At 53.3% G+C, this 57,227-nt stretch carries 54 protein-coding genes, 2 tRNA genes and 1 pseudogene (1 of these 57 cut by a window edge); 18 read left to right on the forward strand and 39 right to left on the reverse strand.

Annotated elements, in window-relative coordinates:
• A protein-coding gene (locus tag ABD890_RS22225) for an FAD-dependent oxidoreductase (protein ID WP_345094689.1) crosses the window boundary here: on the forward strand, positions 1 to 531 show its end. The gene continues 963 nt to the left of window position 1, outside the view; only the last 531 of its 1,494 coding nucleotides appear in the window; its start codon lies beyond the left edge, outside the window; its stop codon occupies positions 529 to 531.
• Between the two features lie 226 nt (positions 532 to 757).
• Positions 758 to 910, forward strand: a pseudogene (locus tag ABD890_RS25555) (type I restriction enzyme endonuclease domain-containing protein); the annotation flags it as partial.
• 358 nt (positions 911 to 1,268) lie between these two features.
• Here the strand turns inward: ABD890_RS25555 and ABD890_RS22230 are convergent.
• The 3 genes from ABD890_RS22230 to ABD890_RS22240 all read right to left on the reverse strand — a co-directional run bounded on the left by ABD890_RS22230 (position 1,269) and on the right by ABD890_RS22240 (position 4,156).
• On the reverse strand, positions 1,269 to 1,457 hold the full coding sequence (locus ABD890_RS22230; protein ID WP_345094691.1) for a hypothetical protein: 189 nt from the start codon (positions 1,455 to 1,457) through the stop codon (positions 1,269 to 1,271).
• 452 nt (positions 1,458 to 1,909) lie between these two features.
• Positions 1,910 to 2,797 (reverse strand): hypothetical protein, encoded by an 888-nt coding sequence (locus tag ABD890_RS22235; protein ID WP_345094693.1) that lies wholly within the window; start codon positions 2,795 to 2,797, stop codon positions 1,910 to 1,912.
• Between the two features lie 624 nt (positions 2,798 to 3,421).
• Positions 3,422 to 4,156, reverse strand: coding sequence for a hypothetical protein (locus ABD890_RS22240; protein ID WP_345094695.1), 735 nt, complete (start codon positions 4,154 to 4,156; stop codon positions 3,422 to 3,424).
• Between the two features lie 40 nt (positions 4,157 to 4,196).
• Between ABD890_RS22240 and ABD890_RS22245 the strand changes: the two genes are divergently transcribed.
• Together ABD890_RS22245 and ABD890_RS22250 are read left to right on the forward strand one after the other, a co-directional pair.
• Positions 4,197 to 4,322, forward strand: a complete 126-nt coding sequence (locus ABD890_RS22245; RefSeq protein ID WP_345095071.1) for a hypothetical protein — start codon at positions 4,197 to 4,199, stop codon at positions 4,320 to 4,322.
• Between the two features lie 976 nt (positions 4,323 to 5,298).
• On the forward strand, positions 5,299 to 6,039 hold the full coding sequence (locus ABD890_RS22250) for an integrase core domain-containing protein (protein WP_345094697.1): 741 nt from the start codon (positions 5,299 to 5,301) through the stop codon (positions 6,037 to 6,039).
• A 452-nt stretch (positions 6,040 to 6,491) separates the two neighbouring features.
• Here the strand turns inward: ABD890_RS22250 and ABD890_RS22255 are convergent, their stop codons facing one another.
• The 11 genes from ABD890_RS22255 to ABD890_RS22305 form a co-directional block, all read right to left on the reverse strand.
• Positions 6,492 to 7,247, reverse strand: coding sequence for an ATP-binding protein (locus ABD890_RS22255; protein ID WP_345094699.1), 756 nt, complete (start codon positions 7,245 to 7,247; stop codon positions 6,492 to 6,494).
• Between the two features lie 39 nt (positions 7,248 to 7,286).
• Entirely contained in the window at positions 7,287 to 8,321 is a 1,035-nt protein-coding gene (locus tag ABD890_RS22260) for a glycoside hydrolase family 130 protein (protein WP_425548498.1), read from the reverse strand.
• Between the two features lie 21 nt (positions 8,322 to 8,342).
• On the reverse strand, positions 8,343 to 9,419 hold the full coding sequence (locus tag ABD890_RS22265) for a hypothetical protein (protein WP_345094703.1): 1,077 nt from the start codon (positions 9,417 to 9,419) through the stop codon (positions 8,343 to 8,345).
• Positions 9,416 to 10,651, reverse strand: coding sequence for a glycosyltransferase family 4 protein (locus ABD890_RS22270; RefSeq protein WP_345094705.1), 1,236 nt, complete (start codon positions 10,649 to 10,651; stop codon positions 9,416 to 9,418). Before ABD890_RS22270 ends, ABD890_RS22265 begins: the two co-directional genes overlap by 4 nt.
• A 79-nt stretch (positions 10,652 to 10,730) precedes the next feature.
• Positions 10,731 to 11,486 carry a hypothetical protein gene (locus tag ABD890_RS22275; RefSeq protein ID WP_345094706.1) on the reverse strand — a complete coding sequence of 252 codons (756 nt, stop codon included), beginning with the start codon at positions 11,484 to 11,486 and terminating at the stop codon, positions 10,731 to 10,733.
• Positions 11,487 to 11,536: 50 nt separating this feature from the next.
• Entirely contained in the window at positions 11,537 to 12,007 is a 471-nt protein-coding gene (locus tag ABD890_RS22280; RefSeq protein ID WP_345094708.1) for a response regulator, read from the reverse strand.
• 62 nt (positions 12,008 to 12,069) lie between these two features.
• Positions 12,070 to 12,591, reverse strand: a complete 522-nt coding sequence (locus ABD890_RS22285) for a ferritin-like domain-containing protein (protein WP_345094710.1) — start codon at positions 12,589 to 12,591, stop codon at positions 12,070 to 12,072.
• Between the two features lie 43 nt (positions 12,592 to 12,634).
• Entirely contained in the window at positions 12,635 to 12,796 is a 162-nt protein-coding gene (locus tag ABD890_RS22290; RefSeq protein ID WP_345094712.1) for a DUF3309 family protein, read from the reverse strand.
• 110 nt (positions 12,797 to 12,906) lie between these two features.
• Positions 12,907 to 13,386, reverse strand: a complete 480-nt coding sequence (locus ABD890_RS22295) for a hypothetical protein (RefSeq protein ID WP_345094714.1) — start codon at positions 13,384 to 13,386, stop codon at positions 12,907 to 12,909.
• Positions 13,387 to 13,579: 193 nt separating this feature from the next.
• The gene (locus tag ABD890_RS22300; RefSeq protein WP_345094715.1) at positions 13,580 to 14,038 is read right to left on the reverse strand and encodes a Na-translocating system protein MpsC family protein; all 459 of its coding nucleotides are present in this window, start codon (positions 14,036 to 14,038) and stop codon (positions 13,580 to 13,582) included.
• 295 nt (positions 14,039 to 14,333) lie between these two features.
• Positions 14,334 to 14,597 (reverse strand): hypothetical protein, encoded by a 264-nt coding sequence (locus tag ABD890_RS22305; protein WP_345094717.1) that lies wholly within the window; start codon positions 14,595 to 14,597, stop codon positions 14,334 to 14,336.
• Between the two features lie 417 nt (positions 14,598 to 15,014).
• Between ABD890_RS22305 and ABD890_RS22310 the strand changes: the two genes are divergently transcribed.
• Positions 15,015 to 15,395 carry a Na-translocating system protein MpsC family protein gene (locus tag ABD890_RS22310; RefSeq protein ID WP_345094719.1) on the forward strand — a complete coding sequence of 127 codons (381 nt, stop codon included), beginning with the start codon at positions 15,015 to 15,017 and terminating at the stop codon, positions 15,393 to 15,395.
• A gap of 501 nt (positions 15,396 to 15,896) precedes the next feature.
• Here the strand turns inward: ABD890_RS22310 and ABD890_RS22315 are convergent.
• The 3 genes from ABD890_RS22315 to ABD890_RS25560 are packed head-to-tail and all read right to left on the reverse strand — an operon-like array spanning position 15,897 to position 17,474.
• A complete protein-coding gene (locus tag ABD890_RS22315; RefSeq protein ID WP_345094721.1) occupies positions 15,897 to 16,499 on the reverse strand; it encodes a terminase large subunit domain-containing protein in 603 nt (200 codons plus the stop codon).
• A 20-nt stretch (positions 16,500 to 16,519) separates the two neighbouring features.
• Complete coding sequence (locus ABD890_RS22320; RefSeq protein WP_345094723.1) at positions 16,520 to 16,984, reverse strand: phage terminase small subunit P27 family; 465 nt, start codon at positions 16,982 to 16,984, stop codon at positions 16,520 to 16,522.
• Positions 16,971 to 17,474: an HNH endonuclease gene (locus ABD890_RS25560; protein WP_373356196.1), complete on the reverse strand. Its 504-nt coding sequence runs from the start codon at positions 17,472 to 17,474 to the stop codon at positions 16,971 to 16,973. Before ABD890_RS25560 ends, ABD890_RS22320 begins: the two co-directional genes overlap by 14 nt.
• 131 nt (positions 17,475 to 17,605) lie before the next feature.
• On the opposite strand from ABD890_RS25560, the gene ABD890_RS22325 reads away from it, so the two are divergent.
• A complete protein-coding gene (locus ABD890_RS22325) occupies positions 17,606 to 17,965 on the forward strand; it encodes a winged helix-turn-helix domain-containing protein (protein ID WP_345094725.1) in 360 nt (119 codons plus the stop codon).
• 74 nt (positions 17,966 to 18,039) lie between these two features.
• On the opposite strand, the gene ABD890_RS22330 is transcribed toward ABD890_RS22325, so the two are convergent.
• Positions 18,040 to 18,630 carry a hypothetical protein gene (locus ABD890_RS22330; RefSeq protein WP_345094726.1) on the reverse strand — a complete coding sequence of 197 codons (591 nt, stop codon included), beginning with the start codon at positions 18,628 to 18,630 and terminating at the stop codon, positions 18,040 to 18,042.
• A gap of 487 nt (positions 18,631 to 19,117) precedes the next feature.
• Between ABD890_RS22330 and ABD890_RS22335 the strand changes: the two genes are divergently transcribed.
• A complete protein-coding gene (locus ABD890_RS22335; protein WP_345094728.1) occupies positions 19,118 to 19,363 on the forward strand; it encodes a hypothetical protein in 246 nt (81 codons plus the stop codon).
• Positions 19,364 to 19,495: 132 nt separating this feature from the next.
• On the opposite strand, the gene ABD890_RS25565 is transcribed toward ABD890_RS22335, so the two are convergent.
• The 8 genes from ABD890_RS25565 to ABD890_RS22370 form a co-directional block, all read right to left on the reverse strand.
• Entirely contained in the window at positions 19,496 to 20,173 is a 678-nt protein-coding gene (locus ABD890_RS25565) for a tyrosine-type recombinase/integrase (RefSeq protein WP_425548499.1), read from the reverse strand.
• A 27-nt stretch (positions 20,174 to 20,200) separates the two neighbouring features.
• Entirely contained in the window at positions 20,201 to 21,109 is a 909-nt protein-coding gene (locus tag ABD890_RS22340; RefSeq protein ID WP_345094729.1) for a hypothetical protein, read from the reverse strand.
• Complete coding sequence (locus ABD890_RS22345) at positions 21,106 to 22,389, reverse strand: DNA modification methylase (protein WP_345094731.1); 1,284 nt, start codon at positions 22,387 to 22,389, stop codon at positions 21,106 to 21,108. The genes ABD890_RS22340 and ABD890_RS22345 overlap by 4 nt, the downstream gene beginning before the upstream one ends.
• 550 nt (positions 22,390 to 22,939) lie before the next feature.
• Positions 22,940 to 25,618, reverse strand: coding sequence for a hypothetical protein (locus ABD890_RS22350; protein ID WP_345094732.1), 2,679 nt, complete (start codon positions 25,616 to 25,618; stop codon positions 22,940 to 22,942).
• 39 nt (positions 25,619 to 25,657) lie between these two features.
• Positions 25,658 to 25,951, reverse strand: a complete 294-nt coding sequence (locus tag ABD890_RS22355) for a hypothetical protein (protein WP_345094734.1) — start codon at positions 25,949 to 25,951, stop codon at positions 25,658 to 25,660.
• Between the two features lie 66 nt (positions 25,952 to 26,017).
• Positions 26,018 to 26,635, reverse strand: a complete 618-nt coding sequence (locus ABD890_RS22360) for a sigma-70 family RNA polymerase sigma factor (protein ID WP_345094736.1) — start codon at positions 26,633 to 26,635, stop codon at positions 26,018 to 26,020.
• Between the two features lie 183 nt (positions 26,636 to 26,818).
• Positions 26,819 to 27,703 carry a hypothetical protein gene (locus tag ABD890_RS22365; protein ID WP_345094738.1) on the reverse strand — a complete coding sequence of 295 codons (885 nt, stop codon included), beginning with the start codon at positions 27,701 to 27,703 and terminating at the stop codon, positions 26,819 to 26,821.
• Positions 27,684 to 28,733, reverse strand: coding sequence for a hypothetical protein (locus ABD890_RS22370; protein WP_345094740.1), 1,050 nt, complete (start codon positions 28,731 to 28,733; stop codon positions 27,684 to 27,686). Before ABD890_RS22370 ends, ABD890_RS22365 begins: the two co-directional genes overlap by 20 nt.
• 3 nt (positions 28,734 to 28,736) lie before the next feature.
• Between ABD890_RS22370 and ABD890_RS22375 the strand changes: the two genes are divergently transcribed.
• From ABD890_RS22375 to ABD890_RS22395, 5 genes are all read left to right on the forward strand, one after another.
• Positions 28,737 to 28,913 (forward strand): hypothetical protein, encoded by a 177-nt coding sequence (locus ABD890_RS22375; RefSeq protein ID WP_345094742.1) that lies wholly within the window; start codon positions 28,737 to 28,739, stop codon positions 28,911 to 28,913.
• A gap of 656 nt (positions 28,914 to 29,569) precedes the next feature.
• The gene (locus ABD890_RS22380) at positions 29,570 to 30,067 is read left to right on the forward strand and encodes a DUF2924 domain-containing protein (protein ID WP_345094744.1); all 498 of its coding nucleotides are present in this window, start codon (positions 29,570 to 29,572) and stop codon (positions 30,065 to 30,067) included.
• On the forward strand, positions 30,064 to 31,608 hold the full coding sequence (locus ABD890_RS22385; protein ID WP_345094745.1) for a recombinase family protein: 1,545 nt from the start codon (positions 30,064 to 30,066) through the stop codon (positions 31,606 to 31,608). Before ABD890_RS22380 ends, ABD890_RS22385 begins: the two co-directional genes overlap by 4 nt.
• Before the next feature lie 11 nt (positions 31,609 to 31,619).
• Positions 31,620 to 31,997 (forward strand): hypothetical protein, encoded by a 378-nt coding sequence (locus tag ABD890_RS22390; protein ID WP_345094747.1) that lies wholly within the window; start codon positions 31,620 to 31,622, stop codon positions 31,995 to 31,997.
• Positions 31,998 to 32,355: 358 nt separating this feature from the next.
• A complete protein-coding gene (locus tag ABD890_RS22395) occupies positions 32,356 to 33,789 on the forward strand; it encodes a hypothetical protein (RefSeq protein WP_345094749.1) in 1,434 nt (477 codons plus the stop codon).
• A gap of 606 nt (positions 33,790 to 34,395) precedes the next feature.
• On the opposite strand, the gene ABD890_RS22400 is transcribed toward ABD890_RS22395, so the two are convergent.
• Complete coding sequence (locus ABD890_RS22400; protein ID WP_345094750.1) at positions 34,396 to 35,115, reverse strand: hypothetical protein; 720 nt, start codon at positions 35,113 to 35,115, stop codon at positions 34,396 to 34,398.
• Between the two features lie 467 nt (positions 35,116 to 35,582).
• Entirely contained in the window at positions 35,583 to 36,761 is a 1,179-nt protein-coding gene (locus tag ABD890_RS22405; RefSeq protein ID WP_345094752.1) for a putative sensor domain DACNV-containing protein, read from the reverse strand.
• A gap of 348 nt (positions 36,762 to 37,109) precedes the next feature.
• Between ABD890_RS22405 and ABD890_RS22410 the strand changes: the two genes are divergently transcribed.
• Complete coding sequence (locus ABD890_RS22410) at positions 37,110 to 37,979, forward strand: hypothetical protein (protein ID WP_345094754.1); 870 nt, start codon at positions 37,110 to 37,112, stop codon at positions 37,977 to 37,979.
• Positions 37,980 to 38,068: 89 nt separating this feature from the next.
• On the opposite strand, the gene ABD890_RS22415 is transcribed toward ABD890_RS22410, so the two are convergent.
• The 7 genes from ABD890_RS22415 to ABD890_RS22445 form a co-directional block, all read right to left on the reverse strand.
• Positions 38,069 to 41,230, reverse strand: coding sequence for a type I restriction endonuclease subunit R (locus ABD890_RS22415; protein WP_345094756.1), 3,162 nt, complete (start codon positions 41,228 to 41,230; stop codon positions 38,069 to 38,071).
• A complete protein-coding gene (locus tag ABD890_RS22420; protein WP_345094758.1) occupies positions 41,227 to 42,528 on the reverse strand; it encodes a restriction endonuclease subunit S in 1,302 nt (433 codons plus the stop codon). Before ABD890_RS22420 ends, ABD890_RS22415 begins: the two co-directional genes overlap by 4 nt.
• A gap of 4 nt (positions 42,529 to 42,532) precedes the next feature.
• Positions 42,533 to 44,164 carry a type I restriction-modification system subunit M gene (locus tag ABD890_RS22425; protein WP_345094760.1) on the reverse strand — a complete coding sequence of 544 codons (1,632 nt, stop codon included), beginning with the start codon at positions 44,162 to 44,164 and terminating at the stop codon, positions 42,533 to 42,535.
• A gap of 412 nt (positions 44,165 to 44,576) precedes the next feature.
• Positions 44,577 to 44,649: transfer RNA gene (locus tag ABD890_RS22430), tRNA-Asn, on the reverse strand.
• Positions 44,650 to 44,793: 144 nt separating this feature from the next.
• Complete coding sequence (locus tag ABD890_RS22435; protein ID WP_345094762.1) at positions 44,794 to 45,222, reverse strand: ATP-binding protein; 429 nt, start codon at positions 45,220 to 45,222, stop codon at positions 44,794 to 44,796.
• Between the two features lie 163 nt (positions 45,223 to 45,385).
• Positions 45,386 to 45,745 carry an STAS domain-containing protein gene (locus ABD890_RS22440; protein ID WP_345094764.1) on the reverse strand — a complete coding sequence of 120 codons (360 nt, stop codon included), beginning with the start codon at positions 45,743 to 45,745 and terminating at the stop codon, positions 45,386 to 45,388.
• A 221-nt stretch (positions 45,746 to 45,966) separates the two neighbouring features.
• Positions 45,967 to 46,380 carry a hypothetical protein gene (locus ABD890_RS22445; RefSeq protein WP_345094766.1) on the reverse strand — a complete coding sequence of 138 codons (414 nt, stop codon included), beginning with the start codon at positions 46,378 to 46,380 and terminating at the stop codon, positions 45,967 to 45,969.
• 274 nt (positions 46,381 to 46,654) lie between these two features.
• Between ABD890_RS22445 and ABD890_RS22450 the strand changes: the two genes are divergently transcribed.
• Positions 46,655 to 47,584, forward strand: coding sequence for a hypothetical protein (locus ABD890_RS22450; RefSeq protein ID WP_345094768.1), 930 nt, complete (start codon positions 46,655 to 46,657; stop codon positions 47,582 to 47,584).
• A gap of 34 nt (positions 47,585 to 47,618) precedes the next feature.
• On the opposite strand, the gene ABD890_RS22455 is transcribed toward ABD890_RS22450, so the two are convergent.
• The gene (locus ABD890_RS22455; RefSeq protein ID WP_345094770.1) at positions 47,619 to 47,984 is read right to left on the reverse strand and encodes a hypothetical protein; all 366 of its coding nucleotides are present in this window, start codon (positions 47,982 to 47,984) and stop codon (positions 47,619 to 47,621) included.
• 249 nt (positions 47,985 to 48,233) lie between these two features.
• On the opposite strand from ABD890_RS22455, the gene ABD890_RS22460 reads away from it, so the two are divergent.
• Positions 48,234 to 48,629 (forward strand): response regulator, encoded by a 396-nt coding sequence (locus ABD890_RS22460; RefSeq protein ID WP_345094772.1) that lies wholly within the window; start codon positions 48,234 to 48,236, stop codon positions 48,627 to 48,629.
• Positions 48,630 to 48,830: 201 nt separating this feature from the next.
• Complete coding sequence (locus ABD890_RS22465) at positions 48,831 to 52,661, forward strand: MFS transporter (protein WP_345094773.1); 3,831 nt, start codon at positions 48,831 to 48,833, stop codon at positions 52,659 to 52,661.
• A gap of 249 nt (positions 52,662 to 52,910) precedes the next feature.
• On the opposite strand, the gene ABD890_RS22470 is transcribed toward ABD890_RS22465, so the two are convergent.
• Positions 52,911 to 53,969 carry a hypothetical protein gene (locus ABD890_RS22470; protein ID WP_345094775.1) on the reverse strand — a complete coding sequence of 353 codons (1,059 nt, stop codon included), beginning with the start codon at positions 53,967 to 53,969 and terminating at the stop codon, positions 52,911 to 52,913.
• A 174-nt stretch (positions 53,970 to 54,143) separates the two neighbouring features.
• On the opposite strand from ABD890_RS22470, the gene ABD890_RS22475 reads away from it, so the two are divergent.
• A complete protein-coding gene (locus ABD890_RS22475; protein WP_345094777.1) occupies positions 54,144 to 55,343 on the forward strand; it encodes a HEAT repeat domain-containing protein in 1,200 nt (399 codons plus the stop codon).
• Positions 55,344 to 55,380: 37 nt separating this feature from the next.
• Here ABD890_RS22475 and ABD890_RS22480 read toward each other — a convergent pair whose 3' ends face one another.
• On the reverse strand, positions 55,381 to 55,683 hold the full coding sequence (locus ABD890_RS22480) for a hypothetical protein (RefSeq protein ID WP_345094779.1): 303 nt from the start codon (positions 55,681 to 55,683) through the stop codon (positions 55,381 to 55,383).
• A gap of 503 nt (positions 55,684 to 56,186) precedes the next feature.
• Positions 56,187 to 56,268: transfer RNA gene (locus ABD890_RS22485), tRNA-Leu, on the reverse strand.
• Positions 56,269 to 56,471: 203 nt separating this feature from the next.
• On the opposite strand from ABD890_RS22485, the gene ABD890_RS22490 reads away from it, so the two are divergent.
• Positions 56,472 to 57,137: an HAD family hydrolase gene (locus tag ABD890_RS22490; protein ID WP_345094781.1), complete on the forward strand. Its 666-nt coding sequence runs from the start codon at positions 56,472 to 56,474 to the stop codon at positions 57,135 to 57,137.
• The last annotated feature ends 90 nt before the right edge of the window (positions 57,138 to 57,227 follow it).

The raw sequence follows: 57,227 nt of genomic DNA on the forward strand, positions 1-57,227 counted from the left end.
ATTACCGAAGCAACGATTCGATCAAGGAAAGAAGTCCATGAAATTGTTCAAGGACTACGAAAGCTGGGAAAGCCTTGGCAAGACCTGGCAGTCGTTGCAACCGCTGAACAAATTGGCGTTCGTGAAGGTCGGCGGATCCGAGGACGTTATTACATCACCGGGGACGATCTCGTTTCAGGACTTCGTCACGAATCTGCCGTTTGTCGAACGGATTTTGGTTTCGATGTGCACAATGTCTTTCCCGATGGCTCTAACCCAGCTGACGTGAAGCATTACCGGGCAGCCGGCGTGAAGTCGTACGATATTCCACTTCCCGCTCTGATGGCCGCAGATGTCGATGGCCTGATGATGGCAGGCCGCTGCATCAGCGGAGACTTTTTTGCCCACTCAAGCTACCGCGTCACCGGCAACGCCGTACCAATGGGAGAGGCCGCGGGATTGACAAGTGCCGCGTCACTTCAGAATGGAGTCATGCCCCATGAGCTAACATGGGCGGAAGTGCAATCGTACAGCCGGGAGAAAAAGTCATAGCCTGAGCTTTCGCCACGGTTAGCTCTATTCCGCGAACCCGATCCCAATCGGGCCGTTCCCAGTGCAGAACCCTGCTAGTGAGAGTTCTCTGTTGCAGAATTATTGCTTTCCGATACCGAGGAAAAGGTTTAGCGATTCGCCAACTAATTACGATCGTCAGCTACTGGACTTTTCTAAGTTAGGTTCGCACTGTTGAGCGCAGAGATATCATTTCTGGCAGCACCGCGAGAACGCCGGAGCCAAGGTCCGCCTCCTCGTCCGCCGAGCTCTGCGCAAGCACGGCTATCCGCCTGACTTGGAAGTGGAAGCAACGAAGCTGGTTCTGGAACAGGAGGAGGCGTTGTGTTTGGAGTGGGGGTCTCCTGCAAGGTGGAGCTAGATTGCAATGCTGTGGGTGATTTGGGCTTGGCTGTTTGTTGCGAAGTGAAACTTGCGCGACGCAAACGTCTTCTCCACAAGCATCGGCCTTATGGGATGCCCCAAAAATTGGAAGAGGTGCGTCCTTGCACCTGGTGCCGTCCTGGCTTCCTTCCGGACCTGGTCCTGGTACTGCCCCCAATACCAGGCTTCAGGCTTTGGCGATTCCTTCGCCGCTCTGCCTGGGCGATCCTTCGCCCGAGTGAATCAACAAAAAAAGCCGGCCGCATCTTCCATCGTTGGAAGTCGCGGCCGGCGTTGTGTGGTTACGGTGCCAGCTTGCGGCCGAAGCCGTTTAGTGTCGTGGTTCGGATCTGGTTTCAGATCGCGGTGGCCTTTGGTACGTGTGCCGGTGGCCGTTGGTTCTTTTTGGGGAATGGTTTGCGGTCGACTTGGACCTTGTCGCCTGGTTCGTCCAGGATGACCAGAGCGATCCTTCGCCCCGTGTCATTTACGATTCGCTTGCCCAAAACCACGACCGATTCTCGCAAGCCGAACTCGATTTTCATAGGCTACCCCTATCAATGACGCCCACCAGAATAGGCACGGCACTGTAGATGCGTCCAGGTGTTTTTAGAGAAATTTGCCCAGGATTTGGCACATTCTCTGAGAGATAGCAGCCCCAAAACTACGCCCCTTCGCTGTTTTGCCACCCGATCGGCCGGACACAGAAAGAAACAAAGTGCCGATTTTCGACCGTTCCCGTCTGGCTATAGCAGATGATCAATTGGAAGAACCTAGCCGAACCCCACTGCAGTAGGCCGTTACTACCTGAAAGCTGCGGGACATCGTTCCCCAGAGCAATGCCACAATTCGCATTGCATAGGCCGGATGCTGCTCGGCTCGTTAATGTCCAAGCCCACTTGATAATGATATAAACAAGACTTCCACTTGCCAGTACCGGGCTAAATTGGCTAACCAGTCTCACATTGTATACTCCAGCCGAATCAATCCTGGAGTATTAATTGCTGGTTTTCAAACAGTTTCCCCTCAAGACCCTCAGCGATGTCATGGTAATTGCAAACATTCCCCATGATCCTGCTTGAAACAATAGCTCTAACCCATATATGTTTACCCATCGTTCCATACTAGAAATTTTATGTATTGCTTGACCAATATCCCCATTCGAATCTAAGCAGATAAAGCCGACTAGCATGCATGCAGCGCACACGGCACTGATCGCAGCCGAAGCAATCAGGCTACGGCTTAACGAAGCATCAAAATAAAGGACCACGGATGCACAAGATGCCTGAATCGATGCTGCTGCAACCAGAAAGCTTTCCTCGCGGTACATCCATTGCCCGTTCAGTTGCCGAATGTCTTCGGTAATTGGATCACGCAAATAAAGGGAGTATGCAAGCAATACGGAAACGCCACTTACGGTTAGCATTACACCCCTCAAGGACCACCTGGGCGTGAAGTCGCTGTGGCCAATCAGCGTATGCAATCCGCCATAAATTACCATGCACGCACAAAACGTTATAGCACCCAAAGAGCACACCACCAAATTCAGGTTGCCAATCGGGGCTAACGAATTGCCGATTGCAAGCAAGGCTAATGCATTTGAGAAAACCAAATAAAGGATCTTAACCCCAAAAGCAAGCTTGCTAACCACGCACCATGACAAGAGCGCCAAGTAAATAAAGATGATTATAAGTGGTGAAATTTGTGGCAAGTGTACCACAGAGACGAGCAGAAGCACTAGCAAAGTAATCAGCCATACTAAGGCAGATGCCGTCTGCAGGAAGGTGAATTTAGATCTGACGTCAGAACCTGCGTCAGAATGCAACCGTAAGGAATCCGCCTTGCAGTCTGACTCACTCGTTTGGCTGGAAGTTGTCTTAAGCATTCAAGCAATCCTTCGAGTACGTGGCCTGCACCTTCAGTTGCTAGGGGACTACCGTGAAAGACACTGAAAACTTCTTTGAGTACAACACCAAATCGGCTGGGTGGCACTGCTAATCCAGTCATTTGTCAAGCTTCAGGGTGTGCCACTGCTGCCCTCAGCAGTGGCACACCCTGCCAATCGGCCCATCAACTGTTTTCCCTCTGAACACCGAAACCGTTCAACCAACTTGGGTCCGGCAATGTCAGCCTTGGCCACTCAGGCCTTGTGGTTCTCTCTTTGTAGAACCTGACGCTGGACAATTTCCTATCGGCTGATCGTCAGCAACGGAAGCCGTTGATAGGCGGAAAGGGGGCAACTCATGCAGGTGACCTGAGCCTTCGTAGTGCCTGACCTGTTTCCGATGGGCGGATGAACGTTTCATGCGTTCATCGTAACGAGTCGGAAGAGGGAAGAGAATGTTCTGCTGGTGAATTGAGTCGATTGGCACTTCACACTGCCGACGGCAGCCGTGGCTCACGCAAGAGTGTACGGCTCAGCAGTGCCACCCCGCCGACCGAACCGTGAATTTACTTTTGACACAGGACTGGACATTTTTCCCGTGGCCTTCAGTTGCAATAACTCCGGCTACCCTATACCAGAGACCGAGTCCACAATCTGACCGTTGCATATCTGAAACATTCGATCGCTACTTCTCGAAATGTCTTGCACAACAAACAATCTTTCTGGATAGCGCATGGACCAATCACAGGCATTTTGAAGTGTGCTACTTAGAGTGACATCTGAACGATTATACTCCTGTTCGCCTTGAGTAATCCTCCAATCACCCAACGGTTCCGGTGGGCCGACAAAGTAATCCACCTGCTGCACGTTATTTGATAAAAATCGCACCAACTGCTCGGCTTCCTCCAATGATGCCGCCAGATAGACCGGGGTATCCCAGCCCCTTCCAGTAGGGAGGAAGACGACATGCTCGGGGTCGATTGTTCTACTTGCAACATACTTGGGACATCGAACTTGAATCGAATTTGGAAGGCTCAGCAACTCCGTGAGAACCGTCCAGTCGCCAGACTGATCTTGACGACTTAGGTACGGCGTAGAGATTAACGCAGATGGCTCTGAGTTATAAGCTGTTTCATCACATTCTAAGGAAAAAACACGATCTTCAATGAGGCCGTACCAACGAAATACCGGAGACGGTAGTTCGTCCGACACGGCTAATAAATGGGGTTCCACAGGTATTTCATCGCGTAGTGTTCTAACGTCTGTCCCCAATACAATTTCCTGTATTACCTGACCCTCTGACATACCATGTGTGATTTCCGCTGCTTGGTCACAAGTAATCCACTTCATCGCAGTCATTTAAGAATTCCTTACTTTGCATTGCCTGGAATACATCGTGGTGCATGAGATGATCTATATTCTGGAACCGACGCACAACGAGCGATTTCCGAAGCCTGATGACCCAACACATGCCCGATTGGAAGCATCGCCGGCAGGTTCTGAACCGGTTGCCAGTTCGGCATGAGGATTGGGGCTATTAAGCCCAAACGACCGCGGCCTAGAAGCGTGCGAAAGATCTCGACGGTCAATGTTGAGAAATGGCCGCGTAAAGATCAGACTGTTAACCCAAGACGTCTACGAATGAGAGAGCGAGAGAGTCTCTCCGCCGAGAGGGGCAAATTGCCTTTACTTGACGCCAACGGGCGATCGGCAGAGAACTCCACAAGAGAGTCTACCAAGACGCAAGCTCTTCCCAGATAACCCCAAACGAAAAAACGCCCAGAGCTCTCACTCTCGGCGTTTGTCGTTAACTGGTTTGTCGGCGGAAAATCCGCTTCAAAGAAAGGCTCCCTGTGCAGAACACTCTTCGTGAATGTTCTCTGTTTGGGATTTCGCGTTATCTAATTTCGAGGAAAGGACTTAGCAATTCCGAGTCCTGTTCGGTCTACCCCTGAGCGAACCGAACTCTTTTCTGAATTGCGGAGGGTTTGGCTCGGCCCCCGAACCGAACATGTCGCAACTGAGAATATATGCCACAGCTGGACTAGCTATTACGACCGGCCATCGAATCTCGTTCAAATGGTCGAGACGAAGATATTGAAAAGTCCCGAGCGTACTACCGGGTGCAAAAAAGAATACTTCTCCAATGTCATCAACGACTTCCGCATCATAGCACGATGAAGAATCTGTGCCACAATTTGCTGCTCTTAATCGCCGGTTCGACCCAAAAACAGCTGGCTGCCCAGATCCAATACCTCAAAGCCGAGAACGAAGTGCTCCGGGCCAGGCTGCCCAAGCGAATCTTGACAACCGTGCAAGAAAGAACGCGTCTTGCCAAGCTCGGGGCAAAGCTGGGAAACGCCATCCATGAGATCGTGACGATCGTCAAACCAGCAACCTTCTTGCTCTGGCTTCGTGATGCCGAAAAGCCAACCAATGCTCAGGCAGTTCGAAAAGGACGCCCGCGAACGAAAGAACCGATTCGCGATCTCATCATCCGAATGGCAAAGGAAAACGACTGGGGCTACACCCGGATCCTGGGAGAACTCAAGAAGCTCAAGATTACTCCTCCGTCGCGGAACACGATTAAGAACATCCTCAAGGAGAACGGGCTCGAGCCAGGGCCGAAACGAGGTGAAGGAACTTGGGACGACATCTTGAAGAGACATGCGGCGACGCTGTGGCAATGCGATTTTTACGCCAAGCGCGTTCTCACCCTGAAAGGCTGGCGGGACCTGTATTTATTGATCTTCCTGCATGTCGAGTCTCGCCAGGTATACATATGCCCGTCGACGTTTCACCCCAATGAAGAATGGGTTACAGCGCAGGCCCAGGCGTTTCTCAAGCACACTAAAGAAGAAGGCGTGGAAGTTCAGACGCTCATGCGGGATCGCGATACAAAGTTCCAGGCGTCGTTCGATGCGACCTTTGAAGCTGCCGGTAGCGAGGTGAAGGTGGGTGCCTATCGTGCTCCGAACACCAATGCTTACGTGGAGCGTTTCATCCAAACGTTGCAGCAGGAATGCCTGGATCACTTCATCGTGTTCGGTGAGCAGCACATGGATTATCTAGTGCAGGAATTCGTCGACTTCTATCACGAGGAAAGACCGCATCAGGGAAAAGAGAACGGCCTGCTGAGTTCAGGCGAGAAGCCGATGCCGGAGGTTGCCTCGATTGGTTCTATCAATTGTCGCGAACGGCTTGGCGGCAAGCTGAGGCACTACTATCGCGATGCTGCCTGAATGCACATGACGGTTCGTCCTGGGAGTTTACGGGCTCTGGGGGACACTTCTATTGCTCATGCAAGTCCCTTATTACGAATCAGCCTAAGCGTCTATATCCAGGACGGCCCCTTGTCTGGCATGAGAAACCGATCCAGGCTGGAACAGAGTAGGCTTCGGCGACATAAAGTCGTGCTTGTTGTAGTCCCGAAACAACGATGTGTTCATCATGTTTTCCGGCCAGCCGGGCGACTGATTGGGGGAAACGTGATCTTCCGTACAACTTAATCGATCCACGTAAAACGCAATTGCCATCTCGCCACCAATAGACCGAGTGCAGAGAAATCTCCTGCCAAAGGAGTTGATGTGGTGACGACAATTTCAAGGTGGGTGCCTAACAGCATAGTCGAAACTTGTGCCGGCGTTCTGAATTGCAGCTTGCAGGTATATGTTCGGAGAGCTGAGAAATATCATCATGCTTCCACGCGATCATCCATTCCATAGCGAGGAAGCATAACGACGACGCTGGAGCCATGCTTATCACCACGGGACACGGTAACCGTTCCGCAGCATTGCTCAACCATATACTTAACGACTGCCAATCCTCCGCCAAGGCTAGCTGATCTTGTCTTAGCGGCTTGATTAGTCGATCTGCTATTCCCGTCGAGCATCGTATCGGTAAACCCCTGGCCATTGTCCGTGAAACGCAACTCGTAATCGTCAGTCCTCGTGATCAATTCTATACCAAGACGGACCTCCCCATTCTCCTCGTTTCGATGTCGCAGGGAGTGGGCAACAAGGTTATCGATCACTTGGCGAAATCGTGCCGGAAACCACTCGATAAATTCGCGATCTAGTTCAAGACGTAGTACCGCTTTGGGCACTCCGCTAAGCCGTCTTTGCCAGCGAAATATCTGATCCACGAGTGGGCGAACCGGAATGACAACGACTTGATCAAATGCCGGATGATAGCCGGGTGGCTCGGTTATATCGTAAAGAAGTTCACTAAGCCGGGAACAACCGTCCGCGATCAATTCTAACCGGCGGGCGAGACTGAGCTTCCGATCTTCATTGTGACATTGCACGAGTGTTCGCTCAATGTAGTCTCGTGCCGCATGCTGTAGAAACTGGTCACGTCTTCGCAGGCGATCGATTTCTAATTCAAGCTCTGCGACATAGCCGAGCAAAAAGTGGAGTTGCTTCCCGTCTTCGAGATCTGTGGTGAGCATTGCAAAATGCGCTCCTTCCGTGGGAGATTAGGATGAAGTTTATTCAGGCATGGCCACGCCCATACGCCTGCGTGCTGGGGGTGCAGGGCAACTATGAACGTAGTCCAATAGACGCGAAAGTTGCGTGGTGGCGACGGCCATACATGAGTCGGCACCGCCGTAGTACATTCGGATCGTGCCGGTCGGGGGATCGAGAACCCAGCCGCACGGAAAGACGACTCCATTCACGTCGCCATGGCGTTCGTAAGGCATTTCGGGAGCGAATATCCAATCATCACTTCTTCGCAAGACTTGCCACGGTTTTTCCAGGTCGAGTAATGCAATCCCAAGTCGATACAAGCAACCGCCAGGTGTATGTCGGACACCGTGATACAGCAACAACCAACCCTCCGGCGTTTCTAGAGGAGGTGGGCTTAGTCCAATTTTATTGGCGTCCCACCACGCACCACGACGAGCATGAAGCAGTACGTGATGATCTCCCCAATGGGCCAAGTCCGGGGAAAACGATAGCCAAATGTGGGCACCTGAGCTACCCGCAGAAACAGGTCGATGGATCATTGCATAACGCCCACCGAATTTTCTTGGGAACACGGCTGCGTCTTTGTCTTCCGGCGGCATCACCGGCCCCATCCGGTCAAAAGTCGTAAAGTCCTTGGTTCGCGCGAGTGAGACCATCGGACCACTCGACGAATAGGCCGTGTAGGCAATGATCCATTCCTTATATTCTTCCATCCAAGTAAGTCGAGGATCTTCAATTCCCCAAGCCTCTTCCGGAAATTCCTTAGTCGCAGGAGCAAAGCTTGGCTGAGGATCGATCTGCCAATTTGTAAACCCGTCTTGGCTTCGAGCCACGGTTAGGTGCGAGTGGCCCCGGCGATCCTCAACGCGGACCAGCAGCAGTGTGTCGTTGCCGACCATACAGGCGCCCGCATTGAAAACGGAATGGGCTGGGTACGGCCAGTCCTTCGCCGTAAGAATCGGATTGTTGGGAGACCTCTGAAAAAGCTCTTCATAGGTATTCGATCTGGGAGATGATTCAGTCATGTTTTCCTGTAGGTGTTGACGTATGCTCATTGGCTTTCACACAACAGTCGTTTAGCGGTTGGTTGAATTTGACACTTCTCTCGTGTGATTGATGCTCGCAACGCCGTCTACGTGGAGTTCCGTCCACAGAAAGGCAAGGGTAGATTCAGCTCCTTGATTGCGATTCGGTCCAGTTGGATGCAGCCCATCGAAACAGCCACCGCTATGGATATCCGCGAGCGGAGTCTTCAAGCTATTCTGTCCGTGAAACCAATCGCGGGCGCGATGAAATACGGCCTGATATCTTTCGTCCTCAAGTACCGTCATTGCCGCCAAGGCAGCCGAGGCCATGGTCGAGGCTTCGACTGGTTGCTGATCGTAAAGAGACTTCTCTTCGCCATGCGAATACCAATCGCGATTGCCAATCGGATGAAACACCAAGTTTGATGTTGTGGCGAAATCGAGAAACGAGAAAGAAGTCTCCGCCACGCTCAGGTATTCTTCCTCCGGCCAACGCTGGGCAGCATCGAACAAAGCATGTGGCAGGACAGCATTCGCGTATGTCATGCGTGACTCGAACCAAGGCCAGCCTGGTCGTTGAGAGCGGTGAAAGCACTCTACCAGACGCTCCGCTGCCAACTTGGCGATGCCTTCTAGCGGCTCGATTCCTGGAACGTCGGACCGCCTAAGATGAGCCCAGGCCTGTATCACGTAGGCTTGAGCGCGCAAGCTTCTTAACGATTCAAGGGTCGGCAATGCGTTTTCGAGAAGTTCGCTCGCAAGTGCTCTGAATCCTTCAGGCAAGTTACTGCCAACTACTTCAGCCAGCGCCAAAACGGCTTGCCCTTGGCAATCTCCTGTCCCGGTAGCATCTAACCAGTCTCGTTGATAACTGAGGAAATTATGAAATCCGCGAACAGGGCAGCGAGCGTGCTCGATAAAGCTCAAATAACATGCAACTCGCGACAAGATGCGATCGTTTGGTTGAGTATTCCATAGCCGCGCACAAAGACGCAGAGCCCGCGCATTGTCGTCCGTGGTATAGCCACTTTCTCGACGAGGCAAACTGTAAATTCCGTGCTGAATCAAGCCCGTAGAATCGGTCATTCGATCCAGATGTTCTAAGGGCAAAGAACCGAATGATTTCATGGTAACTTCCTTGGTATGAGAAGAGGATGCTTGGCGTTGACGCCATTTGACAAGCCAACCCTTGGGGAGTCCAGCGACTCTGAGGACACTGGACGAACGACTTCTGTGAAGAGTTCTAAGTAGGCTCTTCCAACGTTCGGCCAAAACATGTCCAGGGTGTATTCATATGCCTTTAACCGCATTTCCTCCATAAGCTGCGGACTCGCCAAAAGTCGAACAACCGACTCCGCCATTGCCTGACTATCGCCAAAGGGGACAAGCATTCCCCGTCCATCGGCAAGTACTTCTTCGGCATAGAGGTAGGGAGTGCTAACGATTGCGCCCACCGTAGCCATGGCATACGCCATCGTGCCACTGGCGATCTGGTCACGTCCAGGATAGGGCGTGACAAACACATCGCATGCTTGCAGACGAGAAATAACATCCGGCAGACTTAGATACTGGTTTACGAACTGAACGTTCTCAGCAACACCGAGTGACTTCGCCAATAACGCCAAACTATCTCGGTAAGCTTCCCCTTCCTGGAGTTTGACGAGGGGATGAGTAGCCCCAACCACGAGATACAAAGCGTTTGGGAAATGTGCAACAATTCGTGGCATTGCGCGAATCATTTGCTCCAGGCCTTTCCCTCGATTGATAAGGCCAAAGGTGCAAATGACACTGCGTCCGTCAAAGCCAAGTGCCTCCTTACGATTTGATTTGCGAGTAAAGGGCACCTCCGGTACCCCATGGGGAATCACGCGAATCATTTTGCGATCAACACGGTAGACGTCCGCTAAGAGTTGAGCCGCGATATGGGTCATCACGACCACATGCTTGCTGTGGATCGCGATCTCACGTATGAGGCGTTTAGGTAGCGATGGCGGATCGGCCAACAACGTATGAAAGGTCGTGACAATCGGCTTGTCGCAGTTTCGAACGAACTCCATAAGTCGTGCCCCCCAGTCACCTGGATAGAGTCCAAACTCGTGCTGGAGGCTGACGATATTGCACGGTCCCTGATTAGCGACTTGGGCCGCCAAGCGGTATGAGCCGACGTTGCCGTTATCGATGACATGGACCACCCGCAAGTCATCATCAGGTACGCGTCTAGTTTTTTGAATGGCCATCACCGAAGAGATCGCATCATCTGCCGCAACGTCGACCGCATCCGCAGAGTCTTTCGTGAATGTCGCCAGGCCACATTCTTCCGGCGGATAGGTCGCAACAAAGAGAGGGTGCACGGAGTCCATGATCTTCCTTCAATGATTGAAAGGGTGTATAGCAATGAAACACAGTTCCCCGTAGCAGCGAGAGAACAGGCGTGACAGTTTACCGAGTCGATACGTACGATCCGGGTTGATCTTCAAACCTTTGCTGGGACCCTTCGGTAAGCATGTAGTACGTCTTACCGTTGTATTGTTTGTTCCCCATTGCAAATGCTTTCGGAAAGCTAATATTCAAGACTGGGTCGTGAACAATGGTTTCGCTCTGATAGTATTCTGAGAAGTAAATCTCAAAATATGCGCGAACAAAAACAAGGATCTTGTCATCAATCCACGCCGTGGCATCACCTGCCGAAAATGCGTCAGCAGGGATCGAAAGCCGATCATTCGCTTTGAACTTGAGGAAGACGGGAACGATTTCGAGCTTGAAGTCCAGGACGGCTTTGTCGTAGTCAAAATCACCGTCGACATGAAATTCTAAGACCACTTTCGCCAGGCAGCGGTCGGAGCGAGGAACGACGATTGTTGTGGTCTTTCCAAACCCACGCGGTCCGAGTCCGACGTGACTCGTCTGCTTGTCACTTATGATCAGATCCTGGAATGCGTCCATGGTTAACAAGCCACTAATGCGTTCTTGAAGGATCTGCTTGACTTGCCCGGCTACGACACTAAGGTGTCGACATTTGCGGTCTTGTGTTGCGTACGTCTGATCCGCGACTTCCCTTAGCGCTTGGACACGTGCATTTGCTTCATTTACCTCACTAAGAATTCGGGCCTTAAGATCGCTGACGGGAGTGATAGCGGGCTCAATTCTCCGACATGCTTCGGAGTCGCTCTTCAGAGCTGAGGATACATCTGCCATCGACTATTTCCTTCTGAAAGTGATAACGGTGAATTGATCGAGTAAACGCTTTAGTGCGATCTGCGTTCATTGGAATGCTGAACGCGATTCGAGCAGTTCGCCTTGTTGTGACAGCACTTGGGCTTGCGTTGTCTATTCACCAAATCAAATTCCAGCATTAATAATGTTTCCAAATTGTCGCGATCGATCGGGGCCAGAAGGACCACGTCGATATCCGCATCGGCACAGCGGCGACGGCGCCGTTCATTCATCCACGCCGCGACTGCGATCATGAGGCAACTCTTGCCTTGCAACACCAGCCGTAGTTCTCTCGCGATCGCGCAGGCATCCACGTTAGGGATTTCTAAATTCAGCAGTACGACCTGGGGCCACTGGCAGTGCATGATTCGCTTAGCCATGATTGTTTCAGCGGCGCAGTAGGTGGCAAAATGATGCTGTTTTCTCAGAGGCTCTAGTGCCGCGCGTAAGGTTTCCTTCTGATCGATCGAGAGAACCTTAAAGGGGCTGTGTTTTTGGCCCATACTACGCCGTCGTGTCATTCGATCTCATTCTCCAATTCCGTTTGAGGGGATCATTCGCTTACTTAATCGAGTCGTGGATTTTGAAGTGGGGCAATTCCTCGTTGCTTGCTCGCTCCTATGGTCGACTCCGAAATGCCGATCGCATTCGTGAGTATCGCTAGATGCTGTTCTTCCTGAAGAAGGATATCGATAAGATGGTCTGCCAAAGCTTCTTCACCTAGCTCCTCACACTGCGAAACTCGTTCGCGATATCGCTGGACTGACTCGGTCTTTGCTTTCTGGCGATGGCGAAGCATTTCCTCTCGGTTGGTTGTAGAGGAGTGGGCCGAGACCTTAACGGTTGGAGCGATCCCCCAAAAATCAATCTGACTTGCCAGCTCGATTGCATGCTTCAGGTCTTCGGCGGCCTGATAAGCAAGTTCTGTTCCTACGTCTCGATAAGGAATAGCATGAAAGACTTTCGAGAACGCAACACCGGCAATGATTGCTGAGTACTCGCGCGAGAGGTCTTCGTTGAGTAGGGTCGCGAGCTCAAAACGCGTTAGCATGAGAGGGAGGGGCACATCTGTCATCGCAGTAAACATCCAACGGTCATCCTTGCCCTACGCGGCAAAATGCTTAACGGAATTAAATTCGCCCCATTAGTAAGAGGACCAGAACAATCACCATTACGAGCCCCAGGCCACCGCTGGGCCAAGCTCCCCAATTACGGCTGTACCCCCATGTCGGCAAGGCGCCAAGCAGTAGTGCAACGAGGACCACTAACAAAATTATTCCAAGAAGAGACATGAATCATCTTCCTTACAAATAGAGGACAAATATCGGTGTTTTCGTGCGTGTTATCTCAACCAAAGGTGACTTCTCATGCCACCTTTCTGTTTGCATAACGAGGAACGTGCCTAATTCTGCGCAACGCTCATCGTGACTTCCTTTTCAAAGTCTGCACCGCTGCTTTCGGTGTGACCTTTTATGTGGAAAGTGAAGTCTCCTAAGGCGGCATCTTTTTGCGCTTGCAATACCAAGGAGACGTCTTTCTCACCGTGCCTGATTACAGGCGACGAAGTTTCCAAAGTAACTCCCTTGGGTAGGTCCGACACTTCGATCGATACTTCTTCACGGAAGTTGGTTCCTCGGTCGATACCGATGAGAATGCTTTGCTTTTCGCCTTGAGTGAGCGAAATCGATTCGTAGGGAACACTCAATCGGAAGGTATTCTCAGTCGTCCCAAGGACGGGCTTTTTTGTCGTCGTCGCTGGTGGATTGGTTGGTTTACTGGCCGTTGTGGTCGCTTTCGTCGGAGGAGTCGTGCTGGAGTCGCTGCTACAGCCAAAAGCTGCCAAAAGGCTCGATACACAGACGCCGATTGCAAATTTCTTCATAATTCATACTTCTTTCTAAAAAAGTCGATTCACTCGTCGGCCACACACTATGACAGTGAGCGAATCCGTTTAACGCTCGAAGTTCTTTTGAATTCCGCGCACGCAATCCAAAACTAAGACGGATCGACTTGCCACGAATCCGGGGCTTCCGTTGGTCGCCCCAATTGGATTGGTAACGCAGGGTTCAGTAAAACTATTTTTGAGACTCGGGTGGCTTGTTATGTCCTTCACTATCGAAGCGTTCTTCCGCTGTACGATCCAATTCAGCTTCGGAAGGTATATGTGGAGCAAGGAGAAACACTTGGACCATGGAGCCGGTTGTGAATGCATGCACCACAGTGCCGGAGGTCGTCTCAATGTCAGCGGAGGCCTCCTGAACATCCCGTCCGGTAATCCGCCTGATTTCTTTTCGCATTTCTTCTGTCGAGCCTTCAAACAGCTGGCGGTGAAACTGTTGAACTTGTGCCGCTCCCTCGGGAGTTTGGGCGACCGCCCTCTCTGCAGGAGAAAGCGCTTCGTGCAGAGTAACGACAAGCGTGTCTTCACTGATAACGACGCTCACGGCTTTGGGGATATGTCCCGTCCTCTGTTGGTGAAGCATGCTTGCCACTTCGGCGAGTTGCTCCGCGATGTTCGTATCAGACTGGTTCATAGAATCCCTGTTTCCATCTGCTGCTGTCGGGTTCTTATTGACGACTGCGCTGCCAATCCAATTAGGGCGACCTAAGGAAGCATTGGATTCCGGCAAATCAGATCAGAGCAATGTTGGATTGCATGTACGGACATCAATAAGCCGGTAATCGCATAAAAAAACCGATATGGGAAAACGTGTAGAACGCCTCACCATATCGGCTTACTCTTCAACAGACCTCCCGACGTAGTCGAGGTGTCTCTTACTTAGTCATCCGAAGACGTGAAATATTTACTGGCTACAAGCGGTATTTGAACTAGAGACTATTCTCTAGAATCTGTTGTGCGAGTAACGTTTTGAGGGTCTGAATGTTGCGTTGTTCCTGCGCCTTTACCTTGATCCAAAATTCTTCAACTTCTGAAAGCCCGTTCGCGTTGACGATGTACTGGTCGTATCGCCACAATGCGTCCAACCGCCGACTCAGTTCGTGAATTATGTCGTGGTCGTGGTTCGTGCAGCCCTTCGTTTCGCCAATGTGGGCAAAAGCACGCTCATTATTCACGGGCATGGCAATGATCACTTTCCACTTAAAACGAAGAAGGCTTGGCCTGCTTCATAGTTCCCAATGCGCACGAAAAAACCGATATGAAAAATTGCCTGAGGCGTTTTCCATATCGGTTTACTTTTTAACGAGCCTCTCGGTAAAACCAAGCTGCCCTCTATCTAGTCTGCCGAATTGATTGGTGTCTGTATTTCTTTGAGTAACTGATCCTACCGCTAGCCGATCGAACTGAATAGGGACAAAGGGACATATTTCTTTGAATTAAGATGGGCTTGCTTATCAACGGGAATCTGCGGCACAAATAATCAAGGTCGCTCTACCGGAGATTTCGGTTAGAATTCGACCGACGAAGCCAACGCCTTGGCGTTTTTAAGTAAAGCTCAAGTAGTACCTTGGGGCTGGTGCAAAGCGTGTTGGCTATTGGAAAGTGTGATCATGAAGACGCAGGGTGAAATCGAAGCAGCCGTTTGCGATGGAATGTCCCGTTTCGAGCAAGAGTACATGGGGCGAGGTCCGAAGGAGATTCGAGCTCACCTCCTGGGCGATCTGTTGGTCGTGCGTCTCCAGGGCGTCTTAACAGCCGCCGAGCAGCACCTGGTGAAGACCTTGCCTCCGGACAAAGGCAGGGACCTACTGAAGCAAGTCCGAACACAATTAATAGAAACGGCCCGCCCTACCTTGGAAGCGCTCATCGCCGGAATTACTGGCGTAAAGCCTCTCAGTCTCCACCACGACATCAGCACGGTGGCAGGCGAAGAATTGGTCATCTTTAGCCTGAGCGAAGCACCTTTATACCGAGATGCCAAAAAGAAATAGAAGAAACCCCTCGCAGGCTTTTCGTAGGACTCGGCTCTAGATGATGCGACTTCTATTTTGACAAACGCAGTCGTATATCTGTCCCCAAGTCCGTCTTTTAGATGATACCGTTTCGAGTCTCAGGTCAATGTTAGAACCTGGGTAGGGTCATCTTGGTGAGCACACGGTTCAATCGGGCGATAACAATCGGTCTCCCCCGTCAACGATAATTGATAGTCGGCCGTCACACGAGATGCCCCACTCTCTTGTGCTTCCAGTACTGCTCGAAAGCCCGCCGCAGTTTTGCAAGACTCCTCAGGTCCGGTCGCATCCAACTCATTACAAAGATACCCTTTGACTAAGGTATTAGGCTTTAGTGCCAGCTGGCTGCCTTTGCAGAACTGTTCATAGGCATCTCTGTTCGAGAAGCCATAAATCACCGTCGATTTGACTCCGGCTTCCGGCTTTGTCATTCGAAGACCGATACGAGTACTGCCGGCGAACAATACGTATTGTGGTGTGTCAAACGCCGTGTCTACGGGAAGCACCGGCGTATCGGAGCGTATCCCATAATTCCCGCGACTTCTGGGCATGCAGTTCATCCATCAGCACTGCGTGGGCATTGAGACCTTCCTTGGTCGGCACCTCGGCGGATAGGGCGCGATAGATAGAACGACTCCGATGGTCCACGATCCGTTTGGTAGAGCGTACGACTTTTAGCCGTGAGGCCAGGTGTGGTGAGTAGTCGACCATATTGGCCGCTTCGTTGAAGACGATCGATGCCTGATCGCGGTCGGACGCGGCACTGTAGATTTCAGCACCCGGCTCCCCGTCGCACGTCAGCAGGTACAAACTCAGTCCCGCAAACAGTGTGCTCTTCCCATTCTTCTTCGGCACCTCGATATAGCCACGTCGAAAGCGACGAGTCCCGTCAGCCCGCTTCCAACCGAACAGAGGAGCCACCACGTCCGTCCATTGCCACTCCAATAGCTCAAACGGCTTCCCGGCCCACTGGCCTTTGGAATGCTTCAGGAACCGCAGGAAGAACTCTCGCACGCGCTGAGCCGCTTCTTCATCGAACCAACAGCCATTCTCTACGGCACGTTCATCGTTGGAGCTTTTCACCCACTGCTGTATCGTATCCACTACCCTGCCCCCACAAATGCGTTGAACTCATCCTCAGCAGACTTCTTAGTTTCCACGCGGATACGACTGCGGCTGGATGGCGTCAGTCCGAACTCCACCAGGAACTTTCGCATCGACTCCATGGCCTGGTCAGCAACCGTCAGATAGGGCGACTTCATGGGAAACCCTTTCTCGGGCGACTTCACAATGGTGCCGAACTTCTTGACCTGTTCTTCGGCGTGAACCCAGCGGCTGTAGACTGTGCAATATGCAGCTAGCGCGGCCCGGTCCGCTGTACTGAGAATTCCCATGTCGGTGAGAATCTCGGAGATGCGAAACCACTCATCCTGAGCCACTTCGTCCAGGAAATCAGGACACGATGGTACATCCCCAGGTGCATTCGGCTCTGCTTTATTCAGCGAACGCTTGCCCGGATTTCCTTCGCGGATCTTCAGGACTGTCGGCTTCGGTTTACGACCTCTCATTCTTCACCCCCTGGGGTACAATATCGCGGGCGGATATGCGCATGGGGGCACGCGGTCCAGTGCCGCACCTCGGGACTTTAAGACCGCCCCCCGCCCCTCTCGGTGGCTCCTGGAGCCTTCTGGCGGCATCTCTGCGGGTTTGCTGAATGACACTCACATTTGCCTCCGTACTCGACCCGAAAAGCTGATTACCATGTTCGGTTTTGGCTCGATGATGCATACGACAGAGCACCTGCGTGTTGCCTAGCTCAAGTCGCCAGTCGATCCGTCCGTGAAGTGGAATGATGTGGTCGACGTCCTTAGCTGAAGTGCTTAGCCCACGCTTCAAACATTCTTGGCAAAGGTAATGATCGAGTTGGCGCCGACGCTTGGCGATCCGTTCCCAGTCCGCGTCGTAGCCTTGCGACGAAGACGAACCACGCCGCACCTCGTAGATATCGCGACCAACACGTCGTATGGTATCGCTTCGACGTTTCAGACGCTTAGGCATGGCACACCCTCCACGTGAAAAGAATCTCTCGAATTGCTGCTGGTTGCGCTTGATGTGTTTCCAAATGCATGGCTCATGTGTATCAACGCGACACGGTTCGCGACCAACCAATCAACATTCGGAGATGACCCATGACTACGAAGAAGACCACTCGCACGACCGCTGCTACGAAGACGGTCAGCACCAAGGGTACCACCAAGGGACGACCGGCGAAGTCCACGAAGCCAGCCGAAGCAAAACCCGCTAAACAACCCGCCATGAAACGCCTGTCGGCCCTCGACGCCGCGGCCAAGGTATTGTCTGAATCGAAGGAACCACTCAACGCCAAGCAGATGATCGAGGCGATGGCCGAGAAGAAGTATTGGTCGAGCCCAGGCGGTAAGACGCCGCACGCCACGCTCTATTCGGCGATCCTGCGGGAGATCAACACGAAGGGCAAAGACGCCCGGTTCAAGAAGACCGAACGAGGCAAGTTCACGACCAACGGCTAGGCCAACCAATAGCTCGCCCCACAACGCCCGACGTTCGCCACGTTTGGGCGTTTTTTCGTTTAGGGCTCTACTAGTTACTCGTCCGTTGGGTGGTACCTCTTTCGCAAAGAGTAACCGTTTAGTCGCACCAAACCAGCAACCAACAGGATGGCAATCGCTGAAGTAATATTGATTGCGATGAAGTCTTCCACATCCGGACCTGGACCACCTATCTGCTCGAAGGTGAAAAGTTCTCCAACTGTCGCGGCGCCCATAAATACAAGAGCCATCGCAACGCCAGGCAGAGCCATTCGCTGCATCAGAGGAGCGACCACCAACGGAAACGTCATGATTACGCCTGCGACTCCTAGGAAGATGAAGATGTAAAGCTCTGACCCTCGATTCATTTCTATAGTAGAAACAAGTAGGCGGCCAATGCCCAGCAATACACCAACGATTGCCATCGTAATGAGAAGATCTCGAAGGCCGAAACGAATGGAATTTACGTTGGACTCGGCATCGTTGTCGTCGCGATATCGCAAGTGGAATCCTAGACCCGCGTTCAGCATCCAAAGAGGCAGTTGTAACAACAGCCATTGTACGAACATCCAAATGCCAACGCCAAAGACTCCATCGCTCGGACCGGAGTTGATTGAAACGTTGACTCCCACTGCAACGAGCAGCATACATACCCACCCGATTGAAAGTGGTAGTCGCCAGATGACCCGCTCTGGCCCCAGAGCCGCCCAAGTAGCCGCGAGGGTTGCATTCGCAGAAAGCGAACCCAGAAAATAGCCCAGGGCAATCGCACCTCTCGGCTGGACGAAAACAATCGTTAGCCAGTTGGCAGTTATTACAACACCTGCCCAGACGAAAACTCTGTACCGCGCTGGCAACATCATTCCACCTATGAAAAGAAGAGCGAAGAAGCCCACACTCTACAGCAAAACGGCATAGGTCGGGAGTCTGCCCTCTATGGCCCCGACGTTCGCCACTTTTCGGCGTTTTTTCGTTTGGGGCGTCGTTGGGCCATTCCTCTGTTTCGGTGCCACACGGCCCAACCTCGAGGCCCGATGGAAAGCTGCTGAATTGTGCCCAACCGAGCTTGATGTTTTCCGGCAGGCATGGCTCATGTGTGTCATACGACACGCAACCCAAACCGGAGACCGAAACATGCCCGCCGACGACCACGAAACCAAACTTCGCGACGCCTTCCAGAAGATGGACCCGCATCAATACCAAGAGATCCGCGACGCGTACTACAAGGCGGTTGAAGGCCTGCAGACCCTGGCCCAAGCTCTCGAGTTCGCCGACATCGAGGTGGGCGAGGCCAACGACCATGTCCTGATCCAGGAACATCTGACTGCGGTCGAAGCGATCCACGTGATGAACCAGAGCCTCTTGGGCCGTATTCTCTAAAACGATCTGTTTCCGCAACTTTTCGCCGTTTCTCATCGCTCCGCCTTGCGATAGAACCATCGATCGCTGTCATGCCGCTTTCTACGCGAACAGCGTTCCTGTCTCTTCTTCCTCCTCAATCACGACGTGCAGCTAGCCTGACGTAATGCTGACGTTGGCGTGTCCCGCGGCGTCACGTACTTCTGCCAAACTTCGACCGCCTGCCAGGGCGTGGCTAATAAACGTATGCCTTCCGTGGTGGATCGTGAGCGTGTGTACTCGAGAGTTTCCCAAGCATTTGCAGGCCGTGAGAAACCGCTTGCGTAATGTATAGCGTGACAGTGCCCCTCCATGGCGTCGCGATGCAATCAGCGCATCAGTCTCCTTTGCCCCTTCCGCCAACCGCTGCTCTTTCCACGCCGTGAGATCGGCTAGAGTACCGGCGTCCCACCACAACGGGACGGTCCGGGGTTTGCCCCCTTTCGCCGCACCTCGGGGAATGCGTATGTGTGGTCGCGGTCGGACCAGATACACATCGCGCAATCGCAGGCTTCCTATCTCGCTCACCCGCAGGCCACAACATACGGCCAATCGGAAGATCGCCAAATTCATGCGTGTATTGGCGGATCGTGGTTCCTTGCGGTGCAGGTCGTTTAACACGCTTATTAGCTCGCCCCGCATCAAAATCTTCGTACCATCGATGCCGGTGATCTGGGAAGTAATCATCACTGTTCCTGTAATCTGAGGGAAATCCCTGACAACGTTTGGAAACACAGTGAGTACCTCGACTGGGCGGCGACAGCAACGCAAGGACGGACACACTTCGCCCATGTTGGGTCCGTTCTCGCAAACTTTTATTTATCTAGCTAGGTGTGCCTCTAAAAGCCCTCGCCAACTTCGGGCCACACTTTGCGCCGTAGCTAGTTCACTTGCCGACTGGCCCCTTTTCTCGAGGAGCTTTTCCACCTCGCCATGCTCGGGCGACAGTGCGGCCAGTTGGTCGCCAAAGTACTCGAGGAACACTCCTCGATGATTCGTTTCGATCAACCAGCTTGCGCGGACGCCCAGTTCCTTGGCAAACAATTCCCAACCTTCCCGTTCCACGGAAAAGTTCCAGCCATGCAGTATTGCCATCTCTTCCCAGAACGCGCTTTGCGGGTCGCCTTGCGATAACCGTAGTACGGCGAGCAACGCCACGGCAGCGCGATCGAGTTGTTCGGCAATGTGCATTAGCGACAAAGTGTGGATGGCCATTTCTGCCATCTGCGTATCTGGTAAGGCATACGACACCGTTGGAGATAACTCTTCTAGCAAGCGGACCTCTGGCTGGTCGTTTCGCATCTTGGCGGCCAGCATTCGCTTGAATCGCTCTCGTCGTGACACAGATGTTGTCTGGACCGGTCCAGGCAGTTCGCCTTGCTTCCCCAATTCATACAGACCTTGAAGCGCCGCTTCGTCGCGGAGCACGTTCAGGGCGGTTCGAATATCATTGGTCTTGATCGCCCGAGCATAGAGAGCACGACGCTGCATCAGGTGCCGCCCCATGAGTTGCTTCTGATCGCGGTGCGTCTGTTGGGCAAATCTCTGATAGGCGCGTTCCTGATAACGACGTAGTTGGCGATCACAGACTCCCCAACCCTGTGCCTCGGCGTATTGCCGAATCTCCTCGAAGTCACCTCCTACGAGGATAATTCGAAGGACTTCGTTAATTCGCCGTACCACGGTGGCTTTGTCCGATTTGACGATCACTTTACCTGGATTGCTCATGATGCTGCGTGTTGGCACTCCGCTTTTTGCCCCGTGAATTTCTCCCACCTCTGCACGATGACATCGCAGTAAGGTGGATCGAGTTCCATCAGAAACGCCTTTCGGCCCGTCTGCTGACAACCGATGAGTGTGCTTCCGCTGCCGCCAAATAGATCGAGTACGTTTTCCCCAGCTCGGGAAGAATATTGAATCGCACGCACGGCCAACTCGACCGGCTTCTCGGTAAGGTGGACCATCGCCGTCGGATTGATCTTCTTCACCCGCCACAGGTCGGTCGCATTATTCGGCCCGAAATACTGATGGGCAGCCCCCTCTTTCCAACCGTAGAAGCTCCATTCGTGGGCGCCCATGAAGTCTTTCCGGGTGAGAACCGGATGCTCCTTATCCCAGATGATTGCCTGCGAGAAGTACAATCCATGCTTCTTCAGGACTGGTGGATAGTTCCCACAGTTGGCATACCCTCCCCAAATGTAGAAGCCACGCCCCACGTCCAGTACGCGGGCCATGTTGCCGAACCAGGCGTCGAGCAGTAGATCGAACTCACCGTCACTCACGAAATCATTGGCCAGCGGTCGGTCTTTAGCGCGCATCTTCCGCGGTGGGGATTTATCCTGAGCCCCCTTGGCATGGGCCTTCTTGGTGAAGCTCGAATTGCCTGCAGCGATCGCGTTGCCAGAACGAGGTTCAACTCTCACGTTGTAGGGAGGGTCCGAATTCACCAGCTGAATCGAATGGCCATCCAACAGGCGATCAACATCCTCCTCTTTGGAAGAATCACCACACAGCAGTCGGTGATCCCCCAGGATCCATAGATCGCCTGACTGGGTCGTCGCTTCGTCCGGCGGCTCCGGTACGTCATCCGGATCGACCAAACCGTCCCCCACCGATTCTCCCAGGTACTTGGTCAGGTCGTCCGGTGTGAATCCCAACAAATCGAGATCAAACTCCAGACCCTGCAAATCAACCAGTTCGATCCTCAACAGATCTTTGTCCCACTGGGCGATCGAGGCCGTTTGATTGTCGGCAATCCGATAAGCCTGGGCCTGCTCCGGAGTCAGTTCCTTGGCGACATGGACCGGTACTGACTCAAGTTTCAGTTGTTCGGCCGCTTTCCAGCGCGTGTGCCCCACAACGATGACACCATCGCAATCGACCACGATCGGCTGGCGAAAGCCGAATGCCTGGATCGACTTGACGACCGCGTCCACAGCCTGATCGTTCTTACGCGGGTTCTTGTCATAAGGACGAATGTCCGACAGCTTTCGATGTTCGATTTTCATGATTTCATCCATGGGGTTATTGGCTGACGATGCGTTGAACAAAGGTGCCGCTTAAGAGCAACGCGAGGAAGAATGAGAAAGAGTCGAGAGCGGGCACAGGCCCATTCCAGCGCGATGACGGTGCACGATGGCGGTGTGCCATCTGGTCATGACGTTCGTCCTCAAAAAGCGGATGAATGCACTTATAATCTGCTTCTGCCGAACCTCTGCTGAACCTGCAAAAGTTGCATAACTAATATCTACACAGCAACTTAGGCGTGCAGTGATCGATAGAGTGCCGAACCTCTGCCGAACGTTATGCCGAACCTTGCAGGACGTGCAAATGCTGGTCAGTCCAAGACTTAGCGCTGAGTGCCGAACGTTGCCGAACCTAATCCGCAACCGCCCTTCACATGCGTGTGTGCGTGCATGCGTGGGCGCGTGTACATGTGTGGAGTTACTTGTTGAGGTTCGGCAGGTTCGGCAAACGTGACGCATCTTGTAAGTGCTCCTAAACTTAGGTGTGCCGAACGTCCGTGAATTCGAGGTTCGGCACAGGTTCGGCAAACGGTCAAAGGTTCGGCAACTTATCGGAGATTCCGACTCGGTATACATTTCCTTTACGCTCCTGACGCCGGATAAACGTGGCTACGCGACCATCTTCCAGGTCGAATTGCTCTGCGACGTACCTTCCTGCGAGGCCGCCTAATTTCGTGGCTTTCGATCGGGGAGTCCCATCTCCGAGTTCGTCCTGGAGAATGCTGTGCTTGTCGCAGTACTCGACCAACTCCTTGGGTGTCCAAGTTCCCTGAGGATGATCTGCCAGAGCTTCGACCAGGTCGCTGAACTCACGCCGTGTATCATCCAACTGTGTCGCTGCGTCCTCGCTGTTGGCCAGGAAGTCCGGTTCACCACAGGCCTCGAGGATGCCACCCACGATGTTGCCCCAGCCGCGTTTGTTGAAGCGGGAGTGGGTCGTCGCCGGGGGCATGCCAGACGCTTTCCAACGCTCGACCATGCCGATCAGCTCGCCGAGTAGTTCCAGGCGATGTTCCTGGGCAAACCCTTCTGGGTCAGCGATTGAGAACGTGCGACGTTCCGGATTCCCCTCGTGTAGCAGATTGACGATCACGCTACGGGTAACAAGATCGCGGCTCACATCGGGCGAGTTAGCCGTCAAACAAAAGATGTGCGCGTTCTCGGCCCGGATATCCTGCGACTGCCCCAAGAGGCGAAACGAAAGAACCGCATCCGTGATACTACGTTCCAAACAAGCCGAATCAATGCGTGGGCTGCGACCTTTTGCCTTGGCGTTATCGATGATAATCGTGGTCGCGCCACGACGGACGATCGATCCGAGCCGCTTCTCGAACTCTTCGTCGTTAGGGTTGTAACTGGCCGTTTCGACCGATTGACCATCGCGCAGAATCGAGATGATCTGACCGAGGACCGTCTTACCCAGGCCTGGCTGATTCCCGTTGAACAGAACCGCAGGCTTCGAGCCAATGAACCGCGGGACCAAGATCGCCGTCAGCAGCCTACCGATGTAGTTGGTTCGGTCTCCATGCGTCTTGAAGCAAAAATCGCGGAGCAACAGATCGAGGTGATGTGTATCCTCGCGTGGGGCGACTTCAGGCCCGGCATAGTAGATTTCAGAAGTGGGATCGTAACCTGGCGTGGTCAGCCGCCAATCATCTGTGAAGACGGGATTTCGAGTGAATAACTTAATGTTAGGCAGCCGCTGACGTTCACCTGGGTGGTGAAGCCACGTGTTGCCGTAGGCCGTAGGAAGTGGCTTGTACTCTCCACCTTCGTCTCTGATGAAGTAGAACTCGGCGTAATGGTTAAGTAGCCCTCCCAGTTCGGCACAAGACAGGACAGTAGCAATCGCCTGTTCGCGAATGATCACTAGCTGGTCGACGCGGCTATAGCAGCCACCCACTTTCAACAGCAGATTCGTGATGCGACGCATCGTATCGCCAACCGGTGTGTACGCCGGATCAACGCGTATGGTCGGACGTGCGTCGTCATCCGACGGTGCGACATCTACATCGTCTGAGGGTATATTATCGAAGTCTTCGTCCGTTGATGGAGTTGCTTTCCCCTGGGACTTCTTCTGCAGCTTTTCATAGACCTCGACGCGAGCCGTCTCCTCGGCGTTCATCCAGGTGTGGTCAAAATACCTGCGGCCCTGCTCGGCGAATTTGCCAACCGATTCCACCTGCCGCCAGACCTCCTCTCGGTCGATGCCATGACGCACGGCATAACAGCACAACGAGAAATCGGTTTCCGATCGACGTCCCGCTTCGGCTAGGCAACTCGCAGCAACGAGCTCTGCCAGCTTATCCGCCTTCGACACAGTCATTTTCCGCGGCTGGGGCAACGGCATCGTTTCGATCTGCTTGGCCCGCTGTGAGTCAGGCGATGCAATTTTCAGCGGTTCGAATACAGAGAGTGGATATCTGCGCGTCGGGTCGCATTCAATCAATTGAGTGGGAACTGGCTCACAACCTTTACGTTCATTCTTCCGATTCATAGAACCAGGAATTCGAAGCAGACGCGATAGGTCGATCGTGTGATCGCCACCGACCTGCTGGGCAACGCCTGCGAGAACGTCCTGAATCAGCCGGGCTTTAGGGCTCAGTTTGGACAATTGTCGGTCGATGTCGAGGTAGACATGCTCACCATCCAGCACAATGTACTTGCGAGGTTTTCTCTTCCCTCCCGGCAGCTCGTTCCATTCGTTTAACACAGCAGGTGGGTCGCCCACATCATCAATGAGATAGGGCTGATCGAGCAGCCAATAAAGATGTACTCCATTCCCGGAGTGAACCACGATCGACGGATTAGGCAGCGATGACTTGTCTAAACGTGCGCGAACCTCGTCGAGGGTGGCATGATCGATATCACACCACAGCGTCCGAACGGTCCTGATTTGCCAAGCCAGATCGTACTTGCCGTCACCGCCTAATCGTGGACAAACTCCGAAGTAGAGATTTAGCCGATTTGTTGCGGACCTGCGAAGCAGCCGCAGGAGGTTGATTTCCAGGTGGAGATTCGTCGCATTGGGATACCGCGTATTGTGGTAGTCGACTCGGCTATGCTTCTTCCCGCCTTCATCCCAGGACTCAATGGGCCGAAGTAGAATCTCGTCTTGCTCGCCGAATAGTGTGGTCAAGAACCGCGTCGCGGTTTTAACGTTTTCGAGCATATCGCCTGGAGGTTGATCTTCCTGCGTGTTTGATTCCATTCAATCGAGCCTCCTGAACCTGGCTAATGGCCTGTCGAACTAGGCCGCTGTTGGGACCGGCATCTCGGCGATTCGCTTCACCAGAAAAGCGTCCGGACCAAGCTCACGCGAGACAAAGCCCACAAACAAACGGTTGAAGTTGATTCCAACCTTCGTTCGTGCATCGATAACGCAAGTACGCTCGTCTGCATCGAAATAGTGAGCCGCATCCATCCGCGTTTGCGACTCGCCACACAGGCTTTCGCATCCCCAAATGGCTAGAAGCAAAGCGGCCTCAATGTCGTCGCTGGAGACGTCGTTTTGGAACTGGTAGTGGTAGCCTTCTGTGCTCATGTTTCATTCCTTGCAAATGAAAGTTTCCCTATTTCTTAGTAACCCGGTTGCGCGACGAAATGACGATCATTTTTTCAAATAGTTCGCCAATCCGAGCTCCTCGAACCGGGACCGAATTTTGCATATCCAAGAGTGGATCGTGGTACGCGGAACGTTCATGTCCTGAGCGACTTGCGTGATGGAATTTTCCATCAGTCTCCGGCAGAGCTCCCGATGGCGTTCGTCCTCCAGAACCTCGATGCATTCGTTCACGTCCATGTCGAGTTCGACTGACTCGTGCGCGCTGCGAGGCTCTTGGCCTCGACGTGAGGGAATCTCGTGGCCCTGCAGAACGGCTGCCAGATCCAAAGGCCGTTCGTCCTCTAAACCGATCACACAATGAAGGGAGACCGTACGGCGATGATCACGCTTGCCAGCGGTTCGATCCCGGATGAGCGTGGCGATATGCCGATGGATCGTCTTGGCCACAAAGGCCTTCCACTTTGGACATTCGGGATCAGCCTGATCTAGATAGCAAACTAATATCTTGAGAAGCGACTGCTCTACGTCTTCTCGGTCTGCTTCTCGAAAGCCATACCGGCCTATTAGCTGGCGTGCACGCTTCTTTACGAAGCCAAGTGTGAACGAGTCGATCGACTTCCCATCCACCTGAGGAAAACACTCCATCGTTTTGCGTTGCGTCATGGCAACAATTCCTTTCGAGCGAGAGTTCCACCCCGTGCCAACGCACGGTTACAACCCCCGGCGGAATTGCAGCAAATCAACTAAAAAAGCCTGCGGGTCGACCTAAGTCACTGTTCCGCAGGCTTTTGCAATTTCTGTTTGTTCGAGTTGCAGTTGCACGAAATCATGCAAAGTGCATTTTTGCTAGGTTTGCGCACCGCTACTGATAGGACTTCTGAACTTCATGATCTGCTCCAAATCATCTGCAACTTCCCAATAGAGACGAAGTTCCCGAGCCGTCGTATCGTCAAAGCAGCGGGTCACGTCATAGGGCTCAAGACCAGCAAGTTCTCCCAGCTCCTTCCTCGTTGGCCGAGGTAGTTGTTCGGCGGCGCCGTTGGCATCTAATGTGGAAAATGCATGGTCACGCGCATCGCGAAGAAACCGGATCAGTTCCTTCGTGAGCATCTCAATCTTCCGAGTTTTCACCGCGCGCTTCCTTATCGGACGAATTTTCTTACGCTTAGCTCCAAGCCCCGCTTGATCAATCCTCCCTTCGATCTCCTCGATATCAAGAATCAACCTTCCAGCCTCGATCCAAGTCGCACCCTCAAGCGGAATAACTAAATTGCCTGCTACTTCATGCCACCGGGTTGAACCGCTCTGGTTCGGCGCAAACACGATCGCTTTCTTGTTTCTTTTCAAGATCTCCACCGCATCACTTTGGTCACTTGAAAACGACCGAACGAACCACACATAACGAGAATACCCCGCCCAATTGGCTCGTCCGATCTTCCACAGACAATTGGGCACCTGCTCATCCAGCGCCAAGTTCAGACCACCGAAGAAGGCGCGCAGCATGGCAGTCGTATCGATCTCCCATCGCTTGAGCCGATCTGGATGGACGCGCTCTAAGCCGCAGTCTCCGCAGTTGATGTAGCCAATGAGACCGCCACCGCGATCGGAGATGTACTCCACCTCGTAGCGGCGGCTACAGTCACAGCAATTGGCCGAACCAGCTGACTCGATTTCACGAAGGAGTTGATACTGCTCAACGAACGCCCAGTCTTCACTCTTCCAGCGGATCATCTCGAAATCCTGAAAAACTGGCGTCACACTCTCCCATCGAGACAGCAGCGTATTTAGGAGGGTCGGCAAGGTCGATATCCCACTTCTTGAGGTACTTTTGAATCAACTCAATGCGTTCGGGCCTGGCGTTTCTCAGAGAGCATGAACGTGGATATCCAATGTCAAAACTCTGTCGGCCATGCTTGCGACCATCTAGGGGGTGAAAGACAAAGCAGAACGAGGCTCGAGTCACCTGCCACTGAGCGAGTGGTCTCTCCTCGATCTGGATAACCTCTTGGATCGCCTTGCCAATGGTGTCGTTCGGGTCAGCGTCATCGATCTTGATTTCGACTTCTCTCCCATCAACGAGGCTGGATAGACGCAGCTTGCGGATTCGCACGCTGACTTTATCCGCAGGCTCAACCGTCAAACCATCAAACACATACTTCAGTCGATCGAGATCGTACGCGGCGTCAGGGTCATAGTCGTTGAGTTTCCAGTGCAAGATCGACTTGGCGAAGATCTTCTCAAGCCGTTCTTTAACCGGCTTGTGCAGCCCCTTGGCAAATAACTCGAGCGACTCGTGTTTCGGATCGTACGCGAACACGATCGATAACGTTGTCCGGATTGACTTGGGGGCGAGGTGCCCTTCCTTGTCGTGCACCAACACACTGGAAACGAAGTCGTCGGGATAGGCGAAGAAGTAGTACAGGTCGCCACGCTTCAACCAGTCGACGGTGCAGTCTTTACCGCGGCCCTGTTCGCGAAGTAGGTCCGTGATCTCTTCCTTCAGATGCTCGAGCGCTGGATCGGAAGTGTCTGGTGAATCATTGTTGGGCAAGTCTGTTCGCTTCCGCCAGAACGACATCTGATCGATTTGGAAAAGAATCTGGCCTTTGTCGAAGATGCCGGGATAGTGCAACCAGACCCACATCGTCCGGCCCCAGATCCCGAGTTCCTCAGGTGCTTCATTCACGATACCTGGCAAGCTGTAGTCTCTAGCCGCCTGGAAGAGAACGGTCAGTCCAGCCTCCGACGCAAGATCTGACACGCTGTGCAAACCGCTCTCGATTTCATCTCGATCTCGGTCGTCGAGCAACTGAACGTACTTGAAGACTGGGCCAACATCTCGTTCTTTCTCACCGTCCCATTCTGTTACAAACTCGACATGGCCAAGTCTGACCAAGTATTCCCGCAACAGTCGGTTCGGAACCATCCGCAAAGTGGTTAACAGCGAAAATGGTCGTGTAGCCATTGTGCATTTTTACCCTCACTCCATCGACACAGGCGTTCCCTTGCCAAAGCGCGCAGTGTTCCAGGACGTAACGATGGCGTCTTGAAGAACATCCTGTACGCAATGCGACTAAATCGAATTAATTAGGCAAAGAAAGCAGCGTAGAAAGGCGTGCGATGGATGGTTGCGGCATTGAAACGGGGAGAGCCGCAGATATCCCCGGAGCCCGTTCGTCCCGGCACCGGATAACCTCAAGAGTGGACACATGTCCAGATAGCGAATCCTATCATAGCGACGCCGCTAGCAGGCACAACCCTTTTTACCTGAAAAGATCCGCATCGATTTTCTGGGGCCTTCTTTCGTCATTTCGGGCCTCGACTGGGTTGTTAACGGAATAAGGAAATCCTACCCGACCGTTTGTTCAGCATAGAAATGGAGGTCGTCGTGCCGTCGCCGCTTCCGGCCCAAGAATCGACACCAGACCAACGTCGCGCAGAGATCGTTTGCCTCTTGGCCCGAGGTGTTCTGCGCTATCGGCAAACTCTCCTGTCGAACTCGGAAACTTCTCCCAACGACCGCTTGAGTTCAACGACGGAATCTTGCTCTCTGGACACTCCTGTTGACGCACCAACTCTCAACCCAGGAGAAAACGCATGATTCTGAACATTGATAAAGAGATCGCCGCGATGGAGCGGATGACCGTCAACCAACTGCGTGAAAAGTATGACGAGGTCTTCGGCGAACCGACCAACGGTAGGCACAAGCAATGGCTGATCAAACGGATCGCCTGGCGGATGCAAGCCAATGCCGAAGGTGGCCTCTCTGAACGTGCCCGGCGCCGCGCGATGGAGTTAGCCAACGATGCCGATCTGAGGGTCACCATGCCAAGGGCTAAGAAACCGAAACCTAGCACCGAGGCGATAACTGTATCCGCGCCATCCAAGACCCAGCTAAGTACCCACCTCCTTCCAGGCATGCTCCTACAGCGCGTGTACAAAGGCCACACGATCCGCGTGAAGGTTCTAACCGACGGGTTCGAGTGGGAAGGCGAACGCTACAAATCGCTCACCGCGGTAGCCAAGGCAGTAACTGGCAAGCACTGGAACGGATTTCACTTCTTCGGCCTTCGTAAGAACGGAGGTGGTAGATGAACCAACGCGTCAAACCACCGTGCAAACCCAAAACGATCAAATGTGCGATCTATTCGAGAAAGTCGACCGAGGAGGGTCTCGATCAGGACTTCAACTCTCTCGACGCCCAGCGGGAAGCGGGTGAGGCCTACATCAAGAGTCAGCTCCACGAGGGGTGGGTATGTCTCCCGGACCAATACGACGACGGTGGGTTCACCGGCGCGAATATGGAACGCCCTGCGCTCCGGCGTCTATTGGCGGACATCGAATCGGGCAAGGTAAACTGCGTGGTCGTTTATAAAGTGGATCGCCTCAGCCGGAGCCTGCTCGACTTCTCCCGGATCATGGAGGTCTTCGATAAACATCAGGTTTCCTTCGTCAGCGTGACCCAGGCGTTCAACACAGCTTCCTCCATGGGGCGGCTGGTCCTCAACGTGCTGCTCTCCTTCGCCCAATTCGAACGCGAGATGATTTCGGAACGTACCCGCGACAAAATGGCCGCAGCTCGCCGCAAAGGTAAATGGTCCGGTGGGACGCCGATCCTGGGCTACAACGTCGAGAACACGAAGTTGGTCATCAACGAAGCCGAAGCACGACGGGTTCAAGAGATCTTCGGGATGTACCTGGAACGGAAGTCACTTTTGGCTGTAGCCGGGGAACTCCATATTCGCGGTTGGCGGAACAAACTTTGGAAAACCAGACGCGGAACCGAACGAGGTGGTCGACGATTCGACAAGGGGTCGCTCTATGCCCTGCTGACCAGCGTGATCTATATCGGCAAGGTTCGCTACAAGAACGAGATTCACGACGGCGAGCAGGACGGGATTATTGACCCAGAGACATTCGCCAAGGTTCAGAAGCTGCTGCAGAAGAATGGCCAGAGTGGAGGCAGGGCGGTTCGGAATAAGCACAACGCTTTGCTACGAGGAATCCTGAGATGTGGGTCCTGCAACTGTGGAATGAGCCATTCCTACTCGCAGAAGAAAGGAAGCCGCCTCTATCGGTACTACGTCTGCCAGAGGGCCCAGAAGAGAGGCTGGAAGCACTGCCCGGCCCCATCGATACCTGCGGGTGAAATTGAGCGATTCATCGTCGATGAGATCAAGGCGATTGGGCGCGATCCCCAGGTGATTGAAGCGACGTTGAAAGAAGCACGAATTCAGGCGGAGAACCAATCCCAGCGGCTCACCGTCGAACGTAACGACCTTCGGGGCGAACTACGCGAAGCACACGCCGAACTATCGCGAGTGGCCGCGACGGTTGGTCCTGGCGACGCTCGACTGGCAAACGCTCACGACCGGATTGGTGATGCAGAGCGGCGACTGACCGAGGTTGAAAATCAACTGGCCATGCACGCTTGCGATTTAATTGACGAGGCCGAGGTCACTTCAGCTTTGGCCGACTTCGACGCCGTATGGCAATGCCTGGAGCCGCACGAACAGATCCGAATCGTCGAGCTCTTGATCGAGCGAATTGAGTACGACGGTGAAGCGGGTGACGTTTCGATAACTTTTCGGCCCAGCGGGATTCGGACCTTGGCGAGTGAATTGGCGACTCGATAGGAGGTGGCTGTATGACGACAATTAAGCGGAAGGTGGATTTTAATCCGCGTGGACGCGGAAGAAAGCGTGATGCGAAACCTTCAACTAAGGGCGGTCGTGTGCCACGTGTGGCCCGGCTCATGGCGTTGGCGATTCGGCTCGACCATTTGATTCAGAGCGGTGAGGTTGCCGACCAGGCGGAACTAGCACGGGTGGGGCATGTGACTCGGGCGAGGCTGACTCAGATCATGAACTTACTTCTGTTGGCGCCGGATATCCAAGAGGAAATTCTGTTCTTGCCGGTAACGGAGCGAGGGAGGGATGTGGTAACGGAGCGGGATCTGCGGCCGATTGCAGCAGCGACGGAATGGGAAGGACAACGGAAGACATGGAAAGAGATACTGCAGTAACTTTTGATCTGCGCCCGCACAAAGTCACTGCGTCGATTTCACTTGGCGCCTAGACAATTTGCATCAAGAGACTAAGCGAATCTGATCGCCGTGTCGGATCAACGGCGACGCCCAACCTAAAGTGGCCCTCGTGCTGCAAACGTTGACGACCTTATTAAACAGTCGCTTGACGAGAGGTTATTACGCAGTCATTTTGGCATGCGAGTTTATTGCTGAATTGCTTGCGTAGACCTCAATAGTCGAATCAGCAAGTGACGACATGCCAAAAACCATGACTGAAGTGGAATGAAACACAAAAAAGCTCTACGCCGTTCCCAGCGCGACCGATGCTGCACTTTATTCTTGAAAGGACTCCGTTATGGCTCGCCGTAGAAGCGAATCCGGGTTCAGTGAGGCTGACCTTCAAGCGTGGGTGAACGACAACCTCTCAAGTCTTCTTGACCTGCTCGGCAATCTGGATGACGTATCCGCGAAACTACGTCAACGCGTTGAAGATTTTCATTCCACACCAAAGCCACGGCTCATTGACTCTATTCGGGATGCCTTAATGGCCACGCTAGATCAAAAAGTCTTGCAGACTATTTCGGCTTTAGAAGATGGATCGGAACTCATTAGTTTGGGATGCGAATTTACTCTTATCGAAAGCGGTCTTCCCGGAAGAAGTCCTGCGGCCGATATTCTTGCGTTACAGTCGTCAACGGGCGCCTATGCGATCGTAGAAGTAAAAAAATCAGCATCTGTAGCCCGGCAAGCAATCACAGAGTTGAGTGCATACGGGCAAGGCCTCGGTAACCGCTATTTGGGGCTCAATAGCTTCGACGCGATCTGGTTGATTGTCAGTACCGACTACCGGCCGACTCTGCTCGAAGCGATTGCATACCAGATACTGGTCGCTGATCGATGCATACTTCCAATCCGGGCCAATGTAATAGCTAAAGACGGAAAGATTGAGGAAGTCGCACTCGAGATCGTCGAAGTGGATCAATTCCCGAAGCAGTATTCGACAGATGCTCTCTTTTCCAGAGCAGTCTTTGATGGCGTAGCTGTGAACTTCGCAGAGAAGGTGACGTCGCCTGAAGTTGCGCTCCACTTCATATCGAACGCTTGCACACGATTGGGAGCTGCGGGGTTTTGCTTTCAGGTACACGCATCTGAAGTACAGGAGAAGGAGTACATGTATCCACATGGACTGTACATTGGAGCCCTCAATCCTTTTAAACTTTATCATCTGTCAGCTCAGCTGCGTGACCTCGTCGAGGGTGGTTTCGAAAAGCGAGACTCTGAGGAGTATGAGAAATGTGTGTTTGCTGGCGTCCACGAAGACTTCGATGTCGACCTCCGTACGTTTGAAGTTAAGTGGACGCCTCGTTCCGTAGATGAAGATAAGACCGAGGCGGGCGACGGGTTAAATTTCGCTGGAATTCCCTTCGAATATTCGCTTTATGAGTTGTCCATTCGGGATACAAACTCGCTCAAGATAGTGTTCCAGTCGATTTTTGAGCAGTTGACGGAAATGCACACAGGGGGAACGGGTGCGGAAGTCGGGGGCACGGACTTTGCAGCGATGTTCTTCCCCTACGCCGGTAGACCGACCTACCGTGAGGACAACATATCGGCGATACGGTACTTCGGTTTCCTGCACGACGTTGTGGTCCACATCGCACAGCAACTTTTAAGGACGGATCCCGACTTTGAGGGCATGACGTTAGCTGACATTTACGAATCACCGCGGCTGCTCCTTAAGCTTATCTCCATCGGTAAAACCGACAATCACGGCAACATCCAACTCTAGCTCTACTCGTGCAACGCTCGAAAGTAGCATAGCAGTATCGCGGAGACCGTCTGTCAACGTTGTATCATCTTGCGAACGCAACCATGTTTGTGACTCAACGGCCCCTGTTCAAGCCGTGAGCGTGGGAGTTCTGGGACGAGCTGCGAACAAGGAAGGGGTGCAGTGACGTGGCGGACGCACGTAGTCGTGTGCCCCAACTTATTGCGTTAGCGATTCGGCTCAACCAGTTGATCCAGAGCGGGAGAGGTCGCGGACCAGGCGGAATTGGCGCGGGTCGGTCATGTCACTCGAGCGAGGCTGACCCAGATCATGAGTCTGCTGCAGTTGGCGCCAGATATTCAGGAGGAGATCTTGTTCATGCCGCTGACGGAGCAAGGCCGAAACTTGTTAGCTGAGCGAGACTTGCGGCCTATCGCAGCACTAGCGGATTGGCGTTATCAACGAGCAACTTGGACCGCCATTCTGCAGTAACTTGCCTCAGAATTCGCAAAGACTGCAGAGATAAAGCCTGCCGTGTTTAGGGCTAAGAAGTTGGTGAATACTTCAAATTCATCGGACTTCGCCTCTCGAGAACAATAACTCGTGCTGCATCGACTTGCCCACTATCTACCCACTTAACGTAACGTTTGGAAAAATCATCAACGGAAACAATTCCCAGCGTTCCGCCGTAGACTGGCACGGAAGTGAGGTTACAACACGTCTATCAAAGCTGTATCGAAGCGGTACGAAAAAGTCCGCAGTAATAAACTCTCCTCTAAGTACGAATTGATAAGTACCTTCAAAGTACCAATTCAGCTTGTTGCCCATGTTAACATCGTCCGGATTTGGGGCCGGTACAAGCGACTTTTCGTCGGGAGGGGACAGCATTATCTGAAAGTATTCGAAGGTATAAAACGGAATCCGTACTGTTTCTTCAGCGGAAAGCAGAGGGATCTCAAGCACATGATTGGGAGTTGGAGCATGCTCGCCAGCTGAAACAGAACCGGAGCCTACGCTACTTACCGTCCACGGCGTCCGGTCCGGTTTGGCAATGATCTTCGTGCCAGCCTTTTTGGAAGGTTCGCCGTAAGTATAGACGGCTTCAGGGAGCCGCATGTTCATTTGTATGTTGTGAAACTGGACACGATTAGGATTGCAAAAGGTCAATTCTTGCTCTCGAAGCAGTTTGACATGGTCAGCGTCAATTGCCTCCAGCTTAGAAATCAGACGCAAACCTTGGCATGTTGTGATGCCGATTTGTGGGAGTTTTGGAATTGTTTCCTCGGCGGCGATCCAAGCCTCGTGTTCTGTTCTCCAGCGAATCAAATCTTCCGCTGAAAGTGGCATCCAGTCTTTATCAATTTTGTCACTACAGTTGCTACAAAGCCAGATTCCATTCTCAATACTCTTGCGTTCTTCCTGAGTTTGATTGGGATCGTAACGCGGTCCGCCAGGCGAGGCCGCGCAGATGTGGCACGCCTTTCCAGTGATGAGTGCCTTGTTTGGATCAGAATGTGGCCCCGCAGTTAGTCGCCGGCAGCTTGCGTTAGTGCAGAAGTATGCGGCACGTTGTGCAAGCGTACGAATTGTTGGCTTGGAGAAATCGTCTCATGGCATCCCGCAATCCCTCGTTTTAGATGAATGACTTAGTTCTGGAATGAACGAGCACAATTCACATGCTGATTACAAGTTCGTTCAGTACAAATTCAGTCAAATTGGATTCCGACATGAGGTTCCTGAGCTTTAAATTGCTGCAAATTCAATTTCGAATCCGCAAGGTCACAATCTGCAACACTCAGTTCGCTTGACAACACTTAGCATTTAAGCAATTTCAAACCGTACTCGTACTGAACATTGCCCTCACCAGCATTATGAAAAGCTGAAACCGATCCATCCTGCGAGATCACGAACGCAAAAGAGTCAGGCACCGACATCACCCAAGTCAATGCTGACTGATGCCGTGACCCACGATTTTCAATCACATTACTGTATTCGTGCTGTACTCCGAGGCCATCGAAAAAGCGTATTCCCTCTGGAACCTCAAGCTTCGCGATAATTGAATTGAACGCCACAACCTTGAGATCAAAGTCAACTAGGATTGCGCCGTCCATTTCGGCCAATTGCCCTACCATCGAAACACACTTTTCAAGAATTGAGACCAGAGAAGAAATGCGAAGACCGTACTTCGTTTCTTCCCCCAACTGCATTTGCTGCATCGCCCCTTCATCGCTAGTGAGGTCAGCCACTAAATCCCAATAATTCACGAGTGACTTGTGCAATATGTCGCAGTCAGTTGCTCTCATAGATGAAAATTGAGACTTATCAAATCCGCGGCTAATGAGAATCACTCCTCCATGACCATTTCGATGAATACTCGCGGCGAAATCGTTGAAAACGTCCTGCAATGACTCTATGACGCCTCGCGTTAACGGCGACAACTTGGACTCAACATGGTTGGCGAGCAAATTTACGATGGTGCAGTCTTTGAATAGATTCTCCTCTGATGCCTCGCCGGCTTTGTAAACCATCGCGACACTGGCATTCGACACTGACAGATGCCCAGGACCTGAAATGGTTAACTGTAGTGGATTGCCTAATCTAAACGAAGCGTATCCGAGTTCCCGACGTTCATCCATGATATTCATGTGAATGCCGTCAATTGACATTTTGCCGTTTCTACAGATGCAACACAAATGACTGTCGGAAGAAACAGCATGTGCGAGCTTCGAAATATGTTGAGCAGTCGGCTCAATGGACTCTTTGAACGAGAGACTGAAATCAGGCTCTTCTCCGCTGCGGTAGCACATCAAGGTCACACCAGGCCACCTAGACTCATCCGTATTCATGCTCGCGTAAAACATCGCTTCAACAAGTGCAACTACTGAATCATCTTGTAGTTCCAGATTAAATCGCTCGGGCAAGGACTGCTGACTCTCGCGAAATCTTTCGGCAACAAGTTTGGCAAATTCATCAATGTTTGTGACGTCGGTCATAACGCTAATCAGTACCATCATGGAAAATACGAAGTCGGAACGCGATATCCCAAGGTGTTTCTTGATAGGTTTCTGCTCGGAAAACTTAACACCGCGCTCCCGCTATGAATAAAGTACCATCAAATTGATCAGACACTCACCCTGGTCAGCAATTTCGGTTGATAGGATCGACCCCGGAGGATAGGCTTCAATTCTAGTTGTATCCCTTAGCTAATAGCAGTAGGGACACTGTATGACTACCGAACCTTTGCTCCGACTATTCTCCGTCCCAGTCTTCGTCCCCAATGGCGATCCAGACGGCTGCGATTGGTCGCAAAGTCAAACTTGACAGGTATTGGCGTTGTCTTCATGGGCTACAAAAAACTCTCCCAACAGCTAAACATCCTCGAAAGGTATGTTACTGATCAAAAGATCAAGTTGGCGGACGACGCTCCAACTGTCGTTCAATTAAATGTCGTACGCGAGTTCTTAAAGGACCAGTCTTCTCTTAAGGAAGAGCAATTATTGATAAAGTGGAATCCACGTTTCCGCGAATTTTACGAGGCCCAAATCGCTATTGGTAGACTTAGCGGCGTCATTGCAGAGTTGGTCGAAAAACAAAGGGCGCAACTTGCAAAGTACTTAAAAATCATTCTAGGTGGAGGAATTTCCCAAGGAGGACATCCAGAACAGGCGAGAGATTATTTCTACGAACTGTGGCTTGCCAGCGTGCTATCTGAGGCCAATTTTACCGTCTCCCTTGAGGAACCAGACATAGTCGTAGAAGGTAACGGCCTGACCAAAAAGATTGGCATTGCTTGCAAGTATCCTTCCAGCGAGAAGCAAATACACGCGCATCTCTCGAAGGGATATTCGCAACTCGAAAAGCATAATTTGCCTGGATTTGTAGCGTTGGGGATCGACCAAATTGTCATCGAACAAGCCAACCTCAAAAGGTACGTCGATTTCAATCAAGGCGCTGGAAACCCCGTGGATGTCCTTTCTGCCCACGCTTCCAGTGAGGTCAAGCGTATCGTTGAGGAAAGACCGACAACGTTCCCATCCGAGGTCCCTGCCGACGAAGTAGTAGTGACGATTACACTAGGTGGGCATTACGGCACACCTGCCAAATTGACGGTAGCAACTGGTACTGCCATTCATTGCACCTCGACTAGCCAAATTAATTCAGACATGCAAAAAATTGCAGCTTGCGTTGCGGGACTTCCCAGGGAGGCGTAGTGTCAGTTCTGGTTCTACTCAAACGCCCGTAGGCATTCCTGCAAATGGGCGCCACTCCGATCGATACTCCGTAAGGACGTCCTCGACGATCACAACTTATTCTTCTTATAATTCTCAGCCTGAGCGTATATCTCTTCGTAAACCTCATCTCGGTCAACTGGCGGATAGCCATGATCGGCCAGTACCAGGATCAGGTCGACTTTCAACTCCGCTTTGATGTCATCCCGCTTGCTCCAGTCGGTGTACTTCACTTTGTCGTCGACGACTAGCTTCACGGCCTTGGCCAGCTCGATCAGCTTGTCTTCCGGGTAGGTGAAATCGTATTTGACCGCCAGGCTCTTTAGGATGTCATAGAATGCCTTGTCCTCGAGGGCGATGCCCAGGTCGCCGAAGGAATCACGCTCTTCTTTCACGGCACGAATCAAGTCGACGATTTCGCTCGAGAAATCATCCAGTACGTCGCTGACCAGCACATCCTCTTCGCTTCGCTCGTTGTACCGGTCGACCAATTCGCGGAACTTTTTCGCAAACTCGATTCCCTTGATTCGGTTCGTCTTTTTGAAGTCCTCGATCGCCTTAGCCAACATCTGCTGCAACAATTTGATCTTGGTATTGGGAAGTTTGATCTTCTCGATCTTGGCCAGGTAGTCCTCGTCAAAGATGTCGATTCCGTCGACGTTGCCCAGCTTGAAGATCTCTTCGACGCCATCACTCTTCAGGGCTTCGGCGATCATTTCACGCACGCGGGCATTCATCTGGGCCGCGTCAGGGGCGTTCCCCTTGGTCAGCTTGAAAACGATCGAACGTACCGCCAGGTAGAAATGAATCTGGTCGCGTTCCGCCTCGCTCAGTGCTTCGCTGCCGCAACAGATGTCGTAGGCGGCCTTCATTCGCTTGACCAGCGCCATGAATCGCTTTTCGATCTTCTCAGTCAGCTGAACGTACTCGGCCGCTCGATTCAAACAGTTCAGCTGCTCGACCGAGTTGCCTTGGAAGTAATCGGTCGCGTCGAACTTCTGAAACACCTGCCGAAGCAGATCCAAATGGTCCTTCACCACGACGACCGACTGGGCGATCTCTTCAATGTTCTGCTGGTCGGCCTGGTTGTAGTGGGCCATCGCCAGATTCATTTGGGTTTTGATCCCGATGTAGTCGATCACCAGGCCTTTCTGCTTCGACTTAAACTTCCGGTTCACGCGCGAGATCGTCTGGATCAAGTTGTGGCGCTGAATCGGTTTGTCGATGTAGATGCTGTCCAAGGCAGGCACATCGAAGCCGGTCAGCCACATGTCGACGACAATCGCGATTTTGAAATTCGATTTCACGTTCTTGAATTGGCGGTCGAGTTCCTTTCGGTAGTCCTTACTTCCCAGCAAATCGTAAAGCGCCTTCTCGTCATCCTTGCCGCGCGTCATGATCATTTTGATCCGCTCCATCGGCTTGATCTTCTTGCGCTCGATATCGGTCAGCTCGACTCCCTCCGCACACTCGCGAACTTCGTTCCACTGGGGACGTAGGGCAATCACTTCCTTATAAAACGCCCACGCAATCTCTCGCTTGCTGCAGACGAACATCGCTTTCCCCTCGACCGCCGCGCCCTCTTCGACTCGTTTTTCGTAGTGGGCCACAAAGTCCGCGGCCAAGGCTTGAATGCGCTGGGGGTCTCCCAGGATCGCGTTCATCTGGGCCGATGCCTTCTTACTCTCTTCAATCTGATAGTCGCTGGCCCCTTCGTCCGCACAGCGATCGTAGTACGCCTCAATCTCTTCCAGTTTCTGGTTGTCCAGCAGCACTTTCGCAGCCCGTCCCTCGTACACGATCCGGACGGTGATTTCGTCCCGCACCGATTCGGTCATCGTATAACTGTCGACCACTTCGCCAAAGACATCCAGCGTCGCGTCGATCGGCGTGCCGGTGAAACCGACATACGTCGCATTGGGCAATGAGTCGTGCAAATACTTGGCGAACCCGTACGTCTTCCGGACGCCCGTGTTGGTTGTCTTAATCTTCTGATCAAGATTGATCTGGCTGCGGTGCGCCTCGTCAGAAATGCAAATCACGTTCGTACGATCGGTCAGCAGTTGCGTGTCTTCGGTGAACTTGTGGATCGTCGTCAGAAAGACTCCGCCACTCTTGCGACCTGCTAACAGTTCTCGCAAATGCTCTCGGCTTTCCACGCTGATGACCGTCTGGTCGCCAATGTAGTTCTTGGCATCGGTGAACTGTTTCGAGAGCTGGTCGTCCAGGTCGGTGCGGTCGGTAATCACCAGAATCGTCGGGCTCTCGAACTCGAGGCTCTTCATCAACAGCCGCGTCAAAAACATCATCGTATAGCTCTTGCCGCAGCCGGTCGCGCCGAAGTAGGTTCCCCCCTTACCATCGCCGCCTGGTTTGCGATGCTCCAGAATGTGCTGATACAGTTTCTGGGCCGCGTAAAACTGCGGGTAGCGGCAAACGATCTTCACTTCCGCTTTCGAAACGTCGGGGAAGTGGATGTAATTCTGGATCACCTGCCGCAGTCGCTGCTGATCGAACAGACCTTGCAGCATCGTGTGCAGCGAGTTGATGCCGTCCCGCGTGACCGTCTCGTCCCCGGTGATCTTTTGCCATGTGTAAAAGAACTCGTACGGGGCAAACAGCGAGCCCATCTTGTTGTTCACCCCGTCGCTGATCACGCATAGCGCGTTGTACTTCATCAGCTCCGGAATATCACGGGCATAGCGCACTGTCAGCTGCGCATACGCATCGTGCAAAGTCGCGTCTTCGCGGATGGCACTCTTGAATTCAAACACAACCAGCGGCAGCCCGTTGATATACAACACGAGATCGGGAATCCGTTTCTCGCGTCCTTCGATCTCCAGTTGATTGACAACCTTATAGATGTTGCCGTCGCTGGCCTGGTCCGCACCGGGATAGTCGATCAGATAGATGTACAGGTCTTTTTGATTCCGGTCTTCGCGTTTGAGCGAGAACCCGTCCGAGACCCATTTGCAGAGCGTTTTGTTCGAGTCGTACAGGTCAGCAGCGTTCAGTGCATCGAGCTGGCGAAGGATCGAGTCAATCTCGCCATCGGTGATGTGGTCGGCCGCATAGCGTTTGGCCAGAAAGGCCCGCAAGTCAGCACGGATCAGAACATCACCGGGAGCCCGCGAAAGGTCACTGCCAAGCGTGACCGGGTACCCTTGATCGGCCAACAACTGAATGATCGCCGCTTCGAGCTTGGCTTCGGTGAATCGCTGCGTTGTACTCATAAGCTTTCTGCCACCAGCTTTTCAGCGTCGGGAATGCGAAGCTCGCCGGAGAGGAGTTTGGGGAGGAGGGTGTCGCGGAGTTTGGTGAGAGCTTCGGAACCATTCTCATTCCTGTATCGCTTATCGCACCAATCTTTGAGGAGGTTGCCAAACTCTTCGAGAATGGCGTTAGGTGGCACGCAAACGGGGATCGAATAAAAATCCTCTCGACTGGTGGATGGGATGGCGGAGCCAGAATCCATGCCGTTGATATCGAGCTTAAGGAGTTCGTAATAGGCCCATTTCAATTCAAATGGATAAATTGGTCTTAAGTAGAACGCCGTATCAATCACGAAGAACGGATCGGGAGAATAGTGAACACCTCTGTAAGCGCCTTTTCTACCTATGATAATTCCGGCAGAGTCGCACAACGGCGTATCGCACCAGCCGATCGATCCGTTCGTTCCCCAAACTCTGACAGAACCAACTGAATCACGGTAGCCTTTCAGACTTTTACCATATTCAAGGGTTGCAATTTCGCCCCATTTCTTGATGTTCCACGAATTCGGCACCCACCCCATTTCGTCGTCAAATACAAACGCATCCGGAAACAGTTTCTGAATCTCATCAGGAAGCGGTTTACGCTGATCCCCAAGGGCACGACGCGTTTCGGCTCGGGCCCGCAGCGGTTCGGGGATGGGGTTGCCGGCGGCCAAGGCATTGTCGATCACCGGATCAAAATCGACAAACCAGCTCTTGAACAACGCCTGAGCCATCGACTCCAGCGTCTCGTCCATCCGACGGTTCAGCTCGATCTTAGCATCCAGCGTTCCTAGTATGTGAGCGATACATTCTTGGACTCGGATAGGAGGTAATGTCAAAGGCAATCGACGAATCGTTGGCAGATTCGTGTAGCCTTGCACCGAGCCGGACTTGTACGCGGCTAATGTTGCTTTAAATTTCGGACTCGTGATCACGTACAGCAAAAAGTCTGAATCGAGCGTGCCTTTATTGGGACGGATGACCGCGACGGCACTAGACACGCCAAACCTGTCTTCACTTTTGTACCGATACGCATTTCCGAAAGTGCCAATAATTCCAGTTAGCACATCGCCATCTTCGAGCCGACGTTGGGCTTTGCCAGTTTTCGAGAAGAGTCGTCCAAAATCCTCTTCACTTATGTAGTCGACGTTGTCCAGCAATAACTTTCCCACGCCGATATTCTTGGATGTCAAATAGAGGATGCCATCACTTAGCCTTTCAACTTTCGCGTGTGCCCCATCCGTAACGTAGCAAGTGTCTCCAATGGTAGTTTCCAAGAACCTACTTCCCATAACCCAGCGCCTCCAGATTCTTCCGGATCGCTTCGTCCAGCTTCTTCGCCTCTTCCATCTGCCCGTACAACGTACCCGTCAAGTCATTCATCTTGGTTTCAAATGGGATACCATCGTCTTCGATCGCGGCCGCGCCGACATAACGGCCAGGCGTCAGTACGTAGTCGTTGGCCTGGATGTCGGCCAAGGTCGAGCTTTTGCAGAAGCCGGGTTTATCCTCGTACTCGCCATCTTTCGCTTCGCCCCGCCAGGCGTGATACGTCCGAGCAATTTCCGCGATGTCAGCTTCGGTCAACTCTTTATGCGTTCGGTCGACCATGGTGCCGTGGTTCCGGGCGTCGATGAACAGCGTTTCGCCCACGCGGTCGCGCTGGTTCAGTTCACTATGCCCTTTCACCTGGCGGGCCTTCTTGCTTTTGGTCAGAAACCAGAGACAGACCGGGATCTGCGTCGTGTAAAACAACTGCCCGGGCAGGGCGATCATGCAATCGACTAAATCATTTTCGATGATCTTCTGCCGAATGGCTCCTTCGCCGCTGGTGCTGGTCGACATCGAACCGTTGGCCAGCACAAACCCAGCCACGCCGCTTTCGGACAGCTTGCTGATCATGTGCAGGATCCAGCCGTAGTTGGCATTGCCTGCTGGTGGCACGTCGTAACCGCTCCAGCGCGGATCGTCGGTCAGCTCGTCCGCGCCGCGCCACGCTTTTAAGTTGAACGGCGGATTGGCCAGGATATAGTCGGCCTTCAAGTCAGGATGCTGATCCTTGAAAAAGGTATCGGCGGGGACTTCCCCCAGGTTGGCCGAGATGCCACGAATGGCCAGGTTCATTTTGGCCAGCTTATAGGTCGTGCTGGTTTGCTCTTGCCCATAGATGGAGATGTCTTTCTGGTTGCCGCTGTGGCTGGTGATAAACTTCACCGACTGGACAAACATGCCGCCACTGCCGCAGCAAGGGTCATAGATCTTGCCGCTATACGGCTCGATCATTTCGGCCAGCAGATTGACCACGCACTTAGGCGTATAGAACTCGCCCCCACCTTTTCCTTCGGTGGCTGCGAACTTGCCCAGAAAGTACTCGTAGACCCGCCCGACGATGTCTTGTTCCGACTCTCCCTGCTCATCGGCCACCGTATCGATGTTATTGATGCTGTCGATCAGGGCCGCGAGCTTGGCCACGTCGATCCCCATCCGCGAGAAGTAGTTATCCGGCAGGGCTCCCTTGAGGGAAGGATTACTCTTTTCGACCGCGTGCAGGGCACTGTCGATGCGAACGGCGATATCGTCTTGCTTGGCCTGCTTAACGATGGTCGACCAGCGCGAGTCTTCCGGCAGGTAGAAGACGTTCTGCATGGTGTAGAACTCGACCATGTCGACGTAGTTGGCTTTGCCTTCGGCGACCAACTCAGCCCGACGCCGCTCAAACCGGTCGCTGACGAATTTCAGAAAGATCAGCGAGAGCACAACGTGCTTGTACTCGGACGATTCGACCGTCCCGCGGAGCTTATCGGCGGTGTCCCAGAGGGTTTGCTCGAAGGACTTCTTCGCTTTGGTTTCTTTCTTCGGGGCCTTCGATTTCTTAGGAGCGGCGTCTGTCTTGGTGGTCGATTTCTTGGCCATAGATGTCTATCAAGGACTAGGGAGGATCGTCGTGTGCGTTGCAGATGAATCTGCTTAGGGTACCAAATAGGTGGTATTCTAACACGATCCTAGCAGGGTCTGCTGAGGCAAACGAAGGTCAGAAAAGCCTTTCCTCAGTGGGCCTTTCAAGCCGTATCGTTTGGCGAATCTGGTCCCGTCAGGCTGTTAACCCAAGACGCCTACGAATGAGAGAGCGAGAGAGTCTCTCCATCGAGTGTGGCAGATTGCCATGAGTCGTCGCCAACAGGCGATCGGCAGAGAACTCTCCGAGAGAGCCCACCACATCGCAAGTTCTTACCAGATAGCCGCCAACGAAAAAACGCCCAGAGCTTGCACTCTCGGCGTTTGTCGTTAACTGGTTTGTCGGCTGAAAATCCGCTTCAAAGAAAGGCTCCCCCGGCAGGACTCGAACCTGCGACAAGGCGGTTAACAGCCGCCTGCTCTACCAACTGAGCTACAGGGGATCAGATGAACAGCTAAGTTTACTTCTTTCCCTTTTCCTTTCAAGGGCACCCCGCACGAAACTTTTTGGTACAGGATGGGGCGAAGTTCTGGTCGTATCGAACAGGACAGGCTCGCCTCAGGAAGGGTTCGCTGAGGGGGCGATTTTACTTGCTCGAACGCTCCTTGACCATCCGTACGGAGTTCCCTTTTTCGTTGTACTGAACGTCGGTCATGTAGGCCTTAATCAGCATCACGCCGCGTCCCGAGGGAACGTCCAGATTCTCGTCCAGGGTTGGGTCTGGCACGTCGTATGGATCGAAGCCAGGACCTTCATCGGTGATGTGAATCAGAACCCGTTCTTTGCCGACGCGCATGTCGACTTCGACCGACTTGTTGGGATCTTGCTTGTTCCCGTGCTTGATAGCATTCACTAGCGCTTCTTCAGCCGCCAAGTGGATCCCGAACGAATCGTGCGAGGCCCATTCGGCGCGGTCAAGTTGGGCAAGCAGTTCCTTGATGAGTCGCTGCCCTTCCGCCGTATCACTAGGAATGGTTTCCTGATTGGACCATAGCCAGTTGTTGTCGTCGCCCATAACTGAGAGCAATCACGAATGGAGGGAGTGTTACGGGAAAAGCCAGTCAGGGATTCCTTCTTCCCGACTGATGTCTGCTGGCCGCTACGCAACGCATCGAAAGACGCGGTGATAGCACTAGTGTAGCCGTAAAGTCAGTTTACGGAAAACAGGGAGACCTCAATTAGCCGCGAAAGGCAGCCAATGCGTCCGGAACGTCGTCTTTAATATCAAACAACTTGTTCAGACGGGTGATGGCAAACACTTCCATAATCTCAGGACGAATATTGCTCATCTTCAGATGCCCATCCTGCTGTTTAACCTGCTTGTCAAGGCTAATCAGTTTGCCCAGGGCCGAACTCGAGAGGAATTCGACATGGGAGAAGTTCAGCAGGATGTTCCGCTTCTTTTCGACCTCGACCAGGTCGCTGAACTCTTGGCCGATTTCCTGAATCTGAACGTCATCCAAGATCTTGCGATCCTTGAACTCAACGACGGTAACGTCGTCCACCTCGGAGACTTTGAGGCGTTTTTGATCCGACATCGTATTCATTTCCTTTAACCTGAAGACTTCGCAGAATTCTAACGCAGCAGGAATCGTCGACACAAAGGAAAAACAAGCATTCTGAGAAACTTACAGGCCAGCAGAGCGCCAGAATCGTCTCAAACGCTAAACCCTATGATAATTTTCACTTACGTGCTGTCAACGACCAAACAGCGTCCGTTGGGCTCCGAGAAACTGGGAACCCTAGCAGATTTATGGACTTAGTTGCCTCGTTTGCCGTCGAGAACAACGTGCGTCATTAGCAAATAGTTGCCACCTCGATATTCGGTCACCGTTCCGGTGACCACCCACACCAGCTCTCCGGTCGATGATTCCTGGGCCTGAACGACCCGTTCCATCATGCGGTTCTCGAGAATCTTCAGCGAAACCTGATCGCCATCGAGATTGAAGCTGAGTCGATCGCCAATCCACTCAAACGAGCCCTTGGTATCGACCACTTCGGCACCTTCGCGGAGCCGCTTCGATTTCTTCTCTTGCTCTTCTGCCATCCGCGCCCGGTCCGAGATCGGTGTCGCTCCTTCCTGGCCAGAAACGACGGCACCTGGCAGTATCAGCATTGCTAATAATAGAGCCGCGATTCCAAGAATCGAGCAGAGATTAAGCGGGGATTTCATCACGGTGGATCTCACAAATTCACTTCACGCCGAGGGACTACGAAAGTCTAGCTTCCATTTTCCTTGTTGCGTTCGGAAATCATTGAGGTTGCCAAATGTCATCGTCCGATCTTGGACCCCACCCAGAAGCAGCGGCTCGATAATCGACGTAACCACCTTGTCTGTCATAGGTTAAACCAGCCCCTAGGCAAAACCTCGCACGATGCTGGCACAGAGGGTGCAATCTATTTCGCCTGTCAGGTTCTTCGATCCCTTCTTCGACCGGCAGGCACTAATGTTCGACGCGATTCCTTCCACTTCGTTTGCGCCCCTGGTGATTGCGTTTTTCTTCGCGATCAGCGGCATCCTGGCGGTTGCGACCGGTCAGGTCTTTGCCCAGGATCTAGATGCCAACGCAATTGTTGAACTCACCACTTCCAGCGGACGAACATTCCGCGGCACGATCTCGCCGAAAAGCGACTTCAACGCGGTCCATCTGACAACTAGCCGAGGGTCGATCTCTTTAACACGCCCAATCGCTTGGACCGCTATCCGTCAGTTGACGATCGATGAACAACCAAGCTCGTTTGAGAACCTGGCAGCCCTGATCAACCTCGTCCATCGAGCCAATAACGTGGAAGAAGCCGATACGGGATTGGTGACCATTGGTCCGAGCCCGCTTCCGCGAGAGCATGAAGTTTCGGTCGAGCAGATGGAAGCGAGCCCTGAGTCGACGCCTCCGGCCAGTCTTTCGGCCTGGGCTACCTTCAAAAACTGGGATAGCGATCCGATGATCGACGGGCTGGAGGTCACCTTCGCGGCCGAAGATGAGCATGGCAATCCGACATCCGTCCGCGGCCACTTGGAAGCAGATCTGTATACATTCCAAGGGGAACGATATCTGGACGTTCCCCAGGGCCAGGGCGCCCAGTTCCGTAAGATCGGGACTTGGCGGATTTCGCTCGATCAGACGTTTGCCCGCTACGATTCCCGCGTCGCTCGCCTTCCTTATCAGTCCCCTTCACCAATCAAAGACGGCAGCATTTCGCCGTATGGGACCCTGATCGTGCGACTGGTAGTGCCGGGGCAAGGAACCTTTACGACCAGCCTGGACGACGTCCGATTGCGGCCATACAGTTCAATCCGAGATGCGAATCAGCTGCGCGGAAACCCTCGCTATTTCGGGCACGAAAATCCACGTTACGTTCCCCAGGCTCGGCCGTAGCATCGACCTTCCAGCAAAAGAGTCTGGGGAGTGATTACCCAGGCTTGGGCATGGCCAAGCTATGCAGTACCAGGACTGCCCCCATCGAGATCAAAGCCCATCCTAACCACTGGGGTGGTTTGATCGTCTTCTTAGCCGAAACGATATTGGCATCTTCTGCCGCGGCAACAAACGCTGTGGGCACATCGCTGGCCTCGGCCGGCTTGGCGGCAAAACGTTTGGCCAGAAAATGGCTTGCCTCTTGGGTCAACGTCACCGAGTCGACCATTCGGAACTGAATGCCCAACGCGAGGAGGACAATCCCGATCATGAAGTATTGATTGCGGTTGATTTCCACGATCTGCTCCGCCGAATCGCTGCGAACTGCACTGAGAATGGGGTGGGACGGAAGATCCGTCATATCTTCTATTCGAAGAGTTTCGTAGCTGATACTCAGCAATTCTTGAGGACCACCGTTGGTAGGTTCTGTGCGGATTGCTCCAACGAGAACGATCAATCCGGAGACACGGGTCCGTAAGGCACCAAAAAGTGCGGGACACCCGCAAATCTGAATTTCCTCAGACGCTTCTCTTTTTCTCTGACCTACTTATGTAAAAACGTGCATTGTTTCGTGCGCGTTTGACGTCGTTTCAGACAGGGCTTAAGTCACATGAGTACACCGACACCTTCCCGAGGTCGCGCACTGGTTTGCGACGACTCGATGTTGATGCGAAAGCTGGTTATCGACTCGCTGGCCGAAGATGGCTGGACGATCGTAGGCGAAGCGCAAAATGGCAAACAAGCGCTCGATCAATACAAAGCCCTGAAGCCGGACGTGGTGACGCTCGATATTGTGATGCCTGAGTTCGACGGCATTTTCGGGCTCGAAAACATTATGGAATATGATGCCAACGCCAAGATCGTCATGGTCAGTGCGTTGAACCAGACGACCCTGGTCGCCGAGGCCGTGCGTAAAGGGGCTCAAGACTTCATCGTCAAGCCGTTCCTGCCGGAACATCTACAAGAGACTTTGCGACGCATGGTCGACGCCAATCTGCCAGCCTAACCGCCCGGTTGGGGTTCAGGTTGGGGCTAACTCGCGCTGATTTCCGAAATTCCGTGACGATTGTGCCACAAGCGTACAGAAAATACGCGTAGAAAGGGTCGGCAATGAAGCCGATAGCCGTCTTGTGGCGTTGGTGAAATGGCCCAAATCGGCTAGTCTTACGGAATTGCAATCACGGCAAGCACCGCGCGGAATAGACGTATGGCCCCAGGCGTCCACGAGCCCACCATCCGAGAGCATGACGACGAAAGGACGAATCTTTCGTCGATCAGTTTCATTGGCCTGGTGTTAACTCAGTTCTTCGGTGCGGCGAACGACAATATCTTTCGTTGGTTCGCCATCGGCATCGGCAAAGAACAACATCCAGAATATGTCGGCTCGATCTTGATGGCCGGCACGGCCTGCATGGTGGCGCCCTATCTCATTTTCGCGCCCCATGCCGCTTATTTCGCCGATCGCTACAGCAAACGAAGCGTAATCGTCGCCTGTAAGCTGGCCGAAATCGTCATCATGCTGCTGGGGATCTGCCTGGCATGGAGCGGTCACCTTTTCTGGCTCTTCAGCGTGGTCTTTCTGCTGGGTGCACAAAGCGCCATGTATGGTCCCGCGAAGCTGGGTGCCATTCCTGAAATCCTCAAGACGAAACATATATCCTCCGCTAATGGCATCATTGGCCTGGCCACCGTGGTGGCGACCGCATTGGGAACGGTCGTAGGGAACTTGCTTAGCGATATTACACACCAAGGCGAAACCAATTTGTGGCTGGCGGGCATCATCATGGTCGGTTTTGCCGCCGTCGGGATTGTGACCAGCCTCTGGATCCAAAACCTTCCCATCAATCAGCCGGCGCTCAAGTTCCCTTGGGATCCGATCAAGAGCACAATCCTCGATTTGAAGGCGCTCCGCAAAAACAAAGCGATCTTCTACGTCGCATTGGGGAGCACTTTCTTCTGGACCTTGGCGGCGCTGGCGCAGCTTAATATCGATCAATTCGCTGCCGAGAGCGGCACGACCACACAAACCGATGTCGGTCCGCTGTTGGCGGTGCTGGTGGTCGGGACGGCGGTGGGCTGCGTGCTGGCAGGCTACTGGTCGCAAGGGCACGTCGAAATGGGCATCTTGCCGCTGGGGGCCACCGGCCTGGCGATTTGCTCATTCCTGCTGTTCCTCTGCCCTTCCCCGATTGTCACGCCTGACGGCAGTTGGAACTTCGTGTTCTTTGTTGCCAGTTCGCTGCTCTTCCTGCTGGGGATCTCGGCGGGGCTCTTCGAGGTCCCGTTGGCTTCGTTCCTGCAGCATCGCGCGCCGGCCGAGAAACGAGGAACCATCCTAGCCGCGACCAACTTCCTGACCTTCGGTGGGATCTTGTTGATTTCGGTTGTCTTCTCGATCCTGCGTTGGCCGGTCTACGAAGGGGACGTGCGGAACCTCGATCAGATTGGCAAGCTGGAAATTACTCCGCAGTTTGAAGAAGAAGTTGGCAAAGCTTCGACCGCCTTCCGCGACGATCTGGTCAACGGCCGCGACTACGAAGATCCGTTGGCAGCCGCGCAGCGATTGTCGAGCAATCCGGCCGAGCAATCGTTCGCCTTCGCCACGCTATTAATGACCCAGTTGCATCACACTTTCAACGTGGGCGATCCGATTGACCGCAGCGAAGTGATCGAGAAATACCCTCACCAGCGTCAGTTGGTGGCAGAGATCTACTTCCAAGCCACGAACCTGCCCCTGCTCAGTTCACGGCAGATCTTCCTGCTGTGCGGGATCGTGACGATTCCGATTTTGTTCTACATCTTGTACCTGCTTCCGCAGAACTCGCTCCGCTTCCTGGTTTGGTTGGCGAGTGAAACGTTCTACCGCATTCGTGTTCACGACCGCGAGAACCTGCCGGCGGAAGGTGGTGCATTGCTGGTCTCGAATCACGTTTCGTGGCTCGATGGCGTGCTGCTAATGCTCACCAGTAGCCGGCCCGTCCGCATGCTGGTTTGGGGTGGCAACTTCAAGAGTGCCTGGTTCCGCCGCTTTGTCGAATATCACGGAGCGATCCTGATCGACAAAGGGCCCAAGGGAATCCAGCGGGCCCTCCAAGTCGGCCGCGAGGCAATCGAAAACGGCGAACTGGTTTGCGTCTTTGCCGAAGGTGGCATCACGCGTAGTGGCCAGATCCAGGGCTTCCGCCCTGGCCTGTTGAAGATGGTCGAAGGAACCTCGGCTCCGGTTGTGCCGGTCTTCATCGATGAACTGTGGGGCAGCGTCTTCACGTTCAGTGACGGCCGGTTTTTCTGGAAACTGCCTCGTAGTTGGCAGACCCCGATTTCCATTCACTTCGGCGAACCGATCGAACCTCCTTACGGCATCCACAGCATTCGCCAGGCAGTCCAGCAATTGGGCGCCGTGGCCTTCCAGCGTCGCATGGAACGGGTCATCCCGCCGGCGAAAACGATGCTCCGCATTTGCAAGCGTCGATTGTTCGGCTCAAAGGTTGCCGACTCGGTCGGAACCGACCTGACCGGCGGCATCTTCCTGACGCGGATCATGGTGCTGCTCAACCTGCTCAACCGCCACATCCTGAAGCCACGTAAAGAAGAGCCTTACGTTGGCGTGCTGCTGCCTCCTTCGGTCGCCGGCGCTGCGGTGAACGCTGCCTTGGCCCTGGATCGTCGCATCGCAGTCAACTTGAACTACACGACTAGCAATGAAGTGATGAACCACTGCATCCGGCAGTGTGGAATAAAATCGGTGCTGACCAGTCGCAAGTTCATGGAACGCTTCGATTGGGATCTCGAATGCGACGTGGTCTATCTGGAAGATCTGAAAGATAAGCCGACGCTAGGTGACAAGATCACCAGTGCGTTTAATGCATTTGTCGTTCCGAGCTTCATCCTTGATCGCATTTACAAACTGAACAAGATCGGTCCAAACGATACCCTGACGGTGATCTTCACCTCTGGCTCGACCGGCATTCCGAAGGGCGTCCAACTTACGCACGCCAACATCTCGTCGAACGTCCAGGCCATCGAGCAGATGGTGCACTTGAACCGCTCTGACGTGATCATTGGGATCTTGCCGTTCTTCCATTCCTTTGGCTACACGGTCACCCTGTGGACTTTGCTGGGGATCGACGTGAAGTGTGCGTATCACTTCAGCCCACTCGAACCGAAGATCATTGGCAACCTTACGAAGAAACATCATGGCACCGTGATCCTGGCTACGCCGACCTTCCTGCGTAGCTATCTGCGTCGGGTGGACAAGGATGACTTCGCCTCGCTGCAGATCGTCGTGGCAGGTGCCGAAAAGCTGCCGATGGATCTCAGCGAAGCCTTCGAAGAGAAGTTTGGTGTCCGTCCGGTCGAAGGTTACGGCGCAACCGAACTTTCGCCCCTGGTCGCGGTGAATATTCCTCCGGCTCGATCGATCGACAACTTCCAGATCGATCGAAAAGAAGGAACCGTAGGCCGGCCTATTCCGAATGTGGCCGCCAAGATCATCGATCTCGACTCCGGTGAAGAACGGGGCGTCGACGAACCTGGCATGCTTTACATCACCGGTCCGAACGTGATGAAGGGCTACCTCGATATGCCGAACGAAACCAGTGAGGTCCTGAACTCTGGCTGGTACAAGACGGGCGACGTCGCATTGATCGACGAAGACGGCTTTTTGAAGATCACCGGTCGTGTCAGCCGCTTCTCCAAGATCGGTGGCGAAATGATTCCGCACGTCCGGATCGAAGAAGCCATCACAGCGATCATCGGTCCCGACGAAAGTGATGAACTGACCGTCGCTGTCACCGCGGTCGATCACCCGACTAAAGGGGAACGCATTGTCGTCCTTCACACGCCATTGAGCCTCTCGCCACAAGAGATCTGCCAGCGACTGAAGGAATCGGGCCTTCCGAATCTCTTTATTCCATCCACCGAGAGCTTTGTGGAAGTCGAGAAGATTCCGGTCCTGGGCACCGGCAAGCTTGACCTGCGAGAGCTAAAAGAACTTGCCAAGACGCGGTTCGCTTCCAAAGGAACTGCCGCCTCGTAGGCAGGCTGGCTTCGCGAACATGTGGCTGACCGGTTCATCCGCCAGCCACTTGCTCTCCGACCACGGATTTCACGGATAGACACTGCCCGAAGGCCTGGGTCCACGAAGCATAATGCCTCCGACAGTGCCGATTCGTGAAATCCGTGGTCGCCACACCAAGAAGGAATCGCTCGGCGTTACCGCAGAGGTGCCTGCAGGACTCTCGTCGCAACGTCCCAGGCAGCAAGCGATTCCAGGCAAATTGAATCGTTAGCGACGCAGTTCAGCAAATCGCTTTCGTGGTACCGGTCCCAATGCAGATGCATCGGCCGTAATGATCGGTGAGGTAACCGGAGCCGGCTCGACAGGATTAACCGGCGAAGCCTGCGACTGCTGCGGCAGCAATGCCGGCTCTCTTACCGGTGCAGACGCCACTGGCATCGGCTGCTGTTCGGTCGGAACCGGGCCAGAGAACTTTTCCTGCAGGGTTTTCTCGGCAACAACACGTCGCTGATAAACCCGCGTGACAACGTCGCTCATTTGCTGGCGAACAACCGGATCGACCTTTTCCAGACGACCGACCAGGTGCTGCATGCCATTGACGTTGTCTTCGGCGTTCTTCGAGATCTTACCAATGAACGACGAGGTCTCTGCAAAGTTGTAGTCGGCCGTTTTCCCAATCAGTGGGTGCAAGGTTTTCGCCAGGAAGTCCGCGCCCCGGCTTTCAAACTTGACGAAGACATCAAGGCGGTTCGAGACAAACGACTTCCCTTCCGCCGCTTTGGTATAGCCAGAGCGAAGGATCAGCACGCAATTCGCCACAATCCGCGTCGGTGCCAAAGGCCCTTCGTAATAGCCTTGGGCGAAGAAGACATTGGTTTGACCATCGGCATAGATGATATCCACCTTGCTGACCGTGCCAGCGCCATCGTTGGCGTGGAAGGTGGTTGGACTCAGCCGCTGAACTTCGACGGTGGTGATTCCCATCAGTTCCCAGATATTCACCACCACTTCCGGATACGAAACCAGGAAGGAGTACAGCTCTGGGTCGCAGTTGATGACCTGGACTGGAAGCCGGCGGAAGATGCTTGGATCTTTCACCACATCCGCGACCCGGTTTTGATCCTGGGGACGAAGCTGGGGGAAAGGAATCTGCCGAAGCGCATCCTGCTTCTCTTCGCGATTGAATGCGACCAGCGTCGCTTCTGGCTCTTCTGCTTGAATCGTAGAAGCAGTCGTCAAAAACAGACCACTCACAAGCGACAAGCAAGCGAAGACCAGCAGACCGGGGACACGTTCAATGACAGATGGAGTTCGGACAATCGGCATGCAAGCATTCCCCCATGGCTTCGCGGCGGCTGAGATGGCCTTACCCTTAATTCGGTTGAATCGCTATGATCGCCACAATCATTCTCAGATTCCTAACCCGAACAGTACGCTAGCAAACGCTGTCTTTGCCGAAAGAACGCATCTGCTGACGTTAGTATTGCGAGCACCGAATCGATGGCACTTCCTGCCAGCCCCCTGGGCCGACCTGTCACGACCGTCCTGGTGATGCTGGGCGGACTGCTCGCGCTGGGCGGTACATTTCATCTGGCAGCCAAGTGGTACCTGATCCCGTCGCGGATGGATGCCTTGCTGCAAGACGCCCCAGAAGCAGACGTTGCTCTGCGGATGGATCAGATACTCGCTTCTTCTGCGCAACCACCGCAGCAACAAATGTTGAAATGGATGGGTTCCGAGCGAGGCGATATTGCTTTGGAAGCGGTTCGCCGGCTGAAACTTCAGCTTTCGCAGTGGGAACAGCACCCCGGCATCGCCATCGCCCCCCAGGCCCGCCAACTTGCGGAAGAACTGCAAAAAAGAGTCAGCGACTATCCAGAACCAATAAGGCGAGAGGTGCGCGATATCGCCATTCGCATGACTTCGTGGAAGCTGGGACCGAACTCCTTGGACGACGGGCCCATGCTGCTAGCACTGGAATCGATCTTGCGCGAGACCACGTCGCAGTCCCCTTCCGATAGCCCGGTAGCGGCCAGCGAAGCCGCCCTTGATCAGTTTCTAGGAGCAGAGACTTCGCGGCTGACGACGCCTGTGATCACATCGTCGGTCGATGTCAGCTTGCACGACGGGCTTCCTATGCAACAAGCAACTATCACGGATCCACCTGTCGAAGCGCAGGCGATACCTTCGTTTACCACCACAACCAACGCACGTCCTACCGAAGTATTAACCGCCAACCATCGCAGTTCTATTTCGCAGCCATTAAAACTTCCTCCCTTGGTCGCTTCTCCTAAGCAGATTGAACCAGGAGCACATAGACCAGAACCATTACCAGACCTGACCCGGCTTACCACGTTAGAGATCATGTGGAAGCTACATGCCCAGAATCAAGAGCTCGCTGAGCACGTACGAGAGACATTGAAGGCTAGAAACTTCTCGCCAGAAGATTTGCAACTCGCGACGCGTATGACGCACCCACAAGTTAGTGAACGGCTGCAATTAGTGCGAGAATTGCCCAGTATGGGGCGAAACGACATGACCAATTGGCTCTATTATATGACCAAAGATCCTGACGATGGGGTTCGATACGGAGCCGCGTCGGCTCTACTAACTTCTTCCGATCCCCGTCTCTTGAAACGCCTGAAGGCGGACTTGGCGACGGATCCAAGCCCGCGCGTTCAAACGTTAATCAAGAGATAGCCGCGCGAAGACGCGGGCGTAGAACCGCAGACTCTTTTTAGTGAGTCAGCTTGCTCAGCATTTCCATCGCTTGCTTGGCACGGCCAACGCCGCCCATGCTGTCGACAAACTCTTTGGCCGAGATCAGGTCTTCGGCGGTGATCTTGCCCGACTTGATCGGACCTTGCGACTTGCGCTTATCCATCGACTTGATGGTGCTGACGTATTGAGGTGTCACATCCTTGTAACCAGCCTTCTTCAAGGCGTCTGCAACAATCGTAGGAGAAGCGTCAGGGTTGTCCTTCTGATAGTTGCGAATGGCATCCGCTTTAGATGGTTTGTTCGTAGCGCGTTTGGCCATGTTGATTACTTTGTTCTTTCTATGGAATACTGTTTGTACTGTGCCTCGCCCCAAGGCCCACCTTTAGTCTAGACTCACATTTCTAGTAAGTCGACGCACAAGCAACTAGATTACTGCGAAACCGCAACCGATTGCTTTGTGCAGCGTGTTTCTCGGGTTTTGTCGACTCTGGACACGTAGAAGCGCAGTACGTGATCGGTCCAATATATCAGTACGACTCTGATACGATAGATGGTACATATGCTCTGACATCGGTGAGAATATCGCATGAAACACCGTCTTAAGATCGGTGACGAAATTCGATTCCATCCTTACACCACCCTAATAGCAACCATTTGCCTGCCAAGCTAATGACCCCACGGCGAGGTAAACGAGCAGCCCTCAACTAGAATGGTATTTGCACAACATCGGCAGGTTTTAATTTGCGCAAGGTTGGATCGGCGGGCAAATAGCGCAGTTGCGGGCAAACTGCACATCTTGGGAAGAACAATGAGGAGTAAGAGTGGGGATGACAGGAATCGAACCTGCACTCCTTGCGGAACTAGATCCTAAATCTAGCGCGTCTGCCAGTTTCGCCACATCCCCTGGCTCCTCAAATATCCCCAGTTAGAAGAGGGGATTTGAAGCAAGTCCCCTAGTATATCACGCAGCTTCCCCGTTTGGCAACGTGGCCCCCTCTTGGGAAAACGGCGAAAAGATGCGAAAACCGGAGCAGGTAAACCAGCTCGATGGATCAGCGATGCTCGATATGTGGTTGTCGCTGATTGCCTTAACTCCGCAGAATGCTCATGGCTCCACTCAAAGCGGTCGTCTTCGATATGGACGGCACGATCCTGAACACCGAGATGCTCTATCCCCAAGTCTCGTCGGAGATCTTGCGGCGGCGCGGCCTGACGCTTTCTCAGGATTTGACCGACGCCATGATGGGGCGCCCAGCACCGGTGGCATTCCAGGCCATGATCGACTGGCACGACCTTGCCGACACAATCGAGACGCTGGCCAAAGAATCGGAAGAGATCTTCAGCGATATTCTCGAGACCTCGCTGGGCCTGATGCCCGGCTTCACCGAACTGTTCAAATCGATTCTCGCGGCCAACTATCCGGTGGCCGTTTGCACCAGCGCCAGCCGGAGTACGGCGATCGATTTGCTGGGACGGTTTAACATTACCCCAGACCTGCATTTTGTCATCGGCGGCGACGAGGTCGAACACGGCAAGCCACATCCCGAAATTTATCTGACTGCGGCAAAACGTTTGGAAGTTTTACCATGCGAAATTGCGGTCTTCGAAGATAGCCAAACGGGCTGCACCGCGGCAATTGAAGCAGGCACCTATGCCATAGCCGTTCCCGCTTCCCATAGCGAAAAGCACTCGTTTGACGGGGCGAAGATGGTGGCGAATACCTTGCATGATCCACGGATCTACGAGGTTCTTAATATGCCACTTCACAACTAGCTTGAACGAGAAGATGACTCGAGTCATCACCGAGCTTTCCGAAGTCGATTGACGAAACTTCCGCGCGGGACTTACACTGCAAAGGTGCAC

The organism is Bremerella cremea (assembly GCF_039541315.1).
In the GTDB taxonomy this organism is placed as follows: Bacteria; Planctomycetota; Planctomycetia; order Pirellulales; family Pirellulaceae; genus Bremerella; species Bremerella cremea.

Excerpts from the sequence above, each read along its gene's own strand:
- ABD890_RS22230 (WP_345094691.1), bottom strand. The coding sequence starts at position 1,457 with ATGAAAATCGAGTTCGGCTTGCGAGAATCGGTCGTGGTTTTGGGCAAG.
- ABD890_RS22365 (WP_345094738.1), bottom strand. The coding sequence starts at position 27,703 with ATGATCCGCTGGAAGAGTGAAGACTGGGCGTTCGTTGAGCAGTATCAA.
- ABD890_RS22380 (WP_345094744.1), top strand. The coding sequence starts at position 29,570 with ATGATTCTGAACATTGATAAAGAGATCGCCGCGATGGAGCGGATGACC.
- ABD890_RS25565 (WP_425548499.1), bottom strand. The coding sequence starts at position 20,173 with ATGGGCGAAGTGTGTCCGTCCTTGCGTTGCTGTCGCCGCCCAGTCGAG.
- ABD890_RS22235 (WP_345094693.1), bottom strand. The coding sequence starts at position 2,797 with ATGCTTAAGACAACTTCCAGCCAAACGAGTGAGTCAGACTGCAAGGCG.
- ABD890_RS22460 (WP_345094772.1), top strand. The coding sequence starts at position 48,234 with ATGAGTACACCGACACCTTCCCGAGGTCGCGCACTGGTTTGCGACGAC.
- ABD890_RS22450 (WP_345094768.1), top strand. The coding sequence starts at position 46,655 with ATGTTCGACGCGATTCCTTCCACTTCGTTTGCGCCCCTGGTGATTGCG.
- ABD890_RS22285 (WP_345094710.1), bottom strand. The coding sequence starts at position 12,591 with ATGTTTACTGCGATGACAGATGTGCCCCTCCCTCTCATGCTAACGCGT.
- ABD890_RS22385 (WP_345094745.1), top strand. The coding sequence starts at position 30,064 with ATGAACCAACGCGTCAAACCACCGTGCAAACCCAAAACGATCAAATGT.
- ABD890_RS22480 (WP_345094779.1), bottom strand. The coding sequence starts at position 55,683 with ATGGCCAAACGCGCTACGAACAAACCATCTAAAGCGGATGCCATTCGC.
- ABD890_RS22435 (WP_345094762.1), bottom strand. The coding sequence starts at position 45,222 with ATGGGCGACGACAACAACTGGCTATGGTCCAATCAGGAAACCATTCCT.
- ABD890_RS22290 (WP_345094712.1), bottom strand. The coding sequence starts at position 12,796 with ATGTCTCTTCTTGGAATAATTTTGTTAGTGGTCCTCGTTGCACTACTG.
- ABD890_RS22260 (WP_425548498.1), bottom strand. The coding sequence starts at position 8,321 with ATGAGCATACGTCAACACCTACAGGAAAACATGACTGAATCATCTCCC.
- ABD890_RS22400 (WP_345094750.1), bottom strand. The coding sequence starts at position 35,115 with ATGCCACTTTCAGCGGAAGATTTGATTCGCTGGAGAACAGAACACGAG.
- ABD890_RS22310 (WP_345094719.1), top strand. The coding sequence starts at position 15,015 with ATGAAGACGCAGGGTGAAATCGAAGCAGCCGTTTGCGATGGAATGTCC.
- ABD890_RS22390 (WP_345094747.1), top strand. The coding sequence starts at position 31,620 with ATGACGACAATTAAGCGGAAGGTGGATTTTAATCCGCGTGGACGCGGA.
- ABD890_RS22405 (WP_345094752.1), bottom strand. The coding sequence starts at position 36,761 with ATGACCGACGTCACAAACATTGATGAATTTGCCAAACTTGTTGCCGAA.
- ABD890_RS22270 (WP_345094705.1), bottom strand. The coding sequence starts at position 10,651 with ATGGACTCCGTGCACCCTCTCTTTGTTGCGACCTATCCGCCGGAAGAA.
- ABD890_RS22470 (WP_345094775.1), bottom strand. The coding sequence starts at position 53,969 with ATGCCGATTGTCCGAACTCCATCTGTCATTGAACGTGTCCCCGGTCTG.
- ABD890_RS22360 (WP_345094736.1), bottom strand. The coding sequence starts at position 26,635 with ATGACGCAACGCAAAACGATGGAGTGTTTTCCTCAGGTGGATGGGAAG.
- ABD890_RS22475 (WP_345094777.1), top strand. The coding sequence starts at position 54,144 with ATGGCACTTCCTGCCAGCCCCCTGGGCCGACCTGTCACGACCGTCCTG.
- ABD890_RS22265 (WP_345094703.1), bottom strand. The coding sequence starts at position 9,419 with ATGAAATCATTCGGTTCTTTGCCCTTAGAACATCTGGATCGAATGACC.
- ABD890_RS25560 (WP_373356196.1), bottom strand. The coding sequence starts at position 17,474 with ATGCCTAAGCGTCTGAAACGTCGAAGCGATACCATACGACGTGTTGGT.
- ABD890_RS22330 (WP_345094726.1), bottom strand. The coding sequence starts at position 18,630 with ATGCTGCTCGTTGCAGTGGGAGTCAACGTTTCAATCAACTCCGGTCCG.
- ABD890_RS22340 (WP_345094729.1), bottom strand. The coding sequence starts at position 21,109 with ATGAGCAATCCAGGTAAAGTGATCGTCAAATCGGACAAAGCCACCGTG.
- ABD890_RS22415 (WP_345094756.1), bottom strand. The coding sequence starts at position 41,230 with ATGAGTACAACGCAGCGATTCACCGAAGCCAAGCTCGAAGCGGCGATC.
- ABD890_RS22440 (WP_345094764.1), bottom strand. The coding sequence starts at position 45,745 with ATGTCGGATCAAAAACGCCTCAAAGTCTCCGAGGTGGACGACGTTACC.
- ABD890_RS22490 (WP_345094781.1), top strand. The coding sequence starts at position 56,472 with ATGGCTCCACTCAAAGCGGTCGTCTTCGATATGGACGGCACGATCCTG.
- ABD890_RS22395 (WP_345094749.1), top strand. The coding sequence starts at position 32,356 with ATGGCTCGCCGTAGAAGCGAATCCGGGTTCAGTGAGGCTGACCTTCAA.
- ABD890_RS22275 (WP_345094706.1), bottom strand. The coding sequence starts at position 11,486 with ATGGCAGATGTATCCTCAGCTCTGAAGAGCGACTCCGAAGCATGTCGG.
- ABD890_RS22350 (WP_345094732.1), bottom strand. The coding sequence starts at position 25,618 with ATGGAATCAAACACGCAGGAAGATCAACCTCCAGGCGATATGCTCGAA.
- ABD890_RS22320 (WP_345094723.1), bottom strand. The coding sequence starts at position 16,984 with ATGAGAGGTCGTAAACCGAAGCCGACAGTCCTGAAGATCCGCGAAGGA.
- ABD890_RS22345 (WP_345094731.1), bottom strand. The coding sequence starts at position 22,389 with ATGAAAATCGAACATCGAAAGCTGTCGGACATTCGTCCTTATGACAAG.
- ABD890_RS22465 (WP_345094773.1), top strand. The coding sequence starts at position 48,831 with ATGGCCCCAGGCGTCCACGAGCCCACCATCCGAGAGCATGACGACGAA.
- ABD890_RS22355 (WP_345094734.1), bottom strand. The coding sequence starts at position 25,951 with ATGAGCACAGAAGGCTACCACTACCAGTTCCAAAACGACGTCTCCAGC.
- ABD890_RS22295 (WP_345094714.1), bottom strand. The coding sequence starts at position 13,386 with ATGAAGAAATTTGCAATCGGCGTCTGTGTATCGAGCCTTTTGGCAGCT.
- ABD890_RS22335 (WP_345094728.1), top strand. The coding sequence starts at position 19,118 with ATGCCCGCCGACGACCACGAAACCAAACTTCGCGACGCCTTCCAGAAG.
- ABD890_RS22410 (WP_345094754.1), top strand. The coding sequence starts at position 37,110 with ATGGGCTACAAAAAACTCTCCCAACAGCTAAACATCCTCGAAAGGTAT.
- ABD890_RS22300 (WP_345094715.1), bottom strand. The coding sequence starts at position 14,038 with ATGAACCAGTCTGATACGAACATCGCGGAGCAACTCGCCGAAGTGGCA.
- ABD890_RS22445 (WP_345094766.1), bottom strand. The coding sequence starts at position 46,380 with ATGAAATCCCCGCTTAATCTCTGCTCGATTCTTGGAATCGCGGCTCTA.
- ABD890_RS22425 (WP_345094760.1), bottom strand. The coding sequence starts at position 44,164 with ATGGCCAAGAAATCGACCACCAAGACAGACGCCGCTCCTAAGAAATCG.
- ABD890_RS22255 (WP_345094699.1), bottom strand. The coding sequence starts at position 7,247 with ATGCTCACCACAGATCTCGAAGACGGGAAGCAACTCCACTTTTTGCTC.
- ABD890_RS22250 (WP_345094697.1), top strand. The coding sequence starts at position 5,299 with ATGGCAAAGGAAAACGACTGGGGCTACACCCGGATCCTGGGAGAACTC.
- ABD890_RS22280 (WP_345094708.1), bottom strand. The coding sequence starts at position 12,007 with ATGGGCCAAAAACACAGCCCCTTTAAGGTTCTCTCGATCGATCAGAAG.
- ABD890_RS22455 (WP_345094770.1), bottom strand. The coding sequence starts at position 47,984 with ATGACGGATCTTCCGTCCCACCCCATTCTCAGTGCAGTTCGCAGCGAT.
- ABD890_RS22325 (WP_345094725.1), top strand. The coding sequence starts at position 17,606 with ATGACTACGAAGAAGACCACTCGCACGACCGCTGCTACGAAGACGGTC.
- ABD890_RS22240 (WP_345094695.1), bottom strand. The coding sequence starts at position 4,156 with ATGACTGCGATGAAGTGGATTACTTGTGACCAAGCAGCGGAAATCACA.